Below are 42,269 nucleotides of genomic sequence, written 5' to 3'. Positions count from 1 at the left end.
CAGCGACCTGGCCCGGCTGATCAACCACGCGCATCTCCCCGAACGGGTGCAGCGCAATCTGGACGAGGACCAGTTGCAACGCGCCTGGATGCGCAACGGCCATGGCGACTTCGAGCAGGAACTGCTGATCGGCGAGTCCGGCGTCTATGCCGTGCTGATCCTCTACTACCACCCGGAAAACCGCGGCATCCGCCAGTGGATCACCCAGCAGGTGATTCCGCGCCTGAGGGAAGAAGAACGCTTCGACGCCCAGCGCCCCTACCGCGAAGCGATCCGCTGGCAGGAACGGGAAATCGAAGTGCTGCACTGGCAGGGCAAGGCGTGGCTGCCTTTGGACGACTGCCCGCGCCTGTTGCAAAGGCCGCCGCATGTGATCGGCTAGTTCGTAGGATGGGCCGGGCGGCGCTCCGCGAGCGGAGCGATACCCATAGCATCGTGGTTGATGGGTATCGCAGGCTCCACCCATCCTACGAACCCGGTTCAGGGTGAGGGTGTCAGCACCGCAACCGCCAGCTCGTCCAGATCGACGGAGGCGCGATTGAGATAAAACTCGGCACCACCGCTGCCAGCGATACCACCGCTCGCCACCTGCTGCAGTTGCGGACGTACGAACAGATAGCTGGCCTTGGCCTTCGACAACACCTCGGCATGTTCGACATGGCGCGCCAGTAACGTCTCGAAACGCTGCTCGATCGCCTGGTCGAGCTCCTTTGCCTGATCTGGCGTCAGCGTCAGGCCGCCCTTCTGCGGCAGCGGGTAGAGACGAACCTGGTAGTCCAGCAACAGCGTGGCCAGGGCCTGGCTTTGCGCCTCCAGGTCGGCGGCGACCGGATCGGGCCCGGCACTGGCATAAGCAGTGGTGGCCGCCTGCTGCAGCTGTTGCTGATGGCCGAGCAGTTGCTGGATCAGCTCCGGGTAACGCGCGCGCTTGGCCGGAGGCAGTCGATCGAGGGTTTCGAAAACTTCCTTCATGGCACGCAGCGGCTGCACCAACGCCTCGGGCTGCCCCAGCTGTACCATGTAGGTTTCCATTATGTTGAGGTGCTCGAAAGTAGCGTTCAAGCCTCGCGGGTCGGGTGTGCGTTCGGTCGGATTGAAATAGACCATCGCACTGGCACACATCAATTGGCTGCGACTGCTGATTTCACTCAACTTCCCGGCACTTCGTCCATCATCCCCCCAGACCAGCGGGCAAATCAGGCACAACAGGAACAGCAGCGACTTCTTTTGCATGATCCATATCCTCAATTCTTGTTGTTATGTCGGTTTACAGCGCAAAACCATGCAGCCCATCCGGACGGCTCCCCAAGCGTCCAGCCTCCGGCGCAACGAGGTTGATCGTGGCTCGCCAAGCCTGTAACAACGGGGCATCAAGACTCCTGCACAGCTGAATAGCTGGTCGGCTAGCTGGCAGATAGTAGTCGGGACCAAAAAGGGGGACATACTCCAAAAGGACAGATTTATTTTCGTTACTCCAATCTCACCTCACACGCCACGCATCTCCATGCGCCATGCGCGCAGATAAAACCAGAGCAGAAAATTAATCTGTCCGCGATTCCCTGGTCAGGCTTGTGCGCTCGCCCAGCCCATCTGCCAGAAGTCCGCTTCCAGACGCGACGCCTTGGCGAACACCGCCACCAGCTCCTCGAAACGTCGCGCCGTCATGCTGCGCGCCGCCAGTTCATCGAGGTGTCTGCGTAACGCTGTCCCTCTCCTCATCGCGACTGAGTCCGTAGCCCGGAAGCGATCCGAGAAATGCTTGCTAGCACCATCCCGGATTTGATCCGGGCTACGTTTTCTTCCCGCAAGGCTGTATCGCCCAGGTTCACTCACCACTGTGCCATCGCCGTAGAGATCGATGGTGTCGATGCGCATGCAGGTGCCCTCTGCTGCCAGCTCCCGATGAGCCGGAAACAGGGATCGAGCATAAGTAGCGCAAGCCGGCTAAAAAGACAGCCCATGGAAATTCAGAACCTGCCTTCGCAGGTAGGGAGTAAAAGGTTCCCTTTTCTGATACCCATCAACTCGGCCGTGATGGGTATCGCTCCGCTCCACCCATCCTACGAGTTAAAGCAGCCTGAATTATCCCCCAACACTAAACGGCCCCGCACCGAGCTATTTATTTCCCGCCGCATGAACGTTGAAGTTATTCCAACCTTCTAAGAAAACTCCTCATTCATTACCAGCCTTTCCCCACACACCAACAGCCTTGCTCCCTTTCAAAACTGCCGATAGCTTTCCTTCAGCACCAATAACCCCACCCCAAACAACTTATATAAAGTTAAAAATCCTTAAACTTCAACCAACCACCACAATCCACTTAATACTCACCTATCAATTACAACCCCCTTACACAGCAACACCTCCACCCCATAACAAGACGACATACGCACCTCAGTTCGCAGCACTTCAAATAAAAAGCGGACGCACTGCCTTTGCCGGCAATCGATGCCAACCAGGAGGAAACATGGAACACGCCGCCCTCAACTTCGATAACTATCCCCAGCAACCTCACGGAGGCGCCCTGGTCAACCAGGTGGTCCCGGCGGAGAAGCTGCAGGCTGAAATCGAACGAGCCCGCAAGCTGCCTTCCATTCGGGTCGATCTGGAAGCCGTGATCACCATCGAGATGATCGCGACAGGCGTGCTTTCACCCAACAAGGGCTTCATGAACCAGGCCGACTATGAGTCCGTGCTTGCCACCGGCCGTTTGAGCAATGGCGTGGTCTGGCCGGTGCCGCTGAGCTTTGCCCCCGTGGGCGAGCGCAACAGGAAAGTCATCGGCACGCTCTCCGTCGGCACTGAGGTGGCGCTGACCGACAGCCGCGACGAGCCGGTGGCGATTCTCAGCGTCGAAGACATCTTCGATTACGACAAGGAAGAACGAGCCCGCCAGCTGTTCGGCACCACGGACCGCAACCACCCCGGCGTGGACGCCATCCATCGCCGCATGGGCGATGTCTCGCTGGGTGGCACGCTGCACCTGCTGCAGCGCGTGGACTGGGGCCCCTTCGAGAAACTGCGGCGCGAACCCAGGGACACCTGGCGCCTGTTCTACGAGGAGAAGAAATTCAACTCCGTGGCCGGCTTCATCACGGGCGCCAACCCGCTGCACCGTGGGCATGAATACATCCACCGCAACGCGCTGGAAGGCATCGATGGCCTGCTCCTGCAACCCCTGGTGGAAATGGCCAAACGGGAATATGTGCGTCACGAATACCGCATGCTGGCCTACCGCAACGTGCTGGACACCTATTACCCGAAGGACCGGGCCATCCTATCGCCGCTGCGGGTCACCTATATCTTCGCGGGTCCGCGCGAAACCGTGCTGCATGCCCTGATCATGAAGAACTACGGATGCACCCACGCGCTGGTTGGCCGTGACCACGCCGGCATCGGCAGCTACTACGACAAGTACGCCAGCCACAATATCTTCGACCAGTTCAGTCCCGGGGAACTGGGCATCGATGTCCGGCTATTCCATGAGGTGTTCTACTGCAGCCGCTGCGCCAGCCACGCCACTACGGAAACCTGCCCGCACGACGAGCGCTACCACCTGAACATCTCCGGCACGGGCATCCGGGAAATGTTGCGTCACGGCATCATGCCGCCCAAGGAAGTGGTGCGTCCCGAATCGGCCATGGCGGGCATGCAGGGGATTCAGCCCAAAGGGTTGGGTGAGGACGGCGAAGGCACCTTGCCGGTGGCCAAGGTCATCCAGAGCATGTTCCCCTTCTATACCCGCTACACCCGCCTGGGCGGTGCGCCACGCAAACATCCGCTGGCGCCGGAATCCCTGACCATCCGCGATCTGGAACTGGCCAGCCAGGATGCCCGTACCCATGCCGGCGATATCTACGACGGGATCTATGCGGAATACAGCGCCACTGTCGATCACAACCGCAACCTGCAGCCCGCCTGGGTAACCGAAGCTCGCGCCGCCCTGCACTTCCAGCAGGAACGCCTTGTCAGCGACCTGGAGGAAAAGCTCCTGCAGGCGCCCGCACAGGCCTCGGATGAATTCATGTACCAGGACAAGGCCGAGGTGGAAAAGGAACTGGAATCGGCCCGCAACCTGCTGGATGACATCCCCAGCACCATCAGCGCGGAAAGGCTCCAGACACGAACCTGGAACCTCCTGCCCTACAAGCGTTACCGGGGCGCCGACGACGACTGATGGGTCGCTGATGGATTCGTGCATTCACACCATCGGTGAACTGAACCACTTTCCATGCATCAGCGCTTCGTACAGCCCTCAGGTCCTGTACGAAAAATACTGCGGGAAGCGATACCCATCACGACCGAGCTGATGGGTATCGCAGGCTCAATCCATCCCAGGGGCGCGGCTCGGCATCTACCCTGCGGAGGGCAAAAGGGACGCTCATCAGTAGCCGCATCATCAAGCCCTGGAGCCTTGGCAAGTGCTGGCTATTGATCTGCCTTTCTCCCGGACCCGCCATCTCTGCTGGCCTGGCGAGCGCTCCGGCGCAGTTCTTGTGGCGTCCGCCCAACGACTCGCACAAAGCTGCGCAGCATGTGATCGGCATCGCCGAATCCGAAGCCCCTGGCGATCTCCTCGAACGTCTGGTGCCCGTCCTCGACCAGCGGCCTCGCTGCCTCGATACGGAGACGCTCGATCGCTTTCGCCGGCGTCACCCCGATGGATGCCGCGAACACGCGGCCAAACTGGCGTACGCTCATATGCGCGACATCTGCCAGGCGCTCGACTGACAGATCATCACGTAGATGATCGCGCGCATAGCTCAGCACCGCGCGAATGCGATCTGAGCCAGGGTCGAAATCCAGCAGCGAAGAGAACTGATACTGCCCACCGGGTCGCCGATAGTAGACAACCAGCATGCGTGCGACGAAGCGCGCCACCTCCTTGCCCAGGTCCTGTTCGATCATCGCCAAGGCCATGTCGATGCCCGCCGACATGCCTGCGGACGTCCAGACATTCCCGTCTTCGGTCCAGATTCGATCTCCATCCACGCGCAGCGACGGATAGCGTGCCTGCAATTGCGGCGCGTAGTTCCAATGCGTGGTCGCGACACGGCCGTCGAGCAGGCCGCTCTCGGCTAGCACGAAGGCGCCGGTACAGACGCTGGCAGTGCGGCGAGAGCGCAAGGACATCTGCCGGATCGCAGCCGCCATCTGCATCGTCCAGTCACCGGTCGGAGCGGCTGGCGCGCCGACGATGATGAGCGTGTCGAGGCGATCGACTCCTTGTAATGCTTCGGTCGCGACCTGCAGTTCGCCCGAGGCACTGATCAATCCGCCCTCGAGCGAAGCGATCGTGAATCGGTAGCTCGAAGGGCGCGCCCGATTGGCGTTGGTGAAGGCTTCGAGCGGGCCACTCAGATCCAGCAATACGAAGCCCGAGTAGACCAGGAAACAAACGTGACGCGGCATGACCTGACCGCCAAGAGTCTGACTGAAACGCCATTAAACGCCGCCCCTGTTTCGACGGTCAACGGGTGCACCAAAGGGGCTCGGCCCTCGCCAGACACACGCGCCGCCTCACTCGACGTGGTTGCGCCAGTCGGCCGAAATCCAAGGATAAACGTCCTTTTCGTTCCCTCTTCCTACCGTACCGTAGCTGCACCACCCCACTTCGAGGACATGCAAATGACCTTCAACAGCACCCATCCCAAGAGATTGATCAACGCCACCTTGTTGGCGGCCATCCTGATGGCGACCGGCACCAGCTTCGCCGCCGAGAACCCTTACGCCGATCCGGTCAAGCCGGCGCTCCCGGCGTCGACCTTTCAATGGGACATGAGCCGAACCGCGCTGGTCGTGATCGACCCGCAGATCGACTTCATGAGCCCGGAGGGTGCGGGCTGGCCGGTCTTCGGTGAGAGCGTTACCGAGCAGAAGCTGGTGCCGAACCTGGGCCGGCTTTTCGCGGCCTTCAAGAAGGCCGGCGCGACCGTGGCCATCTCGCCGCACTACTACTATCCCCACGATCACAAATGGGAGTACGAGGCGCCGGCGGAGACCGTTCAGCACAAGCTTGGCCTCTTCGATCGCAAGGGCGCCTTGACGCTGGATGGATTCCGTAACTCGGGGGCCGATTTCATGCCGGAGTTCAAGTCCGTCATCGAAGACGGCAAGACCATCGTCGCCTCACCGCACAAGTTGTATGGCCCGCAAAGCAACGACCTGATGCTGCAGCTGCATAAGCAGCGAATCGACAAGATCGTCCTGGCCGGCATGGCCTCCAACCTGTGCGTCGAATCGCACCTTCGCGAATTCCTGGAGCGCGGTTTCGAGGTGGTCGTCGTACGTGACGCCGTCGCCGGCCCGAAGCTTCCTGACGGCGACGGTTACGGTAGCGCGCTGGTCAACTACCGCTACATCGCCAACGATGTGGTGACCACCGACGAGGTCGTCGACAAGCTGGAAGGCCGCTGACCATTGGGCCGACCAACCTACCGACCAGATACGGGAGCCCTTGTGGCTCCCGTACCAGCTGCCTGACGCGGAGGCACGCATGAGCAATAGCAGAAGCTTCGGGCCTGCCAGCCCGGATCGGCGAGATTTTCTGGTGCTCGGCTTGAGCGCCGCGGCCCTGGCTGCCGTTTCCCCGGCGTCCTTCGCGGCACTCTCGTCCGTCCACTCTCCTTCCATCGACCGCGGAATCATGACCATGAGCACAGTGACCACCCAAGATGGCGCTGAAATCTTCTACAAGGACTGGGGGCCGAAGGACGCCCAGCCAATCGTGTTCCACCATGGGTGGCCGCTCAGCGGTGACGATTGGGATAGCCAGGCCCTGTTCTTCGTTGGCCTGGGCTATCGCGTCATCGCGCACGATCGGCGCGGCCACGGCCGCTCTTCTCAGGTGAGCGATGGCCACGACATGGACCACTACGCTGCGGACGTCGCGGCGTTGGTGCAGCACCTGGATCTTCGCAACACTGTGCATATCGGTCATTCGACCGGTGGCGGCGAGGCGACGCGCTATGTCGCCCAGCATGGGCAAGCGCAGCGGCGCGTGGCCAAGCTGGTTCTGATTGGCGCGGTACCGCCCATCATGCTCAAGACCCCGGCCAATCCAGGCGGCCTTCCCCTCGAGGTTTTCGACGACTTCCGCAAGCAACTGGCAGCCAACCGAGCGCAGTTCTACCTGGATATTGCCAGTGGCCCGTTCTACGGCTTCAACCGCCCAGGCGCCGTCGTTTCGCAGGGCATGATCCAGAACTGGTGGCGGCAGGGCATGGCCGGCGCGGCAAATGCCCACTATGACTGCATCAAGGCCTTCTCCGAGACCGACTTCACGGATGACCTGCGAGCGATCACCGTACCGACCCTGGTCATGCACGGTGACGACGACCAGATCGTTCCCATCGCCGACTCCGCGCTGCTGTCGAGCAAGCTGCTGAAGAATGGAACCCTGAAAGTGTTCGAGAAGTACCCGCACGGGATGTGCACGACGCACGCCGATGTGATCAATCAGGAGCTGCTGAAGTTCATCCGCGGCTGACGTGGACAAGTCATGGCCCTGCTCGTGCTGGCAGGGCCACGGCTGGCCGCATTACTCACCGCACGCTTGCAACCAGGTGATGGATCAGCCGCCCACTTGGGCGAGCTCACTGGAAACCCCGGGCAAGCACGATGTCGAACACGCCGCGACGCAGCTCGCCATCCTGCTGCAGTTCGATGGTGTTGGTGGTTCGGTCATGTGCCCAGGGGTCACCGGCGATGAAAGGGTCGCCCTTGAAGTAGAGCTGCAGGGTCACGGGCACGTGGAGCGACTCCATCACGCGGAAATGAATATGCGCGGGGCGCATCAGCCCCCCGTACTTTTCCAGCCCGGGCAGGTTTGGCGGGACGGGGTAGCGACCCGGCATGACGGTCTCGATGCGGTACTTACCCTGCTCATCGGTGTAGAGCATCCCGCGTAGGCGGAACTTGCCCTTGTCGGTGAAGTTGCCCGGCTTTTCGGTGTCGTAGAGGCCGGCGCTGTTGGCCTGCCAGATTTCGACCAGGGCACCCGGGACCGGAGTGCGGCAGTCCGAACTGAATACGGTGCCGGTCACTACCAGGCGCTCGCCCGGTTCCTCGGGCCCGGCCAGCCGCGACTGGAATGGCGCGCCGAACCGGTAGTAGGGACCGAGAATGTCGCCTTGGGTAAGCGGGCAACCCTGCTGAGCGAAGGCCGGCCCGGCCAACAGGCCGCCTCCCAGGAGGACTGCGCTTCCACCCAGGAAATGACGTCGAGAGATGCCTGCTTCCTTCATTCGCTGCTTGTCCACGTCCGCCTCCTCCCCTGTACAGGACCCGGTCGTAGTGATGACGGCACGCCAGACTTCCCGCCGTCAGCGAAGGCGACGAGGCGTGTGCCTGATGAGTCTAGGCACTGGCCAGAATCCCGTCAGGCCGGCCCGCCAATTCAGTGTTTCGCTGAGGTATGACAGTGAGAAAGAGACAGCCTCGATTCTGCGACGAGCGAGGGCCAGCCGTACTTGTCGTCCCCGTGTTGAGAAACCCAACCTCCCCTTCTTCACTGCAACCCCACTGACCACCCATTTGCATTCGATGTGACCAGACCTTCCACAGCGTGAGAGCGCCCGAGGGGAAAAGCATCCGCTAGTCCATGTGGACGAGGTGGAGGATTTCCGGCTGCTTGTACCTTGAGCGCGCAATTGCAAGCCGCTCCCGCATGACAAAACCAACAAGGACCCCATGCATGACAGCCGACTTCTCCTCCTCTCGTCCCTGCCGTATCCATCAGGTTCCCCAATGGGATCACGAGACTGATGTCCTCATCGTTGGATTTGGCGCTGCCGGTGCAAGTGCCGCCATTGAGGCCGCCAGCGCAGGAGTGGCCGTGACGCTGCTGGAGGCCACTTCCGGCAACGGTGGCACCAGCGCCATGTCAGGGGGAGAGATCTACCTGGGGGGTAGCGGGGGCACTCCTGCTCAGCGCGAGGCAGGATTCAGCGACGACACCGAGGACCTGTTTCGCTACCTGATGATGGCTGGCGGTGTCGACGCGGACGAAGCGAAGGTGCGCCTCTACGCACAGAGCAGCCTTGCCCACTATGAATGGCTGGTGGCACAGGGCGTCAAATACAAGAACACCTTCCTGCCGGAAAAAATGATGGAGCCGGTGACGGATGACTGCTTGATCTGGTCCGGTAGCGAAGAGGCCTGGCCGTTCGTTGAACAGGCCAAGCCCTGCCCCCGCGGGCACACCCCACAGTGGGCCGGCTGGGGCGGAGGGCGCATGCTCATGGATGCCCTGGCCGCTCGCGTCGAAGCGCTCGGCGTGGATATTCGATACGACAGCCGAGTGCTCGCGTTGATAGCAGATGACGCCAACGCCGTGCATGGTGTGGTGGTCCGCAGCGATGGCCAGATCCGTTTCATACGCGCTCGCAACGGTGTGGTCCTGTGTGCCGGTGGCTTTGCGATGAACCGCGACATGGTCAGGCGCTACGCACCGCATCTGCTGCGCTCCGACGATCCCATCGGGACACCTGGCGATGATGGAACCGGCATCCTCCTGGGCAGGAGCGTGGGGGGCGCCGCCATCCACATGAACGAGGCCTTTGTCAGCCTGCCCTTCTACGCGCCGGAGTCGCTGGTGAAGGGAATCTTCGTCAATGAACGCGGCCAACGCTTCATCAATGAGGACTGCTATCACGGGCGCATCGGCCATCACATCATGCAGCAATCCGGTGACCGCATTTACCTGCTGGCTGACAACGCGATTTTCGAGCGACCGGCGGAATTCACCCGCATCGATATCGCCGCCGTGGGCGAAACCTGGGCAGAGGTCGAACTGGAACTCGGGCTGCCGGAAGGCGCCCTGACCGACACGGTGGAACTGTATAACCGCCATGCCGCCGACGGCCGCGATCCCTTGTTCCATAAAGCCGGGAAATGGCTCAAGCCACTCAATGAGCCGCCCTTTGTCGCGCTGGATTGCCGAATCGGCTATGCGTTCTATCCCCATTTCACGCTCGGTGGCCTGGATACCTTGCCGACTGGCCAGGTCGTCACGGAGAAGCGAGAGCCGATCGGTGGCCTGTATGCGGCCGGACGTACCTCCTGTGGCTTGCCACGCTGGAGCGGCGGCTACAGCTCGGGCCTGTCGCTGGCCGATGCCACTTTCTTCGGGCGCCAGGCGGGGTTGAACGCCGCGAAAGCGGCGATCGAAGCACGTCTTTAAAGGCGGCCTGCCGCGCCCCTCCCCGGCTAGAAGCTGTCCTGAGGACAGGGTCCTGAGTCACCGGCTCTGCCTTTGACGACTCAACTTGTCTGGATAGAGCGACGCAGACGGCCGGTGGGGAGGGAGTTCATTGAAGCGCTACGGGAGTTCTCGCGAACGACAGACGGCGGCGCGGGAACCATATAGGGACTGACAAGGAACGACCTGATAACCACGGAGGAGACAGGTCTTGTCCTGCACGTGGGCAATCGGCCCGATCGCGGAGGATATTGCCCTTGTTTCCGCGACAAGGCCGGCCAAGCGATTTCAGAGAATGCCCGGCTGCCGTGCGTGGTCATTCACCAGGTGATTTTGAAAAGCGGCCAAGTCTATCGCCGAGGTTGCGTTCCATATCACCATCGGACTGCCCACCCTGCCCAAGCATCCAACGCACTCGACTGATCGTTTCCTGTTCATTCATGCCAGGGACAAAACGCTGCGATTCGTCAATGAGCGCCGTTTCCGAAGCCGCGCTGACGCCATCCACTACAGCCTTGATGTGGTCTATCCCACTGGCGGGGAACCCGGCGATACGGCGCGCCAGGTCGTTGCAGAAACCACTGAGTTGGCTCTCGGGCATTGCGCGATTTATCCAGCCATAGCGCTCGGCGGTGCTCGCGTCGAAATCTTCGCCGCCGAGGCACGCTTCCAATGCCCGCGCGCGTCCCAGCATCTGCGTGAGTCGTACTGTCCCGCCGGCCCCCGGAAGCAGTCCGACTGCAACCTCCGGTTGGCCCAGCACCGCAGTTTCAAGGGCGGCGAAACGCATATCCAAGGCCAATAGGAACTCGCTGCCGGCGCCCCGCGCGCGACCACGCAGCTCGCCAATCGTTACCTGCTGGAGCCGGCTGAAACCTGTGAACAACTCACTAAGCGGGCTGGCTGTTCCGGGCAGCAAGGTCATTGGCGGTTGGTCGAGTTGGCTAGCCAAGTCGTAGTGAGCCAGGAAGAACTCCGGATTGGCGCTTCGAAATATCACTACCCGGGTTTGAACGTCATCCTCAAGGTCTCTGACCAGCCGCATCAGGTCGATCACCATTGCGCGGTCAACCAGGTTGATCGGTGGGTGATCGAAACTCACGATTGCCACACCGGCATGATCTTGACGGGTAAAAGTCTGAAATTCGGTCATGGTCGCAAACTCGAGTTGGAAGCGCCCCAGATTGCAGAGAGGCGCCCTCTTCCCCCAAGCACTATGCGTTTGCAGAATGGCGATACCAACACCTCGCCTCATCTGGCTTCAGGATGGGCGTGGCGCATGGGCTGATCCAGGGCCGTGGACTCAGTCGACAGCAGCAGGAAGCCAGCCGAAGCGGTCAGCGCGAAAACCGTTTGCGATAGTCCCTCGGAGAAATAGCCAGATGCCGCTGAAAGGTCGCCCGCATCCGCTCCTCATCCCCGAAGCCGCGATGGGCCGGCCGAGTGGCTGACGCGCAGGGCCCAGGCGCCTGTTCCAGCGGCGACGGTGCACCAGTAAGCGGCCCGCCGGAGCGGTCCGTGGCAAGGGTCACGCCTCAACCACGAACCAGATAGGCGCCTTGGGGAATCCGATTCTGCAGCTTCTTGCATTTGTCGGGCTTTGGTTGCTGTCCTGCCGGACGGTCAGGAAACCAGATCCGGCATTTGCCACGCGGCGGCATCTGGCCAACGGGGATGCGCAGTTCTTCATCCGCAGGCAACGTCTGCAAAGAAGCGGTTTGCAAACCAGCTGCGTCACCGGGTTCCCGGTCACCCGTTGGCAACTCCGTTGCGAGGGCTTCATTGGCGAGTGTGGCGAGCTGCTCAGCATTTGCGGGCGAGTCGGCCAGATCGGCCGCGGCGATTCCTGCCTCACGCCCGCTTTCCACGTCCTTGTCCAGGCCCACCCGGACTTCAGCCGGCTCATCCACCTCCGCCATCACCCCGTATGCCACGCCCGGCCCCATGGCCTGCCGGGCCGTCTGGATCAGCTGGAGATTGCGCTCGCGCAACTCGGCGTCGTTGCGGGCGCGCGCATTGGACCGAGTGGCCAGGGCGACGGCCTGCTCGTACTGCCCCTGCTGGAGACGCACCTGCCCCAGATAATGCAAGGTCGCGGGATTGTTCGGCTCGATGCGCAAGGCACGCTCCAGCGTATCGCCAGCCTGCTCCACCTCACCAAACTCCAATTGCAGCGCCGCCGCCTCCAACATTGCGGCGGAGGCGCTGTTGCTCTGCTGGGCCGCCATCGACGGCAGCGAAGCGGCCGCGCAAAGGGCCAGTATCAGGACCGACATGAAGCGATTGGCTTGCATCGAGGGCATTTTCATCTGATTTCAGGCCGAAATCCCGGTACGGGTGGTGGGTCTTGTTGGTTATCCGCCGAAGCCCGGTGTCACACGCGCGGACAAGGGGCCTGGAACGGCGGAGAATTCCGACCCACAGCGCCACCCGAAGTTCCTGCAGAACCGCTGCCAGCCATCGGCAATGGAAAAACCCCGGCCATCGGCCAGGGTCCCTCCCTCCCCCATTCATCGGTGCAATCGCTCAAACGCCCTCCTGGGCGATATGCGCGGCGAAGCCGACCCGCTCCGGCGCCACCTCGGCTTTCAGCGTGAGCGCGGGAATCTCATATTCACCGGCGTTCTGCGGGCGGAACGGAATCGGTGCGGTCTGCCAGAGGTCGTCGAGGCGCTGGCCGAGTTCGTCGCGGATGGCGGTGAAGCGGATCTCGTCGATGCGGCTGGTGCGATGGACCACGAACGGCGGCAGCACGTCGAAGCCGGGGTAATAGAGGATGCCGTGGTGAATCGGGAACAGCACGTCGTCCATGGGGCCGTTGATGCCCCGGGCGCTGTAGTGGGACTCCCAGCCGCCGGTGGTGACGATCAGCATCGCCCGCTTGCCGGCCATCGAGCCTTCGCCATAGCGGCTGCCCCAGCGGACATCGGAGTGCTCCCCCACCCCGTAGGCGAAGCCATAGGCGTAGACACGCTCCACCCAGCCCTTGAGGATCGCCGGCATCGAGAACCACCAGAGGGGAAACTGCAGGATCAGCGCATCCGCCCAGCGCAGCTTGTCCTGCTCCAGGGCGATGTCAGCGCTCTGCCGGTCGTTGGCGAACGCCCGCTTGGAGTCCAGGGATGGGTCGAAGCGCGCACCGGGCTCGTAGTCCAGGCTGTCGCCGGCGTCGAGCGGGGCTTTCCAGTTCATCGCATACAGGTCCGAGACCTGGACGGCGTGCCCCGCAGCCTGGAGGCGCTCGACCGCGAAGTCCTTCAGTGCGCCATTGAGCGAGCCGGGTTCGGGATGGGCGTGGACGATCAGTACATTCATGGTGGAAACCTCCGTTGCAAGATGGGCGCAGGATGGATTTCCCCCAGGTATATTGGAAATGAATATCCAATATTCCAGGTATACGGATGAATAATCTCAGACGTTTGGACCTCAACCTGCTGGTGACGCTGGACGTGTTGCTCTCGGAGCACAACGTGACCCGCGCGGCGGAGCGCCTGAACTTCTCCCAGCCGTCGGTGAGCGTCCACCTCGCCAAGCTGCGCGAGATCTTCGACGACCCGCTGTTACTGCCGGGCCCCAGGGGCATGCGCCCGACCGCGCGGGCCGAGGAGCTGCGCGAACCGCTGCGCCAGGCACTCAAGGCCCTGGAAAGCGCCGTCTCCCCGGCCAGCCCGTTCGACCCGGCCGAGGCCCGGCATACCTGGCGCATCGCTGCCACCGACTACGGCGAATCGGCAATCCTGCTGCCCGCGCTGGACGGGCTGCGCGCGGCGGCGCCGGGCACCCGGTTGGCCGTGGTCGAGATGGTGCCCTCACGCATCGCCAGGCAAGCGGAACAGGGCGAGATCGACCTCGCCTTCCATACCAGCGAGGGCTCGCCACCCGGCCTGCGCCACCGCACGCTGTTCACCGAGCGCTATGTGCTGGCCGCCCGTGCCGGCCATCCGCGCCTGAAGAGGCGCCCGACCCTGGCGCAGTTCTGCAAGCTCGACCAGGTGATCGTCTCGCCGGATGCCGTGGCATCACCGATGAAGCCCTTGCCGAGCGTGGCCTGGAGCGCCGGGTGGTGCTGTCGGTGCCGCACTTCCTGTTCCTGCGCTCGGTGCTGGAAAGCACCGACCTGGTGGCGATGCTGCCCGAGCGCCTGGTACGCGATAACGGCAACCTGCGCGTGGTGGACGCACCGATCGAGGTGCCGGGTTACGAGATGGCCATGCTCTGGCATGAGCGCTCCCATCGTGACCCCGCCCACCAGTGGCTGCGCGAGCAGATCGTTGGTTCGCTGTGAGGTGCGGGACGCTAAGCCCGATCACACGCCGCTCATGCGCCGGGGCCCTCCTCCCGCCCGTTGCCTGACGGAACGCAACGCTGCGCCCGGACACGGCTCGCCAGGGAGATGGCCAGGGCAGCGATGATCAACACCGCGGCTACGGCGAAGGTGGCGTGCATGCCGGCCGCAACCGCCTGGGGATGCTCCGGATTGAGGGCGGTAGCCGCCGACCCGAGGGCGAACACCGCGCCCATGGCCGATGCGCCGGTGATGAGCCCGAGATTGCGCGACAGGTTGAGCAGGCCCGAAATGACGCCCCGCTGGTCCGGCCGTGCATCCGCCATCACGGCGGTGTTGTTGGCTGCCTGGAACAGGGCATAGCCGGCGGTGATGACGACGAGCGGGGCGATGTAGCCGAACACGCCGAGGCTGGCCGGTAGCATGGGTAGGGTGGACGAGCCGGCCGTCATGACGATGAGCCCGGCGCCAACCATGCGCTGGGCGCCGAAACGGTCCACCAGATGCCCGGCCGGCACGCTCGCCAGCGCGGAGACTACAGGGCCGGTCGACATGGCGAGGCCGACGCCCGCCGCGTCCAGCGCCAGCGCTCCGGAGAGGTAGAACGGGCCGACCACCAGCGTCGTCATCATCACCGTCATGACCAGGGCGCTCATGGCGAAGCCCCCGCTGAGCACGGGATTGCGGAACATCTCCAGCCGCACCAGGGGCGACTCGGCGCGCTTCTCGGCCAGCACGAAGAGGCCCAGGCCTGCAGCGGCCGCGATCAACAGCGCGGCATTGAGCGGGCCGAAATCGCCGCGTCCCATGGTCATGGCGAGCGCATAGGCAGCCAGTGTCAAGGCGAGCAGCAAGGTGCCCGGATGGTCGAGGCGGACGCGATCCGCCTTGGCGATCCGGCGGTCGGCGGGCAGGTAGCGCCAGGCCAGGAACGCCGCCAGCAGGCCCAGCGGCAAGTTGATGAAGTAGATCGCGCGCCAACCCGGGCCGGCGATCAGGAAGCCACCAAGGGTGGGGCCGAGCGCGGTGCCGATCGCCGACAGGGTGCCGAGCAGGCCCATGGCGCTCCCGGTCTTCTCCTTCGGCACCGTGTCCCCCACGAAGGCCATCGTCAGCGCCATCATGATGGCGGCGCCGAGCCCCTGTAGCGCACGGGCGGCGATCAGCAGCCAGAGCGTCGGGGCCAAGCCGCAGAGGAGCGATGCGGCCATGAACAGAACGACGCCTGAAAGGAGCAGCCGCCGGCGTCCGACCCTGTCACCGAGGCGTCCGACGCTGACCACCAGCGTGGTGATGGCAAGGAGGTAGGCAAGGACGATCCACTGCACGTCCTGGAAGGAAGCGTTGAACGCCTGGGCCATGGTCGGCAACGCGACATTGGCGATGCTGGTGCCCAGCGAGGACAGCAGCATGGTGAGCGCAAGGCCGGCCAGTGCCAATCGTGGCGCTGGCTCGCCTTTGCCGATTCCGATCAACCGCGGGAATTTCTCGACTTTCATGTTTGTCCCCTTTTAACTTGCCCTGAAAGGCCGTTTTCATCAGCCTGCCAGTTCAAGTCGACTTGAGGTCAAGCATGAAGGAGATGGATATCGGACAAGTGTCGCGGTGGTCCGGTTTGCCGGCCTCCACGCTGCGCTATTACGAGGAAAAGGGGCTGATTCGCTCCATCGGCCGCCATGGGCTCAAGCGAGTGTTCAATGAGTCGGTGATCCAGCGCTTGTCGTTGATCGCACTCGGACGGACCGCCGGATTTTCCCTCGACGATATCGCCGAGATGCTGGTGGCCGAGGGTGGGCCGGCCATCGATAGGGCCCGGCTGCAGGAGAAGGCCGATGAGGTGGATCGCACCATCAAGCAACTGTGCGCGATACGCGATGGCCTGCGCCATGCGGCGTCCTGCCCCGAAGCCAACCACCTGGATTGCCCGAAATTCCAGCGGCTGATGGGGATCGCGGCCAGGAATGCCAAGCACAAGCATCGCCTGCCGAAGTAGATCCAGGGGCGAGCGACGCCCCGCCGTTCACTGCGCGCCGAACAGCGCTGTCCAGTAGATGCCGGCATCGCTCTTCGGGTCGACCGCATAGGCCGCGCCCAGCTCGCGGAACTGCGGGTTCATCAGGTTGGCGCAGTGGCCGGGGCTGGCCAGCCAGCCGTCGAGCACCTTGCGAACGGTGTCCTGCCCGGCGGCGATGTTCTCGCCGATCTGCAGGCCGACGTAGCCGGCCAGTTCCGCCCGGTCGCTCGGGGTCCGGCCATCGCGGTCCCGGTGGCCGAAGTAGTTCTGATTGGCCATCGCCCGGGTGTGGGTTTCCGCCGCCGTGGCCAGCGTGTCGTTCCAGGTCAGCGGCGGCGCAGCGGCGAGGGACTGGGCGCCGCACTGGCGCGCTTGCGCGCGGACGGCGTTGATCTGCTCCAGCAACTTCTGCCCTTCCGTCTGCCAGGTGCCCAGGCCGCTGGTCAGCAGCGGGCGGGCCAGCACGATTCGCCAGTCGAGCCCCTCGCGGCTCACGCCGATATCGACGAATTGCGGATCGAGCACGACCTGGCAAAAGCTTTCCTGCAACGCCTTCATGGCCGCCTGCGCATCACGCGGCCCGGTCAGGCTGATTGCCTGGACGTTGACCATTGGATAAGCCGAGCGCGCCAGCGCTTCCTGCAAGTCCCCCATGCCACTGGCCTGCAGGATCAGGCGAGGATCGGCCGACAGCGGCGGCAGCTCTTCGGACGCCTCGCCCCCACAGCGCTGCACCTGGCTGCGGTAGGCGTTGATCGATTCGATCAGCTGCGTTTCCTCGGTCGCCATGGCGGCGGTGGCGAGCACCAGCCCCAGCGACAATGCGGCAAGACGCACAACGAATGACAGAACGCGCATGGCAACCTCCCTTGAGCCGAATGCACCCATGATGCGCGATTCGACCCCATCCTGTGCAATGCCGTTCGACTTCGCCTTTCAACCGCAGGGCTTATTCGAACGTGAGAAACCAGGTCCTTGGGACCTGCCCGACTCCATTTGTCACGACTCAGAGGGACTGGAGCCGCCTGGGTAGGGTGCGCCGCGCGCACCTGCGGTTGGGCGTGACGCAGGGCTGATCCAGAGCAGGCGGTGCGCATGGCGCACCCTACGAAGGGCCACGTATCGGAGTGAGAGCCACCGGCCCGGCAATACAGGCCCTTCCCCTTCGACTTATCCTCACCTCAATACCCCGTCAGCTCCAGATAACCCACGCCCTGGTGGCTGCCGCTGAACCGTATCGGCCCTTCCCAGTATGGGAAGCGGGTGTCCATCCAGGCGTTCTCTTGCACCGGCTCGCTGGTGATGTCGAAGCCCTCTTTGGCGATGCGCAGCGACCATCGGGTCGGTAGCTGGCGACCGGCGATGCGGCTCTCCTGCAAGGGGGTCATCACGATGTCCTGGTTGCCCAGCGCACGGGGCTCGCCGGTGGCGCTGATCCAGGTGCCGGCGCGGTAGTGCTGGCCGTCGGCATGGCGCAGCTGGAATAGCATGAGCTTCTCGCCGCTGGCCAGGTGCAAGGAGAACCAGTCCCAGCCGTGCTGGTCGGGCGCCAGGGGCTGGCTGCTCCATTCGCGGTCCAGCCAGGCCTGGCCCTTGACCTGATAGGTCTCACCCTCCAGCCGGACCGTGCCCTGGGCCTGGAAGAACGGCTGGCTGTAATAGTAGGAGGCCTGCCCCTGGGCAGATTTGCGGCTGAAGCCCTGCTCGCCGTGCAGCACCAGGGGGCGGTTGCTGGTCAGCCGCAGGCGATAGCCGAAGCTGCCGCCGTCGGCCTGCAGCTCCAGGTCGTCCAGCCCCGCGTTCGCCAGTGTTCGGCTGCTGAAGCGCCAGTCGTCGATCCAGGCCTTGAAGGGCGAGGCGACGACGCCGGCCTGGCCGATGCCGCCACGGGCCAGGCGCTCCGCAGAGCGGTGACCATGGGGGCTGGTCAGGGCGGCGTGGCCCATCCACAGGTTCTGGTTGCTCCAGCCCGCTTCGCTGGAGCCGGGCTGCAGCGCACTGCGGAACAGGGTCCATTGCAGGCCCCAGGCGCGGCCCTGCTCGTCTTTCAGGTTGGCAGTGACGTACCACCATTCGATGCGGTAGTCCGGGTGCGCAGCGTGATCGGCCGGAAAGCTGAAGGCCCTGCCTGGCGTCACCTGGGCAAAGCGCGCCGAGGCTTCGCCCAGCCCGGCGAAGCCCTCCGCCGAGGGCGGCTCGGCATCGCAGCCCACCAGCAGCAAGGCCGCGAGCACCACCACCCGCACGCTAGGGCTCATGGGTAAAGGTCCTCAGCAACTCGGCCGGGGTGCAGCGGCGCAGCTTCCACAATGGCCAGACGGCCGCCAGCAGCGCGACGAGCAGGGCCATGGCCGACAGGTGCAGCAGCTGCCAGGGAAAGACATGCAGCGGCAGGCGCCAGCCGAACGCGCGTACGTTGATCACCGCCACCAGGCACCAGGCCAGCAGCAGCCCCAGGGGTACTGCCAGCAACAGCGTGAGCAGGGCCAGCAGCAGGGTCTGGCCGAGGCTGAGCAGCGTCAGCTGCGGCCGCCCCACTCCCAGCGCCCAGAGCGGCGCCAGCTGACTGAGGCGCGCCTGGCCGAGGGTCAGCAGGCTGATGAACAACGCCACGCCGGCCACGCCCAGGGTCAGGCTGTTGAGTGCGGCGGTGGCGGCGAAGGTGCGCTCGAACACTCGGGTCGACCAGGCCTTGAGCTCGCTCTGGTCGATGAGCCGGCCGCTGGCCAGGGCGAACTCCGCCTGCACCGCCTGCATCAGCCTGGACACATCGGCGGCAGGCAGGTGCAGGCTGTAGCTGGCGGGCTCGATCCCCGACCAGTGGCGCTGAAATCCCGCAACATTGACCAGCAGGTGGCCTTTCGGATTGCCGTAATCGGCATAGATACCGACGATTTCCAGCGGCCATTCACCCTGGGGAGTGGCCAGGTTCAGGTGCTGGCCCAGGCGGAGCTTCAGGCGTCGCGCCAGTTGCTCGCTGAGCATCACCGCATCCTGCCGGGCCAGCCGGTTCCAGGCATCGGGGCTGGCGCTGAGCAGCGGCCAGTGGTCGCGATAGGCCGGGTGATCGAGCACGCCGCTGAGCTGCGCCGGCCAGCCCTGCAGCCGCAATTCGACGCGCCAGCTCGGCAACACGGCGCGGATCTGCGGCTGGCGGCTCAGCCAGGCGCCCATGGCGACCGACTGCTGCGGGTCCCGGGGGGTCAGGTAGAGCTCGGCGGCCAGGCGCTGGTCGAGCCAGCCGGAGAAGGTCTTGCGAAAGCCTTCGGTCATGCTGCCGACGCCGATGTTCGCCGCCAGCGCCAGAAGCAAGGCCATCAGCGCCAATGCCAGGCCGGGCAGCTGCTGGCGGCTGTCGGCGATGAACCAGTGCGCCAAGGGCCCGCGACAGTGCGGCAACAGGCCCTCCAGCAACAGGTTCAGGCACAGCGGCAAGCACAGGGCCGCGGCCAGCAGCATGGCGGCGAGCAGGACGAAGCCGGCGATCAGGCTGTCACCGACGTTCAGGGCGATCACCGCCAGCACGCCGAGCGCCCCGGCGAACAACGCCTGCCGACGCAACCAGAGCGCCTGGGCGCGATGCCAGGCCTCGGGCTGGGCCAGGGCCAGCAGCGGCAACCGCGCGGCCCTGGCCAGGCTGCTGGCGCCAGCGAGCGAGGCACCCAGCAGGCTGATGGCCAGGCCGCCCAGCCACCACGCGGGGCCGAGGCGTAGCTGCCCAGCCACCTCGGCGCCATACAGGCCGCGCAGGCTGGCCACCACATCGGGCAGCAGCAGGCTGGCCAGCCAGTAGCCGCTGAGCACGCCGGCCAGGCCACCGAGCACGGCCAGGGCGCCGAGCTCCAGGGCCAGGGCCGCGATCAGCAGACGCAGGCTCACGCCGCAGGCCCGCAAGGTGCGCAACAGGGCGCGGCGCTGTTCCAGGGCCAGGCCGATGGCGGCGTGGACGATGAACAGCCCGACGACGAAGGCCAGCAGGCCAAGGGCGGTGAGGTTGAGGTGGAAGCTCTCGCTGAGCCGGGCCAGGTCGGAGCCCTCGCTGCGGCGCTCGAACACCAGCTGTGTGGCCAGCGATGGTGGCAGGCGCGGCTCACCGCGGGCGAAGTCGCCGGGCAGCAGCAGCCAAGAAAGTTTTTCCGAGGCGTCGAGCAACCGTTGCGCAACACCTATGTCCACCAGCAGTACGCCGGGCGCCACGTGCGGGCGCACCTCCAGCGGCGGCAAAGCCTGCCCGGACTCGTTCAGCGGCTGCGCGCCGACGGCGAGGCCGAGGTCCGCCAGGGTGTCGGCGGCGATCCAGGTACGCCCTGGCCGGCCGAGAAAGCCTGGCAGGTCCAGGGCTTCCAGCGTCTGCCCGGCCAGCGCGGTGCCGGCCGGCAGGGTCAGGGGCTCGATACCGACCAGTCGCAGGCGTTGCCCGCCCTGCCCTTGCAGGCTCAACCGGCCCTGCAGGATCGGCGATACCGGCCAGCCGGACTGCCGCAGCTCGATAAAGGTGCGCTGCTCGATCAGCCCGCCTTTGCGGGGGACGAGCAGGTACTGCTCCTCGCCGAACAGTTGGCCGACCCGCGCATAGCTTTCCCGTGCCTGGCTGTTCAGCGCCTGTACGCCGGTCCACAGCGTGGTGGCCAACCAGAGGCCAGTCAGCACACTGAAGAACTGCACGGGATGCCGGCGCCAGTGACTGACCAGGCTGTGCAGGGTCCAGCGGAATACCTGCATATCAGGCCTCGCCCCGCTCCAGCAGACGGCCGCCGTGCAAGGTCATGCGCCGTTCCAGGCGCATGGCCATGCGCGGGCTGTGGGTCACCATCAGGAGGCTGGTCGGACTGCCGTCGAGCAGGTGCAGGAGCAGCTCCAGCACCTCGTCGCTGCTGGCTTCGTCGAGGCTGCCGGTGGGTTCGTCGGCCAGCAGCAAGGGCGGCCTGGCTGCCAGGGCCCGGCCCAGGGCCACCCGCTGCTGCTGCCCGCAGGAGAGCTGTTCAGGATAGCGCTGCAGCAGTTCGCCCAGGCCGAGCCGCCGGACCAGTTCGGCCTGCCAGCGCGGATCATGGCGGCCGGCCAGGCGGGCCTGGAAAGCCAGGTTGTCCTCGATACGCAGGCTGGGAATCAGGTTGAACTGCTGGAAGACCAGGCCGATGCCCATGCGCCGCCAGGCCGCCAGCTGGTGCTCGTCGAGCGCGGCCAGTGAGCGCCCGCCAACCTGGATGCTGCCGGCGTCGAAGCGGTCGAGCCCGGCCACCAGGTGCAGCAGGGTGCTCTTGCCGCTGCCGGACTCGCCCATCAGCGCCAGGCTGTGACCCTCCTCCAGTTCGAGGTCGATGCCGCGCAGCACCGCCAGCGGCCCTTGGGGCGTCGGGTAACTCTTGTGCAAGCCCTGGATCTTCAGCATCGGCGTGCGCCCTTCGCGGCGGTGACAGCGATGGTTGCGGCAAAGGGCCGAACCAGCACACCTGGCACGGCCCGATCCCCTCGACTCAGCAGTAGCGCGCCACCGCCTCGGCCAGGTCCGCGGCCTGCCAGGCGGTGGGCGCCTGCAACTCGTCGCCGACGCGGTACTTGCCAGTCCGTACCAGGCAGGCCAGCAGGCCGGCGGCCTGGGCGCCCTGGATGTCGGCGACCACGTCGTCACCAATCATCAGCGTGGACGCCGCGCTCGCGCCGAGGTCGTCCAGGGCGCTGGCGAAGAAGGCGGCGGACGGTTTGCCGAGCACCAGCGCCGACGTGCCCGCGGCGTACTCCAGGGCGCGGACGAAGGGGCCGGCGTCCAGGTGCAACTTGCCCTGGCCACGGAAGTAGCGGTTGTCCCCCATGGCGATCAAGGGCGCGCCTTCGATCAGCAGCTGGAAGGCACGGTCGAGGTGCGCATAGTCGAAACGCCCTTCCGCATCGCCAAGCACCACGGCATCGGGTTCCGGCTCATCGAGCAGCCCGGCGAACTCCTCTTCCAGCCCCGGGTGGATCAGGCAATAAGGCCTTAGACCCTGCGTTCGCACATGGCGCAGCACTGCCTGCGGCGCACTGAATATCTGCTCGGGCCGCACGGCGAAGCCCATGGCGGTCAATTTTCGGTGGATGGCCGCCTTGCCCTGGCGCGAGGTATTGGTGACCAGGCGCAGGGGCAAGCCCTTGTCCTGCAGCAGGCGCACCGCTTGCAGCGCGCCCGGCAAGGGCTGGTCGTCCTCGTAGAGCACTCCACTGATATCGAGCAGCACCGCCCGCAGCATGGCCGACTCCTCCGCAGCGCGAACCGGACTCCCTCTACCCTAGGCCCTGCCCGGCCGCATGCAAGGTTGCGCTATCGGATCGTTCGTTCCCGGCTCAGTGGCATTCGATGCGGTTGCGGCCGCCTCGCTTGGCGCGGTACAGGGCCATGTCGCTGCGCGACAGGGTGGCCTCGGCGGTCTGATCGGTGGCATGGATGGCGGCGATGCCGACGCTGACGGCCAGGGGAATGCGCTCATCGGCATGCAGCACCGGCGCCCCGGCGAGTTCGCCCTGGATGCGCCGGGCGAAGGTGATGGCCTGGTCAAGGGTGGTATCGCTCAGCACCACCGCGAACTCCTCGCCGCCCATGCGCCCGGCGGTGTCGGTCTTGCGCAGCTGGGTACAGAGGATCGCCGCGAAATGCCGCAGCGCCTGGTCGCCCACGGAATGGCCCCAACGGTCGTTGATCGCCTTGAAGTGGTCCAGGTCGAACATCAGGATCGTCGCGCAATGGCCCGCAGAACGCTGCACCCGCGCCAACTCGGTTTCGAGCTGCTGCATGAAGTGCCGACGGTTGGACAGCTGGGTCAGGAAGTCGGTGGTGGCGAAGACCTGCAACTCGGCTTCGATCTGCTTGCGCTCGGTGACATCGGTAATGAAGCCGTGCCACAGCACGCTGCCATCCTCCAGCCGCCGGGGGCGTGCATCACCCTGGCGCCAGGAGATCCCGCGCTCCGGCAGCTGCACCCGGTACTCCAGGTGCCAGGGCCGCAGGTCGCGTGCGGAGGCGTCGAGGGAAGCGAGGTACGGGGCCAGGTCGTCCGGGTGGATGATCGCGTGCAGGGTTTCCGTGTTCCCCGTCAGTTGCTCCGGGGTGAGCCCGTAGATATCCCGCACCCCGGCGCTGGCGTAGGTGAAGAACGACCTGCCGTCCGCCAGGCGCCGGTACTGGAAGACCATGCCGGGAATCTCGTTGGTCAGGTCGGTCATGAGTTCGGCGGTCTGCTTCACCTGCTCGGACATGACGCGCATGGCGGTGATGTCCGTGGTGGTCCCGATCATGCGCAGCGGCATGCCGGCGGCATCGCGCTCGACCACCTTGCCGCGGCTGCAGACCCACTTGTAGCTGCCGTCCCGGCAACGCAGGCGATGCTCCACTTCGTACGCCTCGGTTCGCTGCTCGAAGTGGGCCTGGATGGTCGCCTTCACATAGCCCAGGTCCGCCGGATGGACCCGTGTGTAGCTCTCCTCGATGCGATTGCCGACTTCGTGCTCGGCATAGCCCAGCAGCGCTTTCCAGCCCTTGGAATAGTGCATCTCGCCGGTGGCCACGTTGCGGTCCCAGATGCCGGTGCCGCTGCCGTCGATGGCCAGTGCCATGCGGCTTTCGGACTCGCGCAACGTATCCAGCTCCCGACGCAGGCGGGTGTCCGCCTCTTCCCGCGCCAGCAGGCCGGCCGCAACCTCGGCCAGCTCTCGCAACACATGCTGTTGAGTCAGGTCCAGGTCGCGCGGTTGGTCATGCAGCAGGTACAGCATGCCGAACACCGCGCCATCCGGTGCCAGGAGCGGGCAGGCGGCCAGAAAGCGCACATGGGGCTCGGCCACCACCAGGTCGTGATCACGGAAGCGCTCGTCGCGGTGGGCGTCGGGCACCACCAGCAGCGCTTCGGCGCCGCCCCAGGGTTCGCCGAAGCAGCCGAGCAGCAAGGCATTGCCGACGGCCAGGCCGTCGCAGGTACGGACCTGCTGCCGGTCCTCGGTACCCGTCGTCAACAGTGCGGCCATGACACCGAAGTGTCGCCTGGCCAGGCGGGCAAGACCATCGAATCGCTCATCGTTGGCGCTCTCTGGCGCCCTGAGAGAACACAGCGGCTGCATTTGGACTCCGCCTCGCCAGGACAGAAGACGGCACCTGGCGTTGATCGGCCATAGGGAATTGCAGTCTACCCATAATGGCAATCTGGCGTCACACCCCCCGGCGCAACGAAGGTGCGCTCGTCGCCTCCGCATGTCTCGGCAAGGCAATGGAGACGGATGCGGCCAGCAACACGAAAGCCGTCGACACCCACAGACAGGCCTCCAGTCCATGGGCCTGGAAGATCCAGCCGGACAGCAGCGTGCCGAGCAAACGGCCGAGGGCGTTGGACATGTAGTAGAAGCCCACATCCAGCGACACCCCATCCTCCTTGGCGTAGGAGACGATCAGGAAGCTGTGCAGGGAAGAGTTCACCGCGAACAGCACGCCGAACAGCGTCAGCCCGCCCACCAGCACAACCTGCGCCGACCAACCCGCCCAGAGGCCAAGGGCAATGGCGGCCGGCAACAGCGCCAGCAGGCCGGCCCAGAAGAAGGCGGCGCGGCCATCCGGCACACGCCCGCTGCGCTTGCCGGTGATGGCCGGGGCGAAGGACTGGACGATGCCGTAGCCGATGATCCAGGCCGCGAGAAAACCACCCACCAGCCAGAAGTCCCAGCCGAAAGCCGTGCTCAGGTAGACCGGCAACGCCACCACGAACCAGACGTCGCGGGCGCCGAAGAGGAACAACCGCGCCGCCGAGAGAATGTTGATTGCCCGGCTCTTGGAGAAGATGTCGCGGAATTTCGGCTTGGCCCTGGCCTTGCCCAGGTCCTTCTTCAGCATCACGAGGCTGCCGAGCCAGATCAGCGCCAGCACCACCGCCATGGCGAGTACCGCCCCGGTGAACCCCAGCGAGGCGAGCAAGGCGCCGCCGAGGAAGAAGCCCACGCCCTTGAGCGCGTTCTTCGACCCGGTGAGGATGGCCACCCATTTATACAGCGTGCCCTGCTGGCCATCGGGCACCAGGAGCTTGATCGAGCTCTTGGCGCTCATCTTGTTGAGATCCTTGGCGATGCCCGACAACGCCTGGGCGCCCATCACCCAGGGGATGGTCAGCCAGGTCGAGGGCACCGTGAGCATCAGCAGCGCGGCAACCTGCAGGCCGAGGCCGATGTTCATGGTGCGGTTCAGGCCCAGGCGCGCACCCAGGTAGCCACCCACCAGGTTGGTGATGACGCCGAAGATTTCGTAGAACAGGAACAGCGCGGCGATCTGCAGCGGCGTGTAGCCCAGGCTGTGGAAGTGCAGCACCACCAGCATGCGCAAGGCGCCGTCGGTGAGGGTGAAGGCCCAGTAGTTGCCGGTCACCAGCAGGTACTGGCGCACTGCCGGGGAGAGGGATGACAACGCGTTCATGATCGCTGCGCGTCCCTGTCAACCCGCCTGGCCGACCAGCCGGGCCAGCTCGACGGTGCGGTTGGCGTAGCCCCACTCGTTGTCGTACCAGGCGTAGAGCTTCACCTGGGTGCCGTTGACTACCATGGTCGACAGCGCATCGATGATCGAGGAGCGCGGGTCGGTACGATAGTCGATGGACACCAGTGGGCGCTCCTCATAACCGAGGATGCCCTTCAGCTCGTTCTCGGCTGCCGCCTTGAGCAGCCGGTTGACCTCCTCCACCGTGGTCGCGCGCTCCACTTCGAACACGCAGTCAGTCAGGGAGGCGTTGGCCAGCGGCACCCGCACCGCATGGCCGTTCAGCCGCCCGCGCAGCTCGGGGAAGATTTCCGCGATGGCGGTGGCCGAGCCGGTGGTGGTGGGGATCAGGCTCATGCCAGAAGCGCGGGCGCGGCGCAGATCCTTGTGCGGCTGGTCGAGGATGCTCTGGGTGTTCGTCAGGTCATGGATGGTGGTGATCGAACCGTGGCGGATGCCCAGGTTCTCGTGGATCACCTTGACCACCGGGGCCAGGCAGTTGGTGGTGCAGGACGCGGCGGTAACGATGCGATGCAGGGCGGCATCGAACAGCTGCTGGTTGACGCCCATGACGATGTTCAGCGCGCCCGGCTCCTTCACCGGCGCGCTCACCACCACGCGCTTCACGCCCTGGTCCAGGTAGGCCTGGAGCACGGCCACCGTCTTCATCTTGCCACTGGCCTCGATCACCAGATCGCAGCCCGACCAGTCGGTGTCCGCGATGGACTTATTGGCGGTGACCTGGATGCGTTTGCCGCCAATCACCACGCAGTCGTCCTCGGCACCGGCCTCGTGCTGCCAACGGCCGTGCACCGAGTCGAAGTTCAGCAGGTGGGCGTGGGTGGCGGCGTCGCCCGCGACGTCATTGATGCGGACGAACTCCAGCTCCGGCCAGTCCCAGGCAGCGCGCAGCGCCAGACGACCGATACGACCGAAACCATTGATACCGACTTTGATGCTCATGCGCTTGTACTCAGGTGAATGCTTGGGTCAGTTGGGTAGCGCGATCAACAGCAGGCGGCGGCCCGCTCGGGGCGGTCGCCCATGCCGTCCAGGCGCTTCGAATCGGGGCTCAGCCAGTGCCGGTTGGCATCCAGCGTCGTGGTCAGCACGTGGTGCACCCAATCGGGCAGGTCGGGATGCAGGCGGTAGTACACCCACTGCCCCTGGCGACGATCCGCCAGCAGCCCGCAGGTACGCAGCTGCGCCAGGTGGCGGGAGATCTTCGGCTGGCTCTCGTCCAGCGCGCAGGTCAATTCGCAGACGCACAGCTCCTCCTCGCGGGTGATGAGCAGCATCAGGCGAACCCGGGTTTCATCAGCCAGGCACTTGAATACGGTGGTCGGGGTCAGGTGGTCGGCCATAAAGGTCTCAACGTCGGTTTCTCTGGCGACAGCCTGCGGGGCCTGGAACTCATGAACATGCCCCGAGAATATATGGTTTGCCGAATATACGATTTTACGAATATACGGTAAAGGCATCCGGCAGCTGCCTTTCAAGGGCACCCTGGAAAGCCGTCCATATAACGAATTTCCAGAGCCTCGGGGGACAACCCACTATTCTTTTATGGAGCCCCCGGGTACGGCCAGTCGGCGAAGTCGACCGTCGCCGTTACGGTCTGCTACTGAACCAATCTGGCACCAAGGAGATATGGCCATGACCTTCAGGCTAAGCTCCACCGCGTTCGCCCCCAACGAGATGATCCCCGCCCTCTACACCTGTGACGGTCGGAATATCTCTCCCCCACTGAGCTGGACGAAGCCGCCGGTAGGTACCAGGAGCCTGGTTCTGATCGTCGATGACCCGGATGCCCCCGATCCCGCCGCGCCGAAAGTGACCTGGGTCCATTGGCTGCTGTACAACCTGCCGCCAACCGCTGGCAGCCTGCCTGACGGCGTGGCGGACGCGAACCTGCCGCCCGGCACCCTGCAAGGGCTCAATGACTGGCAACGGACAGGTTACGGCGGCCCCTGCCCCCCGATCGGCAATCACCGCTATTTCCACAAGCTCTATGCCCTGGACAAGGTGCTCGTCGACCTGCGCCACCCGATCAAGTTGATGCTGGAGCAGACGATGAAGGGACACATCCTCGCCCAGACGGACCTGATTGGCCGATATCAGCGGCATCGCTAGGAAGTGTCGGCAGCGCTTCGCGCAATCTGGACATGACACCCGCGGCCGTCAGCACCGAGGTCGATCGGAGGGCGACTCCGCTCAGGGCCACCGCCTCGGCGACCCAGGTATTGCAGTTGTGATACAGCGAGTAGCGGCCATGAGCCCGGTAGAAGCGGCTGTCGCCGTAGAGTCCGGGACCGAGCATCTGCAGGTCGCCTTGCGGGGTGAGGGCAAAGCTTGCGGCGAGGTGGTCCAGCAAGCGTCGGTAGCCGTCCTCGCCGACAGTCAACGAAATCGAATCGCCGCCTGCAACCGAACCGTGTCGCTCGCCGGGCACCTGCACCACATGGAGCACACTGCCACCTGAGCGGAACGCAGCGCCCAGCGCCTGCCCCACGCCTGCCCGCGGCGCCCGGTAGAAGGCCTCATCGCCCCAACCGAGCTCGACGAAATCGCCGCCGCCGAAGTCCCTGCCCAGCGCCGGCAACCGCTGAACCAAGTCGCGGCTGGCGACCACTATTCCCGTATGCCAGCCATGGTTCACCACCTGGAAGGTTCGCGTCGCAGCGCAATGCACCTCTGGCGGCGACCTGGTTGATGGCGTGCCGGTGCACCCGAGCAGGATGAGCAGCACTGACAGCACGAATAGCCTGGGCACGGTCGGCGAACTCGAAGGACAAGTCAGTCGAACCCGGATCAGCGCAGCGTTCGCCGACCTGCCCATCGCATGCCGTCAATGGGACGGCCCATCATTTGTCGTCCATCTTCGCTGACGATCGCGATAGATCCTCAGCGCTCTCCTCCGCGTTTGGGGCTTCCGGAAAACTTCCGGGAGAGACCATGTAGGTCTGCAGGTCGCTGGCATCGATATCGGTGACGCCATGAACCGCGCGGGCCAGGCCTATGGCCTGCTCGCACTGTTTATGGGTATTGACGCGGCCGCTCAACGCCACCATGCCCGCGTGGGTCTTGACGTGGATATTCAGCCTGCGAGTCGGTTCGGCCAAGGTCAGGGCCGACTTCACCTTGGTGGTGATCCACGCATCGTGAACGGCCAACCCGAGGTCATGGGAGTAATGCTGGAAGGAGTGAATCTTCATGGCAGGATCCTCTCTTGCGGAATCAGGCGTACCTTCGGTCCCACCTGTTGTGCAGCCCCCGCGACGAGCGCCCGGATACCTGATACGCACAAGGCGCCCGCCACGAAAGCATGTCTACATCCTGAGTATAGTGCGGGCCCTCCCCGCTCCTGGCCGCAGCCAGGGCTCACTGCTGGACTTGTAGGAGCGAGCTTGCTCGCGAACACTCCGAGCGCGACCTTTCGCGAGCAAGCTCGCTCCTACCGAAGTTCCCGACTTCATCCCGCTGTTCGGGACATTCCGATCGCCCGCAACTGCGCTCGGGAACCCTGTAGTTGGAGCGTCAGGTTCAGCTATGAGCTGCGGTCAGGCGTGCAGGCGAGCGAGGCTTGCGTGCTCCTGCCGATGGGCCGGCTATCGACGAGCACCACCACACTGGTACCGGGCTCCAGCAGCATCTTGCGGCCCGATGGGCTCAAGGCCTCGGCGACGCCGGGTTTGACCGTGCACAGAGCTGGCTGGGCACCGTGGTTAGTGATCTTCAGGACCTGGCTGGCGCCCCTGCTGATGGCGGAGGAGTCGGGAAGATGGAACGGGGGCAGGGACAAGGACGTTTCGATGTCGAGGCCGTTCAGTTCACTCGCTATCTTTACATCGGCCAAGGCCGTCAGCGGCAGACAAGCGGCCAATCCGGTTATCAGGAGTACCTTGTTCATCTCGAACCTCCAGGAGATTCAGAGTGAGCCTCTACCTGGGCGTAGAGGTGGGCCACTAGCCGGCAGCCCGATCAGTTCGCCGGCCAGTTCGATCCGCAGCCGTGAAGATCCGGCGCAGATGCGTTGCCCATCACGTCAGAGGGGGACGTGGTAAATGCCGGGCCATCCGCTGGTCTGTTCATTGTCGAGAAACAATCACGCGGCCCTGTGCATGAGGGACATGCCCCATCAATTTTAGGAGGGGATCGGCTGGATGGATTGATTTTTCTGGCTCTGTCGACCTGCAGGAACCGGCTTATGCCAGGCATGATCGTTCGCCCATCCGCTCACAACCAATGATGCTGAGCGGACTTCCCTGACCTGGGCTCCCGTGGTGGAAATCCGCCTTGCGGATTTTCACCCTACAGAAGACCGCGAGCCGGCCCGAAGCGAAAATTGCCACCCGGCAAGATGCCTCCCGACGAGCTAGCTGGCAGCCTCCCCCGCCCGCCCAGTAGAATCGCCGACCTATTTGCCAACGGGCCGCCGCGCCCGTTCCCCGTCCGCAACCCGCGAGAGAACTGCCATGGGCGCCCAGTGGAAAGCCAAACCTAAAGAAGCCGCCGCCAATGCCCGAGGGAAGATCTTCGGCAAACTGGTGAAAGAGATCATGATCGCCGCGCGCAACGGCGCTGATCCGGACATGAACCCCAAGCTGCGCCTGGCCGTGCATCAGGCCAAGAAGGCCTCCATGCCCAAGGACACCCTGGAGCGCGCCATCAAGAAGGGTTCTGGCCAGTCGGGCGAGGTGGTCAACTACGAGCGCACGCTGTATGAAGGCTTCGCGCCACACCGCGTGCCGATCATCGTCGAGTGCCTGACCGATAACGTGAACCGGACCGTCGCCGAAGTGCGCGTGCTGTTCCGCAAGGGCCAATTGGGCACCGCGGGCTCGGTGTCCTGGGACTTCGACCACCTGGGCATGATCGAGGCCGAACCGGCCAGCGCCGACGCCGATGCGGAACTCGCCGCCATCGAGGCCGGCGCCCAGGACTTCGAAGCGGGCGAGGACGGCGGTGCGCTGTTCTACACCGAGCCGACCGACCTGGACGCCGTGTGCAAGGCCTTGCCGGAGTTCGGTTTCACCGTGCAGTCGGCCAACCTCGGCTACAAGGCGAAGAACCCGGTCAGCCTGTCCGGCGCCGAGCTGGAGGAAGTCGAAGCCTTCCTCGAAGCGATGGATGGCCACGACGACGTGCAGAACATCTATGTCGGCCTGCAAGCCAACTGAGCCCATGAGCCGCCGGCAGTTCCACCAGGAACACGCCGAGCGGGCTCGCCTCGAGGCTCTGCGCCTGCTGGAGCAGTGCGAGGCTCTCGGCCCTCGCTGGCTGGCCTGGGTCGCCACCGAGTTGTATCAGCTCAAGCCGCCCGAGTTCGCCAATATGGTGCGCCGCGAGCTGGAACGCCTGAGCGCGGCACACCGCCAATTCGGCGACGCGTCGCAACACCTGCATTGAGTAAGGCGACCGACCGGAAGCCCGGCTCCGGTCGTCGCGTCCGGCGGCGCTCATCGATGCCTCACTGGGCCCGCGCCACCTTGCGCACGCTGAACCCCCAGCCCTGCTGCATTCCCGCCGCCGCCACCAGGATGGCTGCCACGCCCGCCCACTGCAGCAGATCGAGGCGATGGCCGAAGGCGAACCAGTCGACGAAGATCGCCGCGATCGGATAGATGAAGGACAGCGCGCCGGTCAGGGCGGTCGGCAACTTCTGGATCGCGCCGTAGAGCAGCACGTACATCACGCCGGTGTGCACCACCCCCAGGGTCAGCAGGATCGACCAGGCATCGCTCCCCTGCGGCAGGCTGGACAGGTTGGCCAGCGGCGCCAGCAGCAGCACGCCGGTGCAGACCTGGATCAGCGCGATCAGGTGCGGCGGCACCGCGCCCAGCCATTTGATGATGAGCGCCGCAATGGCGTAGAGCAGCGCTGCCCCCATGGCCAGGGCGATACCTGCCAGGTAGTCGCCGCCGCTCTCGCCCTGCCCGCCATGGGCGCTGACGATGGCCAGCATGCCGGCGAAGGACACCGCCAGCCAGAACAGCTTCTGCGCGGTGATCTTTTCGCCGAGGAAGAGCGCCGCCAGGCCCACCAGCATGAAGGGCTGGATGTTGTAGACCGCCGTGCCGATGGAGATCGACGCCCGCGAATAGGAGGCGAACAGCAGCACCCAGTTGCCGACTATGGCCACGCCGCTGAGCACCGCCAGTAGGAAGGTGGTGCGGGTCAGGATCCCGGGCCGCAGGAAGCCCATCGCCGCGCAGATGACCAGCAGCGTCGCCGCGCCGAACAGGCAGCGCCAGAACACCACATCCAGCACCGACTGGCCGGAGAGCATGACCAGCCAGCCGATGGTCCCGGAGATGAGCATGGCGGCGACCATTTCCAACGAACCGCGTTGTATCGATTTGTCCATGATGGGGCTCCTCTGCATGGCGCACAGTATGACGAGCCGGATCAGGGCAACTCCATGCGAAAGCGAAGGCCGAAATCCTCATCTACCTTTACTATCAAGGTATCCAGCTCAATTCGCCTAACGAGGCATCCATGACCGACGACATCGACCAGCTGCTGATATCCGCCCTGATGGAAGACTCCCGCCGCTCCCTCAAGGCGCTGGCGCAGATCAGCGGCCTCTCCTCCCCCAGCGTCGCCGAACGCCTGCGCAAGCTGGAGGAGCGCGGCGTACTCAGGGGCTACACGGTGGAGGTGGACCCGAAGGCCTTCGGCTACCAGCTCCAGGCCATAGTCCGCATCCGCCCCCTGCCCGGCCAGTTGCAGGAAGTCGAACGGCAGATCCAGGGCATCCCGGAGTTCACCGAGTGCGACAAGGTGACCGGCGACGACTGCTTCATCGCGCGCATGTGCGTGCGTTCCATGGAACAGCTGGACACCCTGCTCGACCGCATCAACGGCTACGCGGAAACCAGCACCGCCATCGTCAAGAAGACGCCTGTGAAGCGACGGCTGCCGCCTATGGCGTGAAGGCCTTCCCCCCTCCACGGACCGCTGTGGCTCCCGACTTATAGCGCCCCTCAATCATGCCGATGCGAATTATCTATATGGCTGCTGGCCAGGCGGGATTAGGCTTACTAAGGTCACGACCGTAAGGCCGTCTCCTGCATTTCCCTCTCAGCCCCACGCACGAGGTGATGTCATGAGCATGCTGAAAGGTTCCAAGACCGAACAGAATCTGAAGGACGCCTTTGCCGGCGAGTCCATGGCCAATAGGCGCTACCTGTACTTCGCAGGCAAGGCCGACGTTGAAGGCTATAACGACGTTTCCGCCGTGTTCCGCTCCACCGCCGAAGGTGAAACCGGCCACGCCCATGGCCACCTGGAATACCTGGAACAGTGCGGCGATCCGGCCACCGGCCTGCCCTTCGGCGGAACCGACCTGAACCTCAAGAGCGCAATCGCCGGCGAAACCCATGAGTACACCGACATGTACCCGGGCATGGCCAAGACCGCGCGCGAGGAAGGTTTCGACGAAGTCGCCGACTGGTTCGAAACCCTGGCCAAGGCCGAGCGCTCCCACGCCAACCGGTTCCAGAAGGCCCTGAACGAACTGCACGACCAGGCCGCCTGATAGCGCATCGCTGGCGGCTCCGCTGGAAGTAGCCTGCGACCGCCGGCGGTTTGCGGGAGAAACCCATGGCCACGCCAACGGAAAGCACCCGCGAGGGTAACCTCGAGGCCCCCACGCGCCACCCGCTCGACTGGGAAAGTCCGGGCTTCTGGGAGCGTGCCGCGCTCGAAGCCGAGCAGGAACGCGTATTCCACATCTGCCACGGCTGCCGCCGTTGCGTCAGCCTGTGCCACGCCTTCCCCACGCTGTTCGATCTGGTGGACGCCTCCGAAACCCTGGAAGTCGACGGCGTGGCCAAGGCCGACTTTCCGAAAGTCAGCGAGCAGTGCTACCTCTGCGACCTGTGCTACCAGATCAAATGCCCCTACACCCCGCCGCACCCCTGGAACGTCGACTTCCCGCACCTGATGCTGCGCGCCAAGGCGGTGGACTTCCGCGAGCACGGTGCGCCGCTGTCGGCGCGGATACTCTCCAGCACGCGGGCGATCGGGCGGCTGGCCTCCATCCCAGTGGTGGCGCAGACGGTCAATGCCGCGAACCGCAATCCGACCGCGCGCAAGCTGCTGGAGAAAGCGCTCGATGTGGATGCCCAGGCGCGGGTGCCCAGCTACCAGTCTCCCAGCGCGCGCAAGCGGCTGAAGGCCCTGGACGGCGCCGGCGCCGCCGAGGTCGCCGGGCGTACCCGTGGCAAGGTCGCCATCTTCACCACCTGCTACTGCGACCACTCCGACCCGGGCATCGTCGAAGACCTGGCCATCGTGCTGGCGCATAACGCGATCCCCACCCGCCTGGTCGAGCGGGAAAGCTGCTGCGGCATGCCCAAGCTCGAACTCGGCGACCTGGAAAGCGTGCGCCGCTTCAAGGCGTTCAATATCCCGGTGCTGGCGCGGATGGCGCGCGAGGGCTGGGACCTGATCGCCGCCGTGCCTTCTTGCGTGCTGATGTTCAAGCAGGAGCTGCCCTTGATGTTTCCCGGCGACGATGAGGTGGCGCTGGTGCGCGAGCGCTTCTTCGACCCCTTCGAATACCTCTATGAACGCCACCGCGCCGGCCTGTTGAAAACCGACTTCAAGGTGCCGCTGGGCAAGGTCGCCTGGCAGGTGGCCTGTCACCAGCGGGTGCAGAAGATCGGCCCGAAGACCCGCGAGGTACTGCAACTGGTGCCGGGCACGGAAATCCTGTCCCTTGAACGCTGCTCCGGCCACGACGGCACCTACGGCGTGAAACACAAGACCTACGCCCTCTCGCGCAAGCTGGCGCGACCTGTGGAAAAACAGGTGGCCGCTGCCCAGCCCGAGCACTTCACCAGCGACTGTCCCATGGCCGGCGGCCACATCGCCCACGGCCTGGACAACCACCCTGCGGCGGAGCATCCCTTGAGCCTGCTGCGCAAGGCCTATGGCATCTGACCGATGAGCCCGAGCCCATGAAACCACTCGCCCGCGAAGACCTCCTCAGCCTGGAAAACTACGCCGTGCGGCGCTCGGAGTTCCGCGCCCGCGCCATCACCCACAAGAAGGCGCGCACCGTCCACGTCGGCGAGCACCTGACGCTGATCTTCGAGGACCGCCTGAGCATCCAGTACCAGGTACAGGAAATGCTGCGTATCGAACGCATCTTCGAAGCCGACGCCATCCAAGACGAGCTGGACGCCTACAACCCGCTGATTCCCGGTGGTGAGGACCTCAAAGCGACCCTGTTGCTGGAGTTTCCCGATGTGGAGCAGCGCCGGAGCGAACTGGTGCGCCTGCGCGGGATCGAGCATGCGACCGAGCTGACCATCGAAGGCCAGCCACCGGTGGTCGCCATAGCAGACGAGGACATGCCGCGCAGCAACGACGTAAAAACCTCAGCCGTGCACTTCCTGCGCTTCACGTTGACGGCCGCGCAGATCAGCGCCTGGAAGGCCGGCGCGGCCGTGCGCCTGGCCTCGACCCTGGCAGCGCTGCCGGTGGCGACTGTCCTCAGCGCGGAACAGCAACGCAGCCTGGCAGCGGACTTCGACTGAACGCCTATTCCCGGCGCGCGTAGCTGACCGTCAGCAACTCCCACTGGTGGCCATCCGGCTCGTTCCAGTAGACGATGCTGCCGCCATGTTCGGTATCGATGCGGTAATCCACCGGCCCGTGCACATTGCTGCGGTAGGGAATGCCGGCGGCCCGGATGCGCCCGAGAATGGCGTCGAACTCATCCTGGTCCACCCGGAAGCACAGATGCAGCAGCGGGAAAGGGTCGCTCCACTGGTCGAAGTCGAGGGTCAGGCCGTCATTCAGGTATACCGGCACGAAGGGACCGATGCCGCTCTCCGACCAAGGCACCCCGAGCAGTTCGGCCAGCAGGCGCGCCGACGCCACCTTGTCGCGCGCCGGCACCATCAGATGATCCAGATGAACTGTCATGGCGCTCTCCTTTGCCTGTTGCCGGTGCCGGGGCGCGGCGCCGGCTGGAAGACACAAGCATAGCGCCCGGTCGGGCGGACTTGCGGCCGTGGATTCCAGCCCGCCCCCGGAGTGGAGTAATGTCGCCGGACACTCTTTGCACAAGGCAGGTGGGCAATGACGCCCCTCGACAACCAGCCGGACCCGCAGGACGCGGCCGGCGACAAGAGCGCCGGCGCCGCGCCCGTCGCGCGCAAGGCCGGCAGCCGTGGCGATGCCGCCGTGATCTCCACGCTATTGCCCTACCTCAAGCCCTACACCGGCCGCATCGCCCTGGCGCTGGGGCTGATCTTCGTCGCCAAACTGGTCAACCTCTACGTCCCCATCGCCCTCAAGCACATAGTCGACCAGCTCAATGTCGAGCCCAGCCTGCTGGTGCTGCCGATAGGGCTGCTGCTGGCCTATGGTGCCTCGCGCATCGGCGTCACCCTGTTCACCGAACTGCGCCAGGTGGTATTCGCCCGGGTGATGGCCCGAGCCTCGCGGCAGATCACCCTGAAGGTGTTCGAGCACCTGCACGGGCTGAGCCTGAAGTTCCACCTCGGCCGGCGCACCGGCGGTGTGGCCCGTGATGTGGAGCGCGGCGGCAGCGCCATCTCCGAACTGCTGGACTGGACCCTCTACACCATAGTGCCGACCCTGCTGGAAGTGCTGCTGGTGACCGTGGTGCTGGTCTGGGCCTACGACTGGGGCTTCGCCTTCATCACCCTGGGCACCCTGCTGGCCTATGGTATCTGGACCTTCGGCGTGACCGAGTGGCGCACCCGCTACTACCGCGCCGCGGTGGAGGCCGACACCCGCGCCAACGAGCGGGCGGTGGACTCGCTGCTCAACTACGAGACGGTCAAGTATTTCAACAACGAGGCCCACGAGTCCGCGCGCTACGACGAGAACCTGCGCCATCTGGAAAACGCCAAGGTCAAGGCCACCAAGTCCCTGGCCTTGCTCAACCTGGGCCAGACGGCGGTGGTCGCGCTGGGCGTCACCGCCATGATGTGGCGCGCCGCGGCGGGGGTGGTCAGTGGCGAACTCACCATAGGCGACCTGGTGCTGGTCAATGCCTACCTGCTGCAACTCTCCGCGCCGCTCTTCGTACTGGGCATGATGTACCGCGAGGTGAAGCAGGCGCTGACCAACATGGAGCGCCTGTTCGGCCTGCTGGACGAACGCCAGGACGTGCAGGACGCGCCCGGTGCCACGCCGCTGCAGTCCACCCGGCCCCGCGTGCGCTTCGAGAAGGTGCACTTCGGCTACGACCCGCGCCGGGAAATCCTCCATGGCGTGGACTTCGAGATACCGCCCGGCGGCACGGTGGCGGTGGTCGGTCATTCGGGCTCGGGCAAGTCCACCCTCGCCCGCCTGCTCTACCGCTTCTATGACATCGATTCCGGGCATATCCGCATCGACGGCCATGACCTGCGCGAACTGACCCAGGCCTCGGTGCGCGGCGCCATCGGCATCGTTCCCCAGGACACCGTGCTGTTCAACGACAGCATCTATTACAACATCAGCTACGGCCGTCCTTCGGCCAGCCGCGAAGAGGTGGAGGCCGCCGCCCGCGCCGCGCATATCCACGACTTCATCCAGCGCCTGCCCGACGGCTACGACACCCCGGTGGGCGAGCGCGGCCTCAAGCTCTCCGGCGGCGAGAAACAGCGCGTGGCCATCGCCCGCGCCCTGTTGAAGAACCCGGCCATCCTGATCTTCGACGAAGCGACCTCGGCGCTGGATTCCAAGTCGGAAAAAGCCATCCAGACCGCCCTCGACCGTATCCAGGTCGGCCGCACCACCCTGGTCATCGCCCACCGCCTCTCCACCGTGATGGATGCCGACCAGATCCTGGTGCTGGACGCGGGCCGGGTGATCGAAAGCGGCACCCACCGCGAGCTGCTGGAAGCCGGCGGCAGTTATGCGCAGATGTGGCTGTTGCAGCAGCAGGAGCCGGAGGTCGCCGGATCGCCCAGGCCGGAGGCGCTCGGCTGACGCCATCCCGGTGGAAATCCGCCATGCGGATTTCCACCCTACAAGACGGAAGACCGCTACAGGGAATTGCGCCCGGCTCCGATTCTCGCGTCCTGTAGGGTGGATAGCGCTTTTCTATCCACCAGCTTTTCAAAGGACTCAAGGAGCGAGTCATGTCCAATTACCGTCGGGCGCGGGCGCCGGGCAGCACCTACTTCTTCACCGTCAACCTCAACGATCGCCGCGACGACCTCTTGATCCGGGAAATCGAACGGCTCAGGTCAGTGGTGAAAGCGACCAGAAGACGCTACCCCTTCCATATCGATGCCTGGGTGGTCCTGCCTGAACATATGCACTGCCTTTGGACCCTGCCGCCCGGCGATTCGGATTTCCCTGTGCGCTGGAAGTCCATAAAGCTCGCCTTCTCCAAGCGTATTCGCCCATTCGAGGTCCAGACGGATACGCAGATGAAGCGCGGCGAACGCGGTATCTGGCAACGCCGATATTGGGAGCACCTGATCCGAGACGAGCTCGACTACCAACGGCATTTCGACTACGTCCATTTCAACCCGGTGAAGCACGGCCACGTTCGACAGGTACGAGACTGGCCGTACTCGAGCTTCCATCGAGCCGTGCGCGAGGGCGTATATCCCCCGGATTGGGCGGGCCTCGCGGACCTGGACGAGCGTTGGCGCTGGGGCGAATGACTTCGGTGGAAATCCGCCATGCGGATTTTCACCCTACAGGTGCACGCCCTGCGTGGGGTGGATAGCGCTTCATCTATCTACCAATCAGGGCTCGCCCTCCAGCACATCCCCCGCCCAGCTCAGGGCGGCGACCACGGTGGGGAAGCCGATGGTGCTGGTCAGCGCCAGCAGGGCGTGATGGATCTGCTCGGGCGTGGCACCGGCTTCGAGGGCGCGGCGGGTGTGGCTATGGACGGCGCCTTCGGAATGGATGGCCGCCGCGGCGGCGAGCTGGATCAGCTGCAAGCTGAGTTCGTCCAGGGGGCCGGCCTGGCGCACCACCGCGCCAAGGGTTTCCACCGCCTGGAAATACGCTGGGTGCTGCTTCTTCAAGTGCTTGTAGGTTTCGAGGCCGTGTTTGCGTTCCATGGGTTCACCTCACTGGGACATGCCCATTCAGCTTAGAAAAGCTTGAGTACGTCGGTCGGTGAAACTGGCCATTCCGGCCCGGCGGTCTATACCTCCTTGGCTGACGGGCGCGCCGGTTGGCAGCGCCTCCACTCCTCCCACGGAGACCGCGTCGATGGACCTCAAACTTAACGACAAGCTCGCCCTGGTATCCGGCTCGACCAAGGGCATCGGCTTCGCCATTGCCCAGGGCCTGGCGCGCGAAGGCGCCCGGGTGATCATCAATGGCCGCTCCCAGGCCTCGGTGGACGACGCCCTCGCCCGCCTGCGCACCGGGCAGTCGAATGCCAATGCCGAAGGCTTCGCCGGCGACCTCTCCGACCCGCGGCAGATCGAGGCGCTGACAGGGCGCTACCCGGCGGTGGACGTACTGGTGAACAACCTGGGCATCTTCGATCCCAAGCCCTTCGAGGAAATCCCGGACGAGGACTGGCAGCGCTTCTTCGAGGTCAACCTGATGTCCGGCGTGCGCCTGACCCGTGCCTACCTGCCGGGGATGAAGCGGAAGAACTGGGGCCGTGTGGTCTTCATCAGCAGCGAAAGCGGCATCCAGATTCCTGTGGAGATGATCCACTACGGGGTCACCAAGACCGCCCAGCTGGGCCTGTCCCGTGGATTGGCCGAGACCTGCGCCGGCACCGGGGTGACAGTCAATGCCGTGCTGCCCGGCCCGACCGCCTCCGAAGGCGTCGGCGACTTCGTCGCCAAACTGTCCGGCGGCCAACCCTTCCAGGACTTCGAGAAGGAGTTCTTCGAGAAGGCCCGCCCCAGTTCGCTGCTCAAGCGCTTCGCCACCCCCGGGGAAGTGGCCAACCTGGTGGTCTACGTCTGCTCAGAAGCCTCGTCCGCCACCAATGGCGCGGCCCTGAGAGTGGATGGCGGTGTGGTCCGCTCCGCGTTCTGAACCTATGGTTATGAGACCGGCCGGGGCACAGCCGCCCCGGCCACAGGGAGGGAACGCCCCATGCTCAGGACCTGCCACGGCAGCTGCCATTGCGGCGCCGTCCGCTTCGAGGCGGACCTGACCGAGTACCCGTTCAACCCGCCGGCCGAAGTCCGCCACCTCTGACGCCATGACACGCAGCCTGATCGGTGTCGTCCTGCTGGCCGCCGCCCTTTACCTGGGACTGTGCCTGGCGCTGTTCCTGTTCCAGCGCTCGCTGATCTACTTCCCCCAGCCCCGCGCCATCGGCGGCCCCGACCGACTGCTGATGCTGCCGGTGACGGACCAGCAGATCGCCGTCACCGTGCGCCCGCTGGCCAGCACCAAGGCATTGCTCTATTTCGGCGGCAATGCCGAGGATGTGTCGCGCAGCCTGCCCTCGTTCGCCGAAGCCTTCCCCGATCATGCCCTCTACCTCCTGCACTACCGGGGTTTTGGCGACAGCACCGGCAAGCCGACGGAAGAAGCCATCCAGCACGACGCCCTGGCGCTGTTCGACAAGGTGCGGGCCCTGCATGCCGAGGTCGCCCTGGTCGGCCGCAGCCTGGGCAGCGGCGTCGCGATCCGCCTGGCCAGCCAGCGCCCGGCTTCGCGTCTGGTACTGGTCACGCCCTACAACAGCATCCTGGAACTGGCCCAGCGGCAGTTCCCGATCTTCCCGGTGCGCTGGATGCTGGACGACAAGTACGAATCCTGGCGCTATGCCCCGACCATCGCGGTGCCCACCCTGGTCATCGCCGCCGAGCACGACGAAGTGATCCCACGCTGGAGCACCGAGAAGCTCATTCGCCAGTTCAAGCCCGGCGTAACGCGGGTGGAGGTGATAGCCGGCGCGGGGCACAACGATATCGGCGAGAGTCCGGAGTACCTGCGGCTGCTGCGGACCGGTCTGTAGGCGTTGCCGAACGGGGGTACGGGAGCTGCGCGAGCAAGCTCGCTCCTACAGTCCCGTGGTTCGGGGTGGGCTGAGCATTTCGATTTCGCGTATCTCGAAGTCGCGGCGCAGGTAGTCCATGCGGTTCTCGTGGAAGCGGCGCATGTGTGGCAACGCGCTGTGGACATCCAGGTGGGCGCGGCTCTGCCAGACCTCGTAGAAGATGAACAGGGTCGGGTCCTGGGCGTCGCGCAGCATGTGATATTCGATGCAGCCCTCTTCCGCCCGGCTGGGCTCGACATAGGCGCGGAACAGCGCCTCGAACTCGTCGGACTTCTCGGGCCTGGTGTGGGCGTGAAGGATGAAGCCGTAGGCTTGGGTCATGCTCGGGTGTCCGCTGGTAGTTGATGTTTTATCAACATTACCGCAAAGCAAATCGACCCATTAGTGATTTTCCAGCAAGTATCAATTGCGTCCCTGCCTGTTTTTCCAGCAGGGCTCGGCCGGTAGTCTGCCGCCACATCAATTTGCGGAGGCTCCCAACCATGAAGAAAGTCCTTTTGCTCAACGGCGGTAAGCAGTTTGCCCACTCCGATGGCCGCTACAACGCCACTCTGCACGAGGCCGCCCTGGCCTTCTTCGACCGTGCCGGCTTCGACATCAAGGAAACCCGTATCGATGTCGGCTACGAGATTGCCGAAGAGGTGCAGAAGATCCTCTGGGCCGATGTGGTGATCTACCAGATGCCCGGCTGGTGGATGGGCGCCCCCTGGACGGTGAAGCAGTACCTGGACGAAGTATTCACCGCCGGCCACGGCAGCCTCTACGCCAACGACGGCCGCACCCGCTCGGACGCCTCGCAGAAGTACGGCAGCGGCGGCCTTGTCCATGGCAAGCAGTACATGCTGTCGCTGACCTGGAATGCACCGCAGCAGGCCTTCGACGACCCCACCGATTTCTTCGAGGCCAAGGGCGTGGACGCGGTGTACTTCCCCTTCCACAAGGCCAATCAGTTCCTTGGCATGAGCGCCCTGCCGACCTTCCTCTGCGTGGACGTGATGAAGCGACCGAATATCGAGGTGGATGTGGCTCGATATGAAGCGCACCTGGCGCAGGTGTTCGGCATCGAGGGGTGACAGATGGGGCCGCTGCGCGGCCCTTTTCGCGAATGAATTGGCTTTGTCTGCGTTAGCTGTTGCAGAGCCGAATAGAAACGTCTAACACGGACCTTTCAGACCTGCGCACCGGCCTGACACATCCCTCTCCCCCGGCCCCCGCCCTGCGCCCCAGCCTGATCGCTTCGCGCTCAGCCGCTCATCGGCACCGGAAGCGGTGCTTCCGACAGCGTGCCTCTTCGCCCCGCAAGCGGGCGAG

General features: G+C 64.8%; 41 protein-coding genes and 2 pseudogenes. 19 read left to right on the top strand and 24 right to left on the bottom strand.

Annotated elements, in window-relative coordinates:
• Positions 1-382, top strand: a 382-nt coding sequence (locus tag E8F11_RS09545) for a phage antirepressor (protein WP_280288598.1), incomplete at its 5' end; no start/stop codon positions are given.
• A gap of 98 nt (positions 383-480) precedes the next feature.
• Here the strand turns inward: E8F11_RS09545 and E8F11_RS09540 are convergent.
• Entirely contained in the window at positions 481-1,233 is a 753-nt protein-coding gene (locus E8F11_RS09540) for a hypothetical protein (RefSeq protein WP_280288597.1), read from the bottom strand.
• Positions 1,234-1,563: 330 nt separating this feature from the next.
• Positions 1,564-1,704: pseudogene (locus E8F11_RS09535) on the bottom strand (thiaminase II); the annotation flags it as partial.
• 763 nt (positions 1,705-2,467) lie between these two features.
• On the opposite strand from E8F11_RS09535, the gene E8F11_RS09530 reads away from it, so the two are divergent.
• Positions 2,468-4,177 (top strand): sulfate adenylyltransferase, encoded by a 1,710-nt coding sequence (locus E8F11_RS09530; RefSeq protein WP_280288596.1) that lies wholly within the window; start codon positions 2,468-2,470, stop codon positions 4,175-4,177.
• A 251-nt stretch (positions 4,178-4,428) separates the two neighbouring features.
• Here E8F11_RS09530 and E8F11_RS09525 read toward each other — a convergent pair whose 3' ends face one another.
• Complete coding sequence (locus E8F11_RS09525) at positions 4,429-5,412, bottom strand: GlxA family transcriptional regulator (RefSeq protein ID WP_280288595.1); 984 nt, start codon at positions 5,410-5,412, stop codon at positions 4,429-4,431.
• Between the two features lie 216 nt (positions 5,413-5,628).
• Between E8F11_RS09525 and E8F11_RS09520 the strand changes: the two genes are divergently transcribed.
• Together E8F11_RS09520 and E8F11_RS09515 are read left to right on the top strand one after the other, a co-directional pair.
• Positions 5,629-6,417 (top strand): isochorismatase family cysteine hydrolase, encoded by a 789-nt coding sequence (locus E8F11_RS09520; RefSeq protein ID WP_280288594.1) that lies wholly within the window; start codon positions 5,629-5,631, stop codon positions 6,415-6,417.
• Positions 6,418-6,652: 235 nt separating this feature from the next.
• Positions 6,653-7,489, top strand: coding sequence for an alpha/beta hydrolase (locus tag E8F11_RS09515; RefSeq protein ID WP_280288599.1), 837 nt, complete (start codon positions 6,653-6,655; stop codon positions 7,487-7,489).
• 106 nt (positions 7,490-7,595) lie between these two features.
• Here E8F11_RS09515 and E8F11_RS09510 read toward each other — a convergent pair whose 3' ends face one another.
• Positions 7,596-8,261, bottom strand: a complete 666-nt coding sequence (locus tag E8F11_RS09510) for a twin-arginine translocation signal domain-containing protein (protein ID WP_280288593.1) — start codon at positions 8,259-8,261, stop codon at positions 7,596-7,598.
• Between the two features lie 434 nt (positions 8,262-8,695).
• On the opposite strand from E8F11_RS09510, the gene E8F11_RS09505 reads away from it, so the two are divergent.
• Positions 8,696-10,183, top strand: a complete 1,488-nt coding sequence (locus tag E8F11_RS09505; protein ID WP_280288592.1) for an FAD-dependent oxidoreductase — start codon at positions 8,696-8,698, stop codon at positions 10,181-10,183.
• Positions 10,184-10,517: 334 nt separating this feature from the next.
• On the opposite strand, the gene E8F11_RS09500 is transcribed toward E8F11_RS09505, so the two are convergent.
• The 3 genes from E8F11_RS09500 to E8F11_RS09490 form a co-directional block, all read right to left on the bottom strand.
• Positions 10,518-11,354: an enoyl-CoA hydratase/isomerase family protein gene (locus tag E8F11_RS09500; RefSeq protein WP_280288591.1), complete on the bottom strand. Its 837-nt coding sequence runs from the start codon at positions 11,352-11,354 to the stop codon at positions 10,518-10,520.
• Between the two features lie 382 nt (positions 11,355-11,736).
• The gene (locus E8F11_RS09495) at positions 11,737-12,495 is read right to left on the bottom strand and encodes a tetratricopeptide repeat protein (protein ID WP_280288590.1); all 759 of its coding nucleotides are present in this window, start codon (positions 12,493-12,495) and stop codon (positions 11,737-11,739) included.
• A gap of 232 nt (positions 12,496-12,727) precedes the next feature.
• A complete protein-coding gene (locus tag E8F11_RS09490) occupies positions 12,728-13,516 on the bottom strand; it encodes an NAD(P)H-dependent oxidoreductase (RefSeq protein ID WP_280288589.1) in 789 nt (262 codons plus the stop codon).
• A gap of 86 nt (positions 13,517-13,602) precedes the next feature.
• Between E8F11_RS09490 and E8F11_RS09485 the strand changes: the two are divergent.
• Positions 13,603-14,486: pseudogene (locus E8F11_RS09485) on the top strand (LysR family transcriptional regulator).
• Between the two features lie 32 nt (positions 14,487-14,518).
• Here E8F11_RS09485 and E8F11_RS09480 read toward each other — a convergent pair.
• Positions 14,519-15,985, bottom strand: a complete 1,467-nt coding sequence (locus E8F11_RS09480) for an MFS transporter (RefSeq protein WP_280288588.1) — start codon at positions 15,983-15,985, stop codon at positions 14,519-14,521.
• A 74-nt stretch (positions 15,986-16,059) separates the two neighbouring features.
• Here E8F11_RS09480 and E8F11_RS09475 point away from each other — a divergent pair, with 74 nt between their 5' ends.
• A complete protein-coding gene (locus E8F11_RS09475) occupies positions 16,060-16,479 on the top strand; it encodes a helix-turn-helix domain-containing protein (protein ID WP_280288587.1) in 420 nt (139 codons plus the stop codon).
• Between the two features lie 27 nt (positions 16,480-16,506).
• On the opposite strand, the gene E8F11_RS09470 is transcribed toward E8F11_RS09475, so the two are convergent.
• The 9 genes from E8F11_RS09470 to E8F11_RS09430 form a co-directional block, all read right to left on the bottom strand.
• On the bottom strand, positions 16,507-17,358 hold the full coding sequence (locus E8F11_RS09470; RefSeq protein ID WP_280288586.1) for a CAP domain-containing protein: 852 nt from the start codon (positions 17,356-17,358) through the stop codon (positions 16,507-16,509).
• Positions 17,359-17,681: 323 nt separating this feature from the next.
• Positions 17,682-18,758 carry a lipocalin-like domain-containing protein gene (locus E8F11_RS09465; protein ID WP_280288585.1) on the bottom strand — a complete coding sequence of 359 codons (1,077 nt, stop codon included), beginning with the start codon at positions 18,756-18,758 and terminating at the stop codon, positions 17,682-17,684.
• Positions 18,748-21,222 (bottom strand): FtsX-like permease family protein, encoded by a 2,475-nt coding sequence (locus E8F11_RS09460; RefSeq protein ID WP_280288584.1) that lies wholly within the window; start codon positions 21,220-21,222, stop codon positions 18,748-18,750. Before E8F11_RS09460 ends, E8F11_RS09465 begins: the two co-directional genes overlap by 11 nt.
• A 1-nt stretch (position 21,223) precedes the next feature.
• Positions 21,224-21,892, bottom strand: a complete 669-nt coding sequence (locus tag E8F11_RS09455) for an ABC transporter ATP-binding protein (protein ID WP_280288583.1) — start codon at positions 21,890-21,892, stop codon at positions 21,224-21,226.
• A gap of 85 nt (positions 21,893-21,977) precedes the next feature.
• On the bottom strand, positions 21,978-22,727 hold the full coding sequence (locus tag E8F11_RS09450; RefSeq protein WP_280288582.1) for a TIGR01458 family HAD-type hydrolase: 750 nt from the start codon (positions 22,725-22,727) through the stop codon (positions 21,978-21,980).
• A gap of 94 nt (positions 22,728-22,821) precedes the next feature.
• A complete protein-coding gene (locus E8F11_RS09445; RefSeq protein WP_280288581.1) occupies positions 22,822-24,588 on the bottom strand; it encodes a diguanylate cyclase in 1,767 nt (588 codons plus the stop codon).
• 88 nt (positions 24,589-24,676) lie between these two features.
• Positions 24,677-25,924, bottom strand: a complete 1,248-nt coding sequence (gene arsJ, locus E8F11_RS09440; protein WP_280288580.1) for an organoarsenical effux MFS transporter ArsJ — start codon at positions 25,922-25,924, stop codon at positions 24,677-24,679.
• An 18-nt stretch (positions 25,925-25,942) separates the two neighbouring features.
• The gene (locus tag E8F11_RS09435) at positions 25,943-26,947 is read right to left on the bottom strand and encodes an ArsJ-associated glyceraldehyde-3-phosphate dehydrogenase (protein WP_280288579.1); all 1,005 of its coding nucleotides are present in this window, start codon (positions 26,945-26,947) and stop codon (positions 25,943-25,945) included.
• Between the two features lie 44 nt (positions 26,948-26,991).
• Positions 26,992-27,348 carry a metalloregulator ArsR/SmtB family transcription factor gene (locus E8F11_RS09430; protein ID WP_280288578.1) on the bottom strand — a complete coding sequence of 119 codons (357 nt, stop codon included), beginning with the start codon at positions 27,346-27,348 and terminating at the stop codon, positions 26,992-26,994.
• Positions 27,349-27,640: 292 nt separating this feature from the next.
• Here E8F11_RS09430 and E8F11_RS09425 point away from each other — a divergent pair, with 292 nt between their 5' ends.
• Entirely contained in the window at positions 27,641-28,117 is a 477-nt protein-coding gene (locus tag E8F11_RS09425) for a YbhB/YbcL family Raf kinase inhibitor-like protein (protein WP_280288577.1), read from the top strand.
• Here the strand turns inward: E8F11_RS09425 and E8F11_RS09420 are convergent.
• The 3 genes from E8F11_RS09420 to E8F11_RS09410 all read right to left on the bottom strand — a co-directional run bounded on the left by E8F11_RS09420 (position 28,035) and on the right by E8F11_RS09410 (position 29,894).
• Complete coding sequence (locus E8F11_RS09420; protein ID WP_280288576.1) at positions 28,035-28,733, bottom strand: DUF2459 domain-containing protein; 699 nt, start codon at positions 28,731-28,733, stop codon at positions 28,035-28,037. The genes E8F11_RS09425 and E8F11_RS09420 overlap by 83 nt on opposite strands.
• A 115-nt stretch (positions 28,734-28,848) precedes the next feature.
• Positions 28,849-29,199 (bottom strand): BON domain-containing protein, encoded by a 351-nt coding sequence (locus E8F11_RS09415; RefSeq protein WP_280288575.1) that lies wholly within the window; start codon positions 29,197-29,199, stop codon positions 28,849-28,851.
• Positions 29,200-29,531: 332 nt separating this feature from the next.
• Entirely contained in the window at positions 29,532-29,894 is a 363-nt protein-coding gene (locus E8F11_RS09410; RefSeq protein ID WP_280288574.1) for a hypothetical protein, read from the bottom strand.
• Positions 29,895-30,459: 565 nt separating this feature from the next.
• Here E8F11_RS09410 and E8F11_RS09405 point away from each other — a divergent pair.
• Together E8F11_RS09405 and E8F11_RS09400 are read left to right on the top strand one after the other, a co-directional pair.
• Complete coding sequence (locus E8F11_RS09405; RefSeq protein WP_280288573.1) at positions 30,460-31,164, top strand: YebC/PmpR family DNA-binding transcriptional regulator; 705 nt, start codon at positions 30,460-30,462, stop codon at positions 31,162-31,164.
• A 4-nt stretch (positions 31,165-31,168) separates the two neighbouring features.
• A complete protein-coding gene (locus E8F11_RS09400) occupies positions 31,169-31,393 on the top strand; it encodes a hypothetical protein (protein ID WP_280288572.1) in 225 nt (74 codons plus the stop codon).
• 61 nt (positions 31,394-31,454) lie between these two features.
• Here E8F11_RS09400 and E8F11_RS09395 read toward each other — a convergent pair whose 3' ends face one another.
• Positions 31,455-32,351 carry a DMT family transporter gene (locus E8F11_RS09395; protein WP_280288571.1) on the bottom strand — a complete coding sequence of 299 codons (897 nt, stop codon included), beginning with the start codon at positions 32,349-32,351 and terminating at the stop codon, positions 31,455-31,457.
• 131 nt (positions 32,352-32,482) lie between these two features.
• Here E8F11_RS09395 and E8F11_RS09390 point away from each other — a divergent pair, with 131 nt between their 5' ends.
• The 4 genes from E8F11_RS09390 to E8F11_RS09375 all read left to right on the top strand — a co-directional run bounded on the left by E8F11_RS09390 (position 32,483) and on the right by E8F11_RS09375 (position 35,532).
• Positions 32,483-32,920 carry an Lrp/AsnC family transcriptional regulator gene (locus E8F11_RS09390; protein ID WP_280288570.1) on the top strand — a complete coding sequence of 146 codons (438 nt, stop codon included), beginning with the start codon at positions 32,483-32,485 and terminating at the stop codon, positions 32,918-32,920.
• A 172-nt stretch (positions 32,921-33,092) separates the two neighbouring features.
• Positions 33,093-33,524, top strand: coding sequence for a rubrerythrin family protein (locus E8F11_RS09385; protein WP_280288569.1), 432 nt, complete (start codon positions 33,093-33,095; stop codon positions 33,522-33,524).
• 65 nt (positions 33,525-33,589) lie between these two features.
• Positions 33,590-34,933 (top strand): heterodisulfide reductase-related iron-sulfur binding cluster, encoded by a 1,344-nt coding sequence (locus tag E8F11_RS09380; protein WP_280288568.1) that lies wholly within the window; start codon positions 33,590-33,592, stop codon positions 34,931-34,933.
• Positions 34,934-34,950: 17 nt separating this feature from the next.
• On the top strand, positions 34,951-35,532 hold the full coding sequence (locus tag E8F11_RS09375) for a DUF3501 family protein (protein WP_280288567.1): 582 nt from the start codon (positions 34,951-34,953) through the stop codon (positions 35,530-35,532).
• A 4-nt stretch (positions 35,533-35,536) separates the two neighbouring features.
• Here the strand turns inward: E8F11_RS09375 and E8F11_RS09370 are convergent, their stop codons facing one another.
• Positions 35,537-35,923, bottom strand: coding sequence for a VOC family protein (locus E8F11_RS09370; RefSeq protein WP_280288566.1), 387 nt, complete (start codon positions 35,921-35,923; stop codon positions 35,537-35,539).
• 156 nt (positions 35,924-36,079) lie between these two features.
• Between E8F11_RS09370 and E8F11_RS09365 the strand changes: the two genes are divergently transcribed.
• Positions 36,080-37,945, top strand: coding sequence for an ABC transporter ATP-binding protein/permease (locus E8F11_RS09365; RefSeq protein ID WP_280288565.1), 1,866 nt, complete (start codon positions 36,080-36,082; stop codon positions 37,943-37,945).
• Positions 37,946-38,097: 152 nt separating this feature from the next.
• Positions 38,098-38,631 (top strand): transposase, encoded by a 534-nt coding sequence (locus E8F11_RS09360; RefSeq protein WP_280288564.1) that lies wholly within the window; start codon positions 38,098-38,100, stop codon positions 38,629-38,631.
• An 84-nt stretch (positions 38,632-38,715) separates the two neighbouring features.
• On the opposite strand, the gene E8F11_RS09355 is transcribed toward E8F11_RS09360, so the two are convergent.
• Positions 38,716-39,039, bottom strand: coding sequence for a carboxymuconolactone decarboxylase family protein (locus E8F11_RS09355; protein ID WP_280288563.1), 324 nt, complete (start codon positions 39,037-39,039; stop codon positions 38,716-38,718).
• 154 nt (positions 39,040-39,193) lie between these two features.
• Between E8F11_RS09355 and E8F11_RS09350 the strand changes: the two genes are divergently transcribed.
• A complete protein-coding gene (locus E8F11_RS09350) occupies positions 39,194-39,982 on the top strand; it encodes an SDR family oxidoreductase (protein ID WP_280288562.1) in 789 nt (262 codons plus the stop codon).
• A 169-nt stretch (positions 39,983-40,151) separates the two neighbouring features.
• Positions 40,152-40,916, top strand: coding sequence for an alpha/beta fold hydrolase (locus E8F11_RS09345; RefSeq protein WP_280288561.1), 765 nt, complete (start codon positions 40,152-40,154; stop codon positions 40,914-40,916).
• A gap of 45 nt (positions 40,917-40,961) precedes the next feature.
• On the opposite strand, the gene E8F11_RS09340 is transcribed toward E8F11_RS09345, so the two are convergent.
• Complete coding sequence (locus E8F11_RS09340; RefSeq protein ID WP_280288560.1) at positions 40,962-41,279, bottom strand: putative quinol monooxygenase; 318 nt, start codon at positions 41,277-41,279, stop codon at positions 40,962-40,964.
• A gap of 161 nt (positions 41,280-41,440) precedes the next feature.
• On the opposite strand from E8F11_RS09340, the gene E8F11_RS09335 reads away from it, so the two are divergent.
• Positions 41,441-42,031 (top strand): NAD(P)H-dependent oxidoreductase, encoded by a 591-nt coding sequence (locus E8F11_RS09335; protein WP_280288559.1) that lies wholly within the window; start codon positions 41,441-41,443, stop codon positions 42,029-42,031.
• Positions 42,032-42,269 lie beyond the last annotated feature (238 nt).

The sequence above is a fragment of the Pseudomonas sp. BN417 genome, assembly GCF_029871205.1.
Classification (GTDB): Bacteria; Pseudomonadota; Gammaproteobacteria; order Pseudomonadales; family Pseudomonadaceae; genus Metapseudomonas.
Note: the sequence above shows the minus strand (reverse complement) of the source record. Positions and strands in the feature narration are given on the sequence as shown.

What these genes read in the sequence shown, in the direction of transcription:
- E8F11_RS09540 (WP_280288597.1), bottom strand. Translation starts at nt 1,233, where the DNA reads ATGCAAAAGAAGTCGCTGCTGTTCCTGTTGTGCCTGATTTGCCCGCTG.
- E8F11_RS09530 (WP_280288596.1), top strand. Translation starts at nt 2,468, where the DNA reads ATGGAACACGCCGCCCTCAACTTCGATAACTATCCCCAGCAACCTCAC.
- E8F11_RS09525 (WP_280288595.1), bottom strand. Translation starts at nt 5,412, where the DNA reads ATGCCGCGTCACGTTTGTTTCCTGGTCTACTCGGGCTTCGTATTGCTG.
- E8F11_RS09520 (WP_280288594.1), top strand. Translation starts at nt 5,629, where the DNA reads ATGACCTTCAACAGCACCCATCCCAAGAGATTGATCAACGCCACCTTG.
- E8F11_RS09515 (WP_280288599.1), top strand. Translation starts at nt 6,653, where the DNA reads ATGAGCACAGTGACCACCCAAGATGGCGCTGAAATCTTCTACAAGGAC.
- E8F11_RS09505 (WP_280288592.1), top strand. Translation starts at nt 8,696, where the DNA reads ATGACAGCCGACTTCTCCTCCTCTCGTCCCTGCCGTATCCATCAGGTT.
- E8F11_RS09500 (WP_280288591.1), bottom strand. Translation starts at nt 11,354, where the DNA reads ATGACCGAATTTCAGACTTTTACCCGTCAAGATCATGCCGGTGTGGCA.
- E8F11_RS09495 (WP_280288590.1), bottom strand. Translation starts at nt 12,495, where the DNA reads ATGCAAGCCAATCGCTTCATGTCGGTCCTGATACTGGCCCTTTGCGCG.
- E8F11_RS09490 (WP_280288589.1), bottom strand. Translation starts at nt 13,516, where the DNA reads ATGAATGTACTGATCGTCCACGCCCATCCCGAACCCGGCTCGCTCAAT.
- E8F11_RS09480 (WP_280288588.1), bottom strand. Translation starts at nt 15,985, where the DNA reads ATGAAAGTCGAGAAATTCCCGCGGTTGATCGGAATCGGCAAAGGCGAG.
- E8F11_RS09475 (WP_280288587.1), top strand. Translation starts at nt 16,060, where the DNA reads ATGAAGGAGATGGATATCGGACAAGTGTCGCGGTGGTCCGGTTTGCCG.
- E8F11_RS09470 (WP_280288586.1), bottom strand. Translation starts at nt 17,358, where the DNA reads ATGCGCGTTCTGTCATTCGTTGTGCGTCTTGCCGCATTGTCGCTGGGG.
- E8F11_RS09465 (WP_280288585.1), bottom strand. Translation starts at nt 18,758, where the DNA reads ATGAGCCCTAGCGTGCGGGTGGTGGTGCTCGCGGCCTTGCTGCTGGTG.
- E8F11_RS09460 (WP_280288584.1), bottom strand. Translation starts at nt 21,222, where the DNA reads ATGCAGGTATTCCGCTGGACCCTGCACAGCCTGGTCAGTCACTGGCGC.
- E8F11_RS09455 (WP_280288583.1), bottom strand. Translation starts at nt 21,892, where the DNA reads ATGCTGAAGATCCAGGGCTTGCACAAGAGTTACCCGACGCCCCAAGGG.
- E8F11_RS09450 (WP_280288582.1), bottom strand. Translation starts at nt 22,727, where the DNA reads ATGCTGCGGGCGGTGCTGCTCGATATCAGTGGAGTGCTCTACGAGGAC.
- E8F11_RS09445 (WP_280288581.1), bottom strand. Translation starts at nt 24,588, where the DNA reads ATGCAGCCGCTGTGTTCTCTCAGGGCGCCAGAGAGCGCCAACGATGAG.
- arsJ (WP_280288580.1), bottom strand. Translation starts at nt 25,924, where the DNA reads ATGAACGCGTTGTCATCCCTCTCCCCGGCAGTGCGCCAGTACCTGCTG.
- E8F11_RS09435 (WP_280288579.1), bottom strand. Translation starts at nt 26,947, where the DNA reads ATGAGCATCAAAGTCGGTATCAATGGTTTCGGTCGTATCGGTCGTCTG.
- E8F11_RS09430 (WP_280288578.1), bottom strand. Translation starts at nt 27,348, where the DNA reads ATGGCCGACCACCTGACCCCGACCACCGTATTCAAGTGCCTGGCTGAT.
- E8F11_RS09425 (WP_280288577.1), top strand. Translation starts at nt 27,641, where the DNA reads ATGACCTTCAGGCTAAGCTCCACCGCGTTCGCCCCCAACGAGATGATC.
- E8F11_RS09415 (WP_280288575.1), bottom strand. Translation starts at nt 29,199, where the DNA reads ATGAAGATTCACTCCTTCCAGCATTACTCCCATGACCTCGGGTTGGCC.
- E8F11_RS09410 (WP_280288574.1), bottom strand. Translation starts at nt 29,894, where the DNA reads ATGAACAAGGTACTCCTGATAACCGGATTGGCCGCTTGTCTGCCGCTG.
- E8F11_RS09405 (WP_280288573.1), top strand. Translation starts at nt 30,460, where the DNA reads ATGGGCGCCCAGTGGAAAGCCAAACCTAAAGAAGCCGCCGCCAATGCC.
- E8F11_RS09400 (WP_280288572.1), top strand. Translation starts at nt 31,169, where the DNA reads ATGAGCCGCCGGCAGTTCCACCAGGAACACGCCGAGCGGGCTCGCCTC.
- E8F11_RS09395 (WP_280288571.1), bottom strand. Translation starts at nt 32,351, where the DNA reads ATGGACAAATCGATACAACGCGGTTCGTTGGAAATGGTCGCCGCCATG.
- E8F11_RS09390 (WP_280288570.1), top strand. Translation starts at nt 32,483, where the DNA reads ATGACCGACGACATCGACCAGCTGCTGATATCCGCCCTGATGGAAGAC.
- E8F11_RS09385 (WP_280288569.1), top strand. Translation starts at nt 33,093, where the DNA reads ATGAGCATGCTGAAAGGTTCCAAGACCGAACAGAATCTGAAGGACGCC.
- E8F11_RS09380 (WP_280288568.1), top strand. Translation starts at nt 33,590, where the DNA reads ATGGCCACGCCAACGGAAAGCACCCGCGAGGGTAACCTCGAGGCCCCC.
- E8F11_RS09375 (WP_280288567.1), top strand. Translation starts at nt 34,951, where the DNA reads ATGAAACCACTCGCCCGCGAAGACCTCCTCAGCCTGGAAAACTACGCC.
- E8F11_RS09370 (WP_280288566.1), bottom strand. Translation starts at nt 35,923, where the DNA reads ATGACAGTTCATCTGGATCATCTGATGGTGCCGGCGCGCGACAAGGTG.
- E8F11_RS09365 (WP_280288565.1), top strand. Translation starts at nt 36,080, where the DNA reads ATGACGCCCCTCGACAACCAGCCGGACCCGCAGGACGCGGCCGGCGAC.
- E8F11_RS09360 (WP_280288564.1), top strand. Translation starts at nt 38,098, where the DNA reads ATGTCCAATTACCGTCGGGCGCGGGCGCCGGGCAGCACCTACTTCTTC.
- E8F11_RS09355 (WP_280288563.1), bottom strand. Translation starts at nt 39,039, where the DNA reads ATGGAACGCAAACACGGCCTCGAAACCTACAAGCACTTGAAGAAGCAG.
- E8F11_RS09350 (WP_280288562.1), top strand. Translation starts at nt 39,194, where the DNA reads ATGGACCTCAAACTTAACGACAAGCTCGCCCTGGTATCCGGCTCGACC.
- E8F11_RS09345 (WP_280288561.1), top strand. Translation starts at nt 40,152, where the DNA reads ATGACACGCAGCCTGATCGGTGTCGTCCTGCTGGCCGCCGCCCTTTAC.
- E8F11_RS09340 (WP_280288560.1), bottom strand. Translation starts at nt 41,279, where the DNA reads ATGACCCAAGCCTACGGCTTCATCCTTCACGCCCACACCAGGCCCGAG.
- E8F11_RS09335 (WP_280288559.1), top strand. Translation starts at nt 41,441, where the DNA reads ATGAAGAAAGTCCTTTTGCTCAACGGCGGTAAGCAGTTTGCCCACTCC.